Raw genomic sequence first — 52099 nt, 5'->3', positions numbered from 1 at the left:
GGTTTGCATAACAATCCCCTGTCAGAGTTAATTTCAAAACTACATAATAAAGAGGAAATAACTGAAGAAAAAATAATGGAAATAGGGGATTGGATAAAAACTTGGAAGGATGAAGATTAATAGAGTAAAAGGTAGCTACTAATATAAGTGCTACCTTTTTTCTTGTGGATAAAATTGGGGATAAGTTGTGGAAAACTTATGCGAAATTTGTGGATAAAATATTTTGCTGACATTTAACTGACAAAAGCATATAAAAAAGACATGAATATATTGGAATAACAACATTTACAAATAAAGCTATGGTATAGTACCAATGTCAACAGCAAATAATAAATAATAGTAATTTCAAAGGTTTTATAAAAGTAAAAGGAGATGATTCAAATTTTCATTTTGAGATAACCCCTTTTTGTTATTTGAGATTATTATAATTATAATATCATTTTCAAAAAAAAATAAAAAAATATAATTATAATAGAATAGTTTATAATGTAATATTGTAATAAAAATAGTTAGGTTATATTAATATGGAATATACTAAATAAATATATTATTCACATATTCTGTAACAATTTTTACCACTTGCTTTAGCTAAATACAAAGCTTCATCTGCTTTAGAAAATAAGTTTTTATATGATTTACTTGAATCTGTAGCAAAAGCAATGCCAATACTCAATGTTATTTGATGATTGTTTTTTACTTTTACTTCACTTACATCAGTTAAAATATCATTAATGCTTTTTATTACAGAATCATTTGATAGCGATTTCATAAATATCATAAACTCATCTCCGCCGATACGAGCAACTATATCCTTATCATCTGTATTTTGCATTAATATTTTTGAAACAGCAACTAAAACTTCATTTCCTTCTAAATGTCCAAAAGTATCATTTACAGTTTTAAAGTCATCAATGTCAATAACCATTAAAGCTTCACTATTTTTTTGTTCAGTATTGATGAGATACTCATCTATAAAATTTTCTGATGCTTTTTGATTATAAAGCTGTGTTAATGGATCTCGTTGAGTTTGAGCAATTAATTTTTCTAATTTAGATTTATCTTCAGTTATATCTTTCAAAACACCAATTGTTTTGATTGGATTATGATCACCATCATAGATAACTGAACATTGAACACGAATCCATCTCCACTCATCTTTAATTAATGATTCTAACTTTCGTATTTCAATTGTTTCACGAAGGTTTCCACGAAGTACTTCTAATAATTTACCAATATCATCAAGATGAATACTTTTCCCATCTTTTAATATGTTGGAATAATTTCTTGTTTCAAAATTTTCTAGTTCAATTTTTCGGTCTATTTCAACTCGTTGATATCTTACAAAATTATCATTTTCAATATCATATTCAAACATAATATCTGTAATATTTTGTAAAGCAATACGATATCGTTCTCTTTCTAACTTTAATTCAGATTCTATATTTTTTAGTTGGGTGATATCTGTAATAATGCTATTAATTTTTACAATACCATCACTATTTAATGATTTCATTCCAGAATCTAATACCCACATTAATGTTCCATCTTTTTTACGTATTCTATATTCAGATGAATAGGTAGAGCCTTTTGCAAAACATCGTTCACAATCTTCTAGTGCTTTAGGTAAATCTGGTGGGTATACAGCACCTACTGCAGAGCCACCACTCATTTCCATAAACTCATCATATGTATATCCTAATATTTTAGGTAATCCCTCATTGACATAGAAAAATGAATATGTATCATCATCATTGCTTCCTTTTAATCCACCATTGATATTATTGGTAATCATTTCAATTACTTCTGTCTTTTCCTTTAGTAATCTTTGCAAATAATCATAACTTTGTGTTCCTATTTTATTAGGGAAGAATTCATCAACTTGCATTTCACTGTATGGGTTTGATATGTGCATATGTCTCACCAATAATTGTCCATTGTTTTCAATTATTTCAAATGTACAACGCTGACATACCTCTAAAATCATTTGGTCATTTTCTTTAGTACGAATAGTATATTTTCCTACTACGATACATCTATATTTATCTTCACTTACAACTTCAAATGTTTCATTATTCATATCACAAGAAGGAACTTCATTTTGACCAGCATAAAAATAGTCTTTTATTTCATTAAAAGAAGTGAGAAATTCTTGTTCTCCTGGACCAATCCAAGTAATATCTTTTGACATATATCTTAATACCTCATTAATATCTCGATTTACATAAAAACTCATTAAAATATGTCTTACCAATTCTGGTGCTTTTTTTGAGAGTGTGCTCATGATATTCTCCTTTCTTACTATTATATAAATTAATTATATTATATATTAATACTTTTAAATTAGAAAACTTTGTTGAACTATGACCTTTTTATGAAATAAGAAAATTTTATGCAATATTTTAAGTAAAAGTAGGTTTTTTATATAAAAACTTAATTTATCTGTGTTAACTCTGATTTATAGCATCAAATGATTTTATTATAAAAACACAAATAAATTAAAAGTAGTTACTCTAAATAGCTTAGTGCCCTAAAATTAAATTAATTTTATTGCATTATATATTAACTTATAGCACATAGTGGGAATTTTATCATCAATTTGTCGAACGATTGTGATTAATTATATAGTAGAATGCTTGTTATTAATTATACATAAATTGGAGTTTTAATTTAATAAATCTATAAAGGTACTTATAATTTATTTATAGTTGACACATTTAAAATTAAATATCTATTAAATTTTTTATTTTATCAACATCTATATACATACCTTGTGCAATAGACCTTCCATCAATTGCAGAAAGATTACATTGTTTATACATAACTGTAACAATCTGACCATTACGCTTTATAAATCTGTATAAAAAAGGTTCAATCTTATTTGTATCAATCATTTCTAAGCTTTTTTTATAAACGAAGTCTAAATCATCTGGATGAACAATTGCTCTTAAGTTGCCACTCATTTCACCAAAAAATTGTTCTTTTGTATAACCTATAATATCAAACATTTCTTCGTTCATATATGTAATAATCATATCACCAAATAAATCATAGCGAATGATACCTACAGGTAGCATTGAATAAAATTGTGATAAAGTACTACTTTCATCTAGATGAGTATTTGTCATTTTAGGTATTGAATATGATTCAAATTCATTTATATAGCCAGCAGTTTTAATTAAATCTAAATGTATTTTTGTTAAGATTAATTTATTTTTTGAAATAATACAATTTGCACTAAAATAGAAATTACTATAATTTTGACAACCTGTAGTTTCATCAGATAAAACAGCTTCTCCACTAATTAGTAATGAATCTGAACTAACATCATGTGGAGTTATACTTTTATAAAGAATAGAAAATTTTTTACCTTTGATATGTTTTTCAAAGTATTCTATTACCTCAGGAAAAGATGTAAGTTCTTTTTTGTTATAAAAGTCAAACCATTTAATATTTTCAATAACATTTGCTCTTAGTTTTTGCATATCTTGCATAATAAAAAATGCATCAAAGATTTTTTCTATTAAAGATTTTCCTATATCAGAATATTCAATAGACATTTTGCCTGAAGTATTTTTTTTAGATAGTAACTTTTCAAATTGCTTACATTCCATAGGTTTTGCATAATAAAAACCTTGAGCAATGTCACAGTTTATGCTTTTGATAAACTCTACTTGTTGTTCTGTTTCAACCCCTTCACACACTGTAAGTATACCAAGAGCTCTTGCAATATTTATTATAGAATATAAAATTGTTGTATTTTTAAAATCGTTTAAGTTATGAGATAAAAATATTTTATCAATTTTTATTACATCAAAAGGAAGGTTTTGTAACATACCAAAAGATGAATATCCAGAGCCAAAATCATCCATTGATACAGAAAAACCAAAAGAACGCAATTCATTTAGTTGTTGAATAATTGTATTTGTATTTTCTATCAATATATTTTCTGTAATTTCAATGCTAAAATTTGATGTAGCTACATTATATTTCTCAGCGATACTTTTTAAAGTGCTTGGAAAATTAGGGCTAAAAAAATGAAGACGAGAAAAATTACAACAAATTGGAACAAACACATCATTGCTATCAATCCATCTTCTTATATTTATACAGTTCTGTTCGAATAAATATAAATCTAATTCTATTATCAATCCAGATTGTTCAAATAAAGGTATAAATTTATCTGGAGTGAGAAGCCCTTTAAGAGGATGTCTCCAGCGTGCAAGTGCTTCACATCCAACTATAGTATTACTTTTTATATTATAAAGTGGTTGATAAAATACCTCAATTTGTTTATCTAATAAAGCGTATGATATTTCTGATAAAAATTCTTTATCATTTTCTAATTTATTATAAAAATTATTATCCTTAAAATCAAATGAAATGTATCTATTCTTACCTTCACTTTTAGCTTTCTTTAAAGCGCTATATACTTGATTTAAAAGTATTAAAGTAGTTATATCTGATTTACCATCCCAAATTGCACTACCAATACTAAATGTAACATTAGAATAGATTTCTTTTTCATTAGGAAGTTGTATTTTTAATTCCCTAGCGCATTTTATAATAGATGTTCCCATATCATCTAATTCTTCCTTCGATACATTTGGGATAGCAATTAAAAATCCTTCTCCTTTTAAATGGCCAACTATTCCTTTAGATTCGGGAACATAATACAATAGTTTTTGAGTAAGATTAATTAATAAATTTTCTCCCACTAGGTATCCATATATATCATTGAATAATTTAAAGTTATCAATATTTAATAACATAATTCCAATAGAAGTATTTTTTGAAATACAATTATCAATATATTGATATATAAATTTTCTATTTGGTATTTTAGTAAAAAAATCTATTTCGTTTGAGACTTTTAATTTACAATTTCTTTTCTCTAAATCTTTAGACAATAGTTCTACTTTTTTATTTAACATTTTTATATAATCATAATTTGGCATAGTATTCCCCCATAAGATACTTTGATTTTTTGATAATAACTGTGTTTATACTAAAAATATTTAAATGTTAATTAATATTTGAACAATATACTGAAATAATATATTAATATCATTAAATTTATAAAGCGATATTTCGGAAATAAAAAATAGTGTATAAAAATATAATGGCATAGGTGTAAATATAAAGTCAAATATATCTTTTAAAAAGCTTAAAGTTAGAAATGTCATAATCAATATTATAATAGAATAATGAACAAAGTATAGATATATTTAGATAGTTAACTAAATACAATTTATTTTTGAACCTTGTTTTAGAAGATTTTTTAGTATATTCTAAAATAGAATTAGGAAAATAGACGAGTTATTTATTTTTAAGAAAAAATATAATTATGGAGGACTTTATTATATAAATGAAAGATTATTATAAAATAGGAGAAATATCTAAAATATATGGTATAGGTAGAGATTCTTTAATGTACTATGAAGAAATAGGAATTCTAAAACCATTTAGAGATACCAATGGATATAGAATGTATAATATATCTGATATATGGAAATTGAATTTGATAAAAGAATTTAGAAGTTTGAATTTTCCAATGAAAAAGATAAAAGAATATTTAGATGATAGAAGTATAGAATCTACAAAAACTATATTAAATGAAGAACTTGATTTAATTGACAAAAAGATGCTTGAGCTTGTAAGTCACAAGGAAAATATCATAACAAGATTAAGTTCAATTGAAAGTGTGATTCAAAATACTAAAATAGACGAGATAGAAGTTGTATATATAGAAAAAAGGAAAGCCTTAGAATTAAATGCTGATATAGAAAGAGATGAAGATTTTGATTTTTTAATTCAAAAGCTTCAAAAAGAATATGAAGACAGATTTAATATACTTGGAAATAATAATATTGGTTCTGCTTTTTCTATTGAAGCAATCAATAATGGTATCTTTAATGAGTTTAAGTCTGTATTTTGTTTTTTGGAAGATAATGAGGAGATATATAATATAGTTTTTGATGAAGGGTATTATGTAACATTAAATTATACTGGAAGTAACTCCAATAATAAAATATATATGGAAAAAGTATTTAGATTTATAGAAGAAAATAACTATAAAATAAGTGCGGCACCAATAGAGATATATAAAATAGATATACATGAAACTGGAATTGTAGATGAATTTGTAACTGAAATTCAAGTTCCTATAACTAAATAGCTAAATTTTAATGGATTAGACAATAAATAATATAAAAAAATGTAAATTTACCACTAATTTGCCACCGTATTATAAAATCGGTGGCAAATTATATTTTAAGACCTTCTAAAATATTTACTGTTTCATTTTTCATTTTATGTGTGACATAAGAGTAAGTCTTAATTATATTTTATATTAGTTAAAGTATAAGTATATAGTGCTTAGATTGAAAATTAGTAATAATTATCTTTATATTTATATCCAGTTAAGAATATATAATTTTGATTTTCGACAACATTTATTATTTGTTTACTATATAATTTAATTAGTAATGTATAAAGAGGGGGATATAGGATGAAAATTAAGGAATTATTAAAAATTAATATCAACATTTATCAGACATAAATCTTATTAGATTAATAGTTATGGATGATAAAGTAGTTAACTTAATGTTTTGGAGGGGAATTTATGTTTGAGAAGTTTAAAGTATTAAAAAGTTGGCAAAAGATATTAATTGTTATTATAGGAATTTTATTATTACCATTAACATTATTATTATTTTCTATTTTATTTTTAGTAAAAAGTATAAATAAAAATAGTAATAAATTAGTAAAAACATTAAAAGTTGTTATAAGCTTATTTGTGGTATTTATACTCTTAATGTTCAATTGGGTATGGTGGGGAGCAACGCTCAAAGTAGCAACAGAACCTAATTTGAATGAGCAACAAGAAATAAAAAGAAAAGAAGAAGAACAGGATATAAAAGACAATGAAGTAAAAGAAAAACAAGAATTAAAAGCAAAAGAAGAAAAAGATAAATTAGAGCAACAAAAGAAAAAAGAGTTAGAAGAAAAGAAAAAACAAGAGGATTTAGAGTTAGCTCAGAATAAAAAGGAAGAAAAGGAAAAAGCAGAAAAACTTGCTAAAGAAAATGCTGATAAGTCAACAGAAAACGCTCAAGCTCCAAATCCTAAGACTGAAGAATCAAATCCAACCAACCAAAAAACATCTGAAACTGTATATGCAAATGGAGGAAAATCTAAATCAAATAAATATCATTCTTCTCCTACTGCACATAATATGGAAGGTGCAATTTCAATGAGTAGAGAAGAAGCAGAAGCAAATGGATATGTAGCTTGTAAAACATGTTATTAGTAACAAAGAAATAGACTAGTGTTTAGCTAGTCTATTTCTTATATTATATCTCTAAAGATTCTATAAGAGGATTATCACTAAACAACTTTAACAGATTCGTCTTTTTATATCCTTTAGGTAATTTAGTATAGATAATTACTTCTAGCCAATCTCCATCAATGCGTTTAATATTCATATTTATAATTTCAATTTTAGACTGTTTAAATTTTTCTTCAATATATGAGATTGAATCCGTGCTGTTAGAAATTTTAAGAGAAACCTGTTCTGCTGTAGGGAGTTTCATCCATTTCCTATCTCTATGAAGTAGTATTTGAGTGATAACGATAATAATGCTTGAAACAATACCAAGTAAGTATAATCCACAACCAATTGCAAGTCCTGTACCTGCTGTCGCCCATATACCAGCAGCTGTAGTAAGTCCGCTTACTGATTGATTTCTGATAAATATTAATCCTGCTCCTAAAAAACCTATTCCACTGACAACCTGTGCTGCAACACGGGCAGGGTCTAAACCAATACCTGGAGTACCTACTACATCATCAAATCCATATTTGGAAACAATGATTATAAGTGCTGATCCTAGTGCTACTATAAAATGAGTTCGGATTCCAGCTTCTTTTAGCCTATTCTTTCTTTCATATCCAATCAAAGCTCCACATAAACCAGCAATAATGATTCTTGCTATATATTCAAATTGAATAAGTATATGATTATTCATCTATCTAGCACCCCCTTTTATGTAATATTATATATACTATAACACTACATTTTTTATGTGGATATAGTAACATTTGAAAATTATATGATTGTTGCATCTAAATCTAAAATATGAAAAAGTATTTTATGTATATAAAAATGGTATAAGGGATATATAAGATTATATAATTAAAGAGCAAACTTAAATTAATTAAGATTACTCTTTATAATGGTAAATATTTTTATTTACAATAATTAGACAAAAAAATGTCTGTATTTTTTATATCTGCAAAACTATGTTGTAAAGATGCCATAAATACTTGATGTACAGTTTCAGCAGAAATCTCTTTGTCATCCCAAAATAAATTTTTTGTTGTGCAAGCATCGCTTATAAGAGTAATATCGTATCCAAGTTTCTTTGCTGTCCTTACACTTGTATCAATACACATATGACTCATCATTCCACAAATCACTAATTTATCTATGTTTTTTTCTTCAAGACAACTTTGTAAACACGTTTTAAAAAAACTATCTGGTGTATGTTTAATGATAATTTCTTCATTCTTAAGTGGAAAAACAATTTTATTTATCTTTGAACCATAAGTGTCAGGTAGAAAGAATGATGTAGTTGAACTCATTGATATATGCTGTACATGAATAATTGGTAAGTTATTTTTTCTAAAGAGTGTCAGTATTTTTTTAGCATTTTCAGCAGTTTTTTCTGTATTAAATAATTCACATTTCCCATTTTTAAAATAATCATTTTGAATATCAATTAAAATTAAAGCTATAGACATATTTATACCTCCTTTTATATTTTTATTATAATACTGTTAAATGAAATGTAAATTACTTACTTTTTGGTATGTATAGAACTATTTATTATAATAGATTCCTTTATTGTCTAAAAATTCTTGTTGTCCATGTTCAAGCATATATTCTATACCTATTTCTTGCATTATCTCTACAGCTTGTAACATTTTTTTGCCACGATTAGTAAGAAAATATTCAGTATGTAATGGATATCCAGTTGAACTGATTTTATCAACAATACCAAATTCTCGAAGTTCTTTTAACTGTTGGATTAACATTTTTTGACTTATTCCATCTATACTATGCTCTAAGTCAGAGAATGTTTTATTACATTGTCTCAATTTAAATACAATTATAGTCTTCCATTTTCCTTTAATGATATCATGTACAATTTCAAGAGGGCATGTATATTCATCTCTTATTTTCATAATATATCACCTCCATAAAATGATAATAAATTATATCACTGCTTTTATAATATGACAAATCTATATGAAGTATATATAAAATTTGTGTTTTATTAAGTTCTAAATTTCTTCTAATATAGTTCACACTTAGTACATAAATAGTTAGTAATATATAAGTAAGTAATATATTTGATATAAATTAAATAATTTTAAAATAATTTATGATAATTTAGAGGAGGAAAATATATGAATATATCAAGAAAAGCTATGAGAATAATAGAATTAGCACAAAGGATTGCAACTAAAAAAGGTATCTCAGTAGAGGAAGCTTGGGATGAGGCATTAAAAGAATATAAACAGAAATACCAACATATTGCATAGAAATTTAAAAATATAGTTCAATTTTGTAAAGTAGAAAATATCATATAATCAATAATTGATTTTTCTGAAAAAATTATAAATTTACAAATTTAAATTATTTTAAAAAATTTAGAATATTTAGTAGAAGTTAATAACTTTAAATGATACTATAAATTATAAGGTATATCATTATTAACACAAAAGGAGGATGTACACTTGATTGTAAAAATAGATAATACTTTAGAAAAAAAATTTTGGCAATATGTATCACATGAAGAAAGTTTAAACTTATTTATAATTGGATATGTTGAAAACTATGGATTTAGTTCTGATTCTCAAGAAGTGTGGTCTCAGACAAAAAAAGGAAGTATAACTTCTATAATATTAAAAAATAAATCAACACTTATAATCTATAGTTTAGAAAATAATTTTGATGTAGAAGAAATGGAAAGCCATATAAAAGGATTAGATATAGAAAGTATAAGTGGAAAAAAGTGTGTAATAGATAGACTAGTGAGTATATACAAAGATTTTTATGAAAAATTGGATAATAAATTTTGTATATTAAAGAAAATAAAAGAGTTGGATTTTTCTACTATAAATGAATATAGGATAGAAAAGGCGTATGAAAAAGACATTGATGAAATAGGAAAACTTTTAAATGAATCAGGATATAAGGTAAGTCCAAAATACATAGAAGCAAGAAAAGAATACTTAAAAGAAGGTAATGTAAGAGGATATTTCATAAAAGATAATAATACTATGATTAGTACTGTATCAACTGGTATGGAAACTAGTTTTTTGGCAATGATAGTTTCTGTAAGTACAGACAAAGAGCATAGAAAAAAAGGGCTTGCTAGTTATATGGTGTACAATTTAAGTAAAGAACTATTGTCAGAAGGGAAAATACCATGTCTTTTTTATAATAATGAAATAGCAGGAAAAATATATCATAATATAGGATATGAAGAGACAAATGAATGGACAATACTTTTTAAATAATTCTAAAAACACAAAACTCCATCAAGAATTAAAGTATTTATAAATAGATTTATTTTTACTATAATTCATGAGGGAGTTTTATTTTAATTAAAATGTTATTTTTTACTGCTTAAATAGTCAAGTGTTTTAAGTTTGTAACCTTCTTTTTCCCAATGTGTAAGTACTTCATCCAATATCTCAGTATTAGTTGAAGAATTTGGATGTAATAGAACTATTGCACCAGGATGTGTTCTAGAGTAAATTTTGTTTTTAGCAAACTCATGAGTAGGTTGTTTCTTTTCATACCAATCTACATAAGCAAAACTCCAAAATATAGATTTATAACCCAAGTCTTGTGTGTATTTTAGAGATTGTTCACTAAATTTACCCATTGGTGGTCTAAAATATTTAGGCATTTCTTTTCCAGTAACATCTTTATATGCTTTTTCTACACTTACAATTTCTTCTTTGAATTTTTCAAAATCTGTAATTCCAGCCATTGATGGATGACTTTTTGAATGATTACAAACCAAATGACCTTCTTTTTCCATACGTTTTATTAAATCTGGATTACTTTTTATATAACTTTCAACTACGAAAAACTGTGCCTTTGCATTGTGTTTTTTTAGTGTATCTAGTAACTTTGGAGTGTTCCCACTTTCATATCCAGCATCAAATGATAAGTATATAACTTTTTCATTAGGGTTTCCTACATAATATGAGTCATATTTCTTAAAAAAATTGGCTTCTTTTATAGGGGAGGGTTGTTTACCATCCTCTCTAGGGTTAAAATACCAATCGTATTCATGTGTATCAAGTGTTGGACTAGAAATTTGAGTTTTTGTTTTATCTAGCGATTTAAAGTTCATACTAGCAATTCCAAAAAGTATTAGAGCAAATGCCCCTATCATAATGTATTTTTTTAGGCTATCTTTTTTCACAATGTCACCTCTTATTTAAAATTTCAAGCAAATCTTTCTTACAATATAGTTTGAATATTTATAGTTAAAAATATTCATATATACAAATAATAAATTAAAGAAGTTTCTTTTAAGATATATAAAATAATATTAATTATCTTAAACAAAATACATATAAATGATAAAATATAAGGAGCAATTATTGTGTAGAAGTTAAATTGGATTAACTTGAAGGGATATAAAAATGGATAATATAATAAGTATATTGAATGATGTTGTTTTTTTAGATATAGAAGTTAGTGGAATAGACTATTTAAATTCAGAAATTTTAGAAGTTGGAGCTGTTAAAATTAAAGATTGGAAAGCTGAGACATATCAATCGTTAATAAAAAATAAAGCTGAAGTGCCTATAGAAGTATTCTCTCTATGTGATAATCTTAAGAAAATTGATTTAGAAGACGCTTTTAATCTAGAAATGGTAGAAGAGGAGTTAAGAAATTTTGTAGGAGATAGTCTGATTATATGTCATGATTTAAGTTTTAAAAGAAAGTTTTTTGAGTACTATATGCCAAAGCTAAAAAATAAATTGATTAATTCAATTGAGTTAGCAGTTATTTTAGAGCCATATCATAAGGATTATAGTTTGGGGTATTTAAAAAGTATTTTAACTAGCGATAAATCTGAGACCAAGAATAGAGCTTTATCAGATGCTATTGATACTATAAATATTGTAAATTCTCTTTTAATAAGATTTAATAATCATGAGAAAACTAGTCTAGAGCCATTAAGTTTTAAAATAAATTCCTATCTAAATAAGTTTAATCTTGGAAAATGGGAATGGAGTAAATTCTTAGAAGAAGCAAAATATGATTTATTTCATGATGTAAGTATTATAAAAGAACATGAAGAGTTTAATCCAAAAGGAGAAAATGTAAAGGAAAAAGAAACTTTAAAAATTTTACGTGAGCAAGAAAAGAAATATGAAGAATTATTAAAATATAAGCATATCTGGGAAAGTAAAGAAGGATTTACATATGAATATAGACCAGGTCAGTATGAGCTTACTAAGGCAATACGAGAATTGTTTAGAAATAATGAAGATGACGAAAAAATTGCGTGCATAGAGGCACCAACAGGGATAGGAAAAAGTGTTGGATACTTATTGCCAGCTATATTAGAAGCCAGAATTAATAAAAAAAGATTACTAATTTCTACTGATACAAAAGAATTGCAGATACAATTGATAAATAAAGATATTCCAAATGTGTTAAATTCTTTAGGGTTAAATGGTAAAGTAAGTTATGGATATATAAAGGGAAAAAACAACTATATATGTATAGACAGATTAGAAGCATATATAGTAGATTATGAGTCTCAAGAACCTACTAAAGAAGAAATATTATCTTTAATATTTTTAGAAAGATTAGTTGAAGGTGGCAAATATGGAGATATAGAAGAAATAAACTATTGGGTGTTGGATAACTTCAAGGAAATAAATACTCACTTAAGAAATATAAGTTGTGACCCAAACATGTGTAAACCTAAAAAATGTAAAAAAGATTGTCTATATAAAAATAGGACAGAAGAGTTAAAAGATGAACATATAACAGTAATAAACCACTCCTTATTAGCTAAATGGCCATATAAAGATGAAAAGCCTTTAGAAAATATAATAGTAGATGAGGCACATAATTTAACTGAAAAAGGATATGATTTTTTTTCAAGTATCATAAATTCAAAGTCTTTAAGATACTTATTACAAGAAATTTATCCTTATGAATTTATACAAGATAGCAGTTTTATGTATAAAAAAACTAATAGAAACATGAAGAAAATAAAGGCTTTTGATAAATTCTATCATATATTAAAAATTGAAAGAAAAGATAAACAAAAAATTGCTAGGAGTATAAATCTTATTATTGAAGAAATAGATTCAATATTATCATTTGGTAACTGTAGTGAATATAATAATGTAAGCAATTATAACCTAAGATGGGAATTAAATTTACAAATAGATGAAATTGCAGGAAAAATAAAAAAAGATGATATAGATACTGAAGTTAGCTATAGATTATATAGTGAAAAGATAAAACTAAGTTGTGAAAAAATAATAAAAAATTTAGTTTCAATAATAATTGTAATTTATAGGAATATTGATGATGATAGTATAGATAAAGAAGCAGATATATATAAGTTTGGAAAAGCAAAGACAAGAGATTTAGAGGATATAAAAATTGTTTTTGAAATTTTCTTGGAATATGATGAGAATGATGACTATGCAAGAATAGTTGAAATTGAAAAGAATTATAATGATTTTGAATTTAGAGTAGTTCCATTAAAAATAGCAGATTTGTTTGAAGAAAATATTTTATCTCAGTTAGAGAAAGGAATATTTTTATCAGCAACCTTAAGTTTATCTGAAAATATGTCTTATTTTAAAAATACATTGGGAATAGATAGGGTTAAGAATATAGAAAAAATTATAGAACCAATTTTTGATTATAAGAATATGGTTTCTGTAGTCGCATTTTCTGATATTTGTGAGTATAAGAATACTGAATTTCCAAATGAGATAAGTAAAATTATATCGAATATATCACGCATTACAGAAGGGCATACATTAGCTCTGTTTAATAGTAAAAATAGACAAGAAAAAACTTATGAGATATTAAAAAAATATTTGCATGGTTTAAATTTAGAAATTTATGCTAATAAAAAAGGTGTTAGACATCTTAATGATTTAAATAGAAAGTGTGTAGTACTTGGTTCAAAAGGCTGTTTTGAAGGAGTTGATATTCCAGGCGATGGTTTGGTATGTGTAACTTTGGACAAACTTCCTAATTTAAACCCTAAAGACCCTTTGTATTATACTATAATGAAGAAGTATAATGTAGATTATTATAGTATAAATTATCCGCAGATGACTATAAAAGTAAAGCAAGCTATGGGAAGACTTTTAAGAAGTAAATATGATTATGGATGTTTTGTGATTTTTGATGTTGGCACTAATATAAGCACATTAAAAAGGCTAGAGCAAGATTTGCATGGTTGTAAAATTTTAAAGATGAATAGTAATGACTTCTATACTTATGCAAAACAACACTTAAATAAATCTAGAAGCCTAATACTAAAATCTGTTATATTTGATACTATAAAAGCATTACAGGTCAATACTAAAATAGATAATGATGACGTTGATAAAAATACTATAAAAAAAGATATCAATGAAAATATAAGGCAAAGAGCTGTAAAAGGAGAGGTATATCATATAGATATTGAAAATAAAGATATGAAAGTAAAATATTTCGATAAAAATTATTTGATAAATCTAGATGTATTTATGAGAGAAAAACATAAAAACTAATGGTGGGAGTGATATATTTGGCAAAACAAAAGTTTTATGCTGTGAAAAAGGGCAAAAAAATTGGAATATATGATACATGGGATGAGTGTAAAAAACAAGTAAATGGATTTTCAGGAGCTGAATACAAGAGTTTTGCTACATTACAGGAAGCAAAAGAATATGTTTATGGAGCAACAAAAACAATATTTAAAGAAGATGAAGAATTTATAGAGGCATATGTTGATGGTAGTTATGAGCATTCAATAAAGATGTATGGTTCAGGTGTTGTAATTCTAAAGAGTAATGAAGTCATAAAAACTTATAGTAAAAAGGGAAATGAGCAAATTCTAGTAGGTATGAGAAATGTGGCTGGTGAGATAGAAGCTTCTAAAATTGCAATGCAGTACTGCATTGATAATAATATTCAAAACCTGATTTTATATTTTGATTATGAAGGTATTGAAAAGTGGTGTACTGGAGTTTGGAAAACAAACAAAGAAGGAACTATAGCATATAAAAACTTTTATGATAGTATCAAAACTAAGTTAAATGTCAAATTTATGAAAGTTAAAGCTCATTCTGGAAATAAATACAATGAAGAAGCTGATAAGCTAGCTAAAAAAGCTATTGGTATATAATTAGAAATTAGCATACCGTTAAAAATTTATTGACTTATAACAAAAAAAGCAGGATTGTATTATAATAAGATAAGTTTCTGATTTCAAAATAATTGATATTATTATCAATTAAGTAAAGCTCATTTAATATAATGCAATCTGCTTTTTTATATGGCAAAATTATAAAATTTTATATTATGTCTAATTAGAATTGGCCATAAAGACCTTCAAGTTCTTCTTTTAACAATTCAGGGTCATTTATACCAATAGACATAGTTCTAGCTAATATATTTGCCTGGTCATAAGTTGATGTCCAAGAGAATACACCACCTAAACAGTTTCTAAGCACATATTGAGTTTTTAGGAATATGGATAATGAATCATCATATGACATTGCAAATTCTCCATCTTTAACTAAATATGGAACCTGAGCAACTCTATCAAATCTATATTCATATCCATTTTTATTTATATAATCTTTTCTAAGTTCATCGTAAGTTCTTGTTATAGTAGCACCTAATCTTCCATAAAATGGTAGACCAAGAAGGATTTTTTCAGAAGGCATTCCAGCATTTTCAAGGTTTCTGACCATTGCATCAACACTATATCCTGGTAAGGATAAGTCTGAATCAAAAAGGTTTGCTTGATGTTTTCTACCATTTGGTCCTGTTTCACCTGCTGTGAAATCATAACTCATAAGATTAAAATAATCTATTATTGGAGCTATTTTATCTATTTCAGCACTTGAGTTTATATATCCCATATCTCCTGTTCCAGCTACACTAAGCCATTTTTCATCTCCTATAACATCTCTTATAGCTGTTAGTAAAAGTGTGAAATTTTCTCTATCTTGAGGTCTTGATTTTATACCAGCTGCACCACTTCCAGGATATTCCCAGTCTATATCTACTCCATCTAAAGCATATTCATTTATCATTTGATTGACTTGTCTTGCAAAGTTATATCTAGATGTAGGAGTCAAAGCTGCATCAGAGAATCCCTCAGCTCCCCAACCGCCAATGGCTACAATTACTTTTAAGCTAGGTTTTTCAGCTTTAAGCGCAAGTAATTGGTTTAAGAATCTAGGATAAGGAATAAATAAATTACCATATTGGTCTATTTCAGCAAATGCGAAAATAACTGCATCTAATAGCTGTGCATCTACATTAGTTGGATTACCAAGAACATATTCCATTACAATCGGATTTATATCTGGACAATTTATATTTTCAACTATTGGATTATATGGGTCATTTATTTGTGGTCTAACTAACTTTTTTGAGTCTTTTAATGTTTTCATAGCTATTTTTTTAGAATTTTTTTCACTTGTATAATCATAATTTTTGTAATTTTGTTTATAGAAATCCTCATAGCTACTATCTTCTTTATCGCATTTATCATAGCTATTATCCTCTTTACTACATTTATCATATTTGTATTTTATTTCATCGCAGGATTTATCTTTAAGTTTATTCTGTTTGGAGTTATGAATTTTGTTAGTATTTTTAGTATGTTTTTGTTCGCAATCACAACTATCTTTAACATCCTTATTGTATTCTTGTTTGTGGTCATGAGATTTGTTTATACACTTAACATTTTCTTGTTCGTAATCATTTTCAATATTTTTAGTATGTTCTTTTTTACAATTGTAAGTATCATCAATATTTTTAGTATATTCTTCATCTGTGTAATTATCTGGCACAAAGCATAGATACCAATCCATACATGAATACTTTTTATTACAACTATTTACTCTATTTTTTAACTCTTTATAGTTTTTAGGATATGGCAAAATAACAGGCATTCCAGGGAACCAGTTTGCAGGAGTAACTACATTATCTCTATCACTAGTTTGAAGAGCATCTACTATTCTAAGTATTTCTGGTATATTTCTGCCTGTAGTCAATGGATAATAAAGAATAGTTCTTAATATTTGATTATTATCTATAATAAAGACAGAACGGATGGTAGATGTATCACTCATTGGTTTTGATATCATGCCATATAATTTGGCAATTCTCATATCTCTATCTTCTATGATAGGGAATGGGATTTCTACACCTGTAAGTAAAAACATATTGTACATCCAAGCTAAATGAGAGCTATTGCTATCAACACTTAGGCCGATTAATTCTGTATTTCTTTTCTTAAATTCATCATAATATTTAGCAAAGCATAAAAATTCAGTAGTACAAACTGGTGTAAAATCACCAGGATGTGAAAATAAAACAACCCAATTACCTTTGTAATCAGATAGTCTAATAGGGCCATCTGTTGTATTGGCTTTAAAATCAGGCGCCTTGGATCCTAAACTTGGCAAATTTGGCATGTAAATCACCCCTCAATAAATTATCATTTATTTCATTCTATTAATTAGCACAGATTAGTGTTACTATTTTATTAAAATGAAGGAATACTAATGTCAAAAAAAGATATTTATTAAAAATATTTAATATTTTCGTAATATAAATGACAATAATAATTGCTATTTTTTTACTAATTTGGTATAGTAATGGATAAGGGGTAGTGTCAATATTAGTGATTATACGAGGTGATTGAATTGAAAAAAATTCTAAGAATTTTAGTTATCTCCATGATGATATGTTTTGCAATGACTTTTGCATTAGTATTAATAAATTCAGTTATGGGAGTACATGTAGGATTGGATTATTACTTTTTAATGGCGAGTGTGCTTACAGTATGCTTGACTACAGGAGTTGTTTTATGCAATGCTAGAAAAATATTTGCTAACAAAACTATACATACAACAAGAATGAAAAATGTCAGTGCTAATAAAAAACAAAAAAGTCATTCTAGGGATATAAAAAGAAAGATATCATAATTTATGTAAAGGAAATATTTATGTATAAAATAATGATTGGTAGGTAAAATAAAAACACGATTTAACTTGTGTTTTTATTTTTTTTCAGGAATTATGATATAATAACCAATAAGAAATTTAGTTTATCATAAATATAAATATTGCTAAATAGAGAGGGAACTATAATGAATTTTAGAGATTTATTTGAAAAAACTGTAGATTTTATTGATGAAAAAAGAAAATCTATAGTAGCAGTTTCATTATCAGCATTAGGCATACTTGTTTTAATCATAGTATTTTTCTTAAGTAGTAATGAATTTAGTGTAGGAAATGAAGCAAATGAGCTGTTAAAAATTGTAGAGAAAAGACAATACTCTATTGCTGTGGATTACTATGCAAGTGTAGATAAAAAGTTTTCTGATTCAAAAATGGAAAGATTTAATAAATCCGTTTCTAAAAAAATAAATAAATTATTATTAAATAGTGGTGACAAATATTTAGATGGAGATATAAGTCAAGAAAGTTTTATTGGACTAATAAATACAGTAAAATCATTAGATAAAATAAATATAAATGTAGATGATTTAATAACTCAAGCTGATAGAGTTGGAGAAATGTATAAAGAAGAAAATATTACTTACAATGTGGCAATTGCTTACATAAATACTATTTCAATTTTAAATGGTATAGGTGGTAAACTAGATGTATACAAGCAAAATGTAGAAACAATTAAAGAATCTAGAGATGTTTATGACTCTGCAATAAAAGACCAAAAAGTATATAAGTATTATGATGCTATTGAAAAATATAATAAAGTATTAAAAGAAGACGAAAAATATTACAATCTAGCTCAAAACGCTAAAAAACAATGTGTTGAAGAAATGTATGATTACTATATAAGTAAAGCAGAAGAAGCAAACACTTCTGGTGATTATGAGAAGGCATTACAGTATATAGACTATCTAAAAGAAGACTATTCAGACGATGAAAAGGTACAAAGTTTAGAGAAGAAGTATAAAAAGAATTTATCATTGTATACTTTAACATCTGATGACATTATAAATATAATCTCTAAAAAAAGTGGGAAAGAAAAGGCAAATCTATCTATAAACTCACTTCCACAAATGGTAAAAAACGATAAATACTATTATGCTGAGGTATATGAGTACGATAAATTAATAAATGAAGTTTTAATAAGTGCAAAAACTAAAGATTTATATTCATATAAAGATGGTAAAAAAGATTATAAGGTAGATTATGGAGAAGGATATTTTAGAATATTAGAAGATGGAAGTTATCAATTTGGTATTACTAAAGATAAAGCTAAATTTGTGTTGACTAATACCCTTGATGAGAAAGAAAATAAATATAAAAAGGTTGATATATTGGATATAGAAAAAGCTGATAAATATGTGAAAAGTAAAAAAAGTTTAGAAGAATTATTTGGAAAACAAAAAAATATTTATTATTATGCTGTAGTAAACAAAGGATTATTTAGAGGAAAAGAAGTTTATGCTATCAACATATACAATGAAAAAATATATTCCATATCAGAAAAAGGATTAAGTGAATATTAGTTATTTATATCAATAATGTTAAATTATTATATAATTAAAAAGTTTTTGGTTTTTTAAGGCATATTATGTAGTAATATAATAGTAGGTGTATATAAATAATTTTATTGTAAGGAGAAGTAAGGGATGATTAATGAGAACAAAAAGCTAGTTATAGCTATTGGAGCTGTAGCATTATTATTAGTAATATTTGTAGGTATAATGTGCATGCAGTTCAAAGGGGAGAAAATAGCAAAAAACACATATGTTAATGGCATAAGTGTTGGAGGATTAACTAAATCGCAGGCTAAGCAGGAGTTAGCTAAAAAATACAATTTAGATAATGTTGAATTTAACTACAACAATAGAAATTGGAAAGTTAAAAGTCAAGACTTAAATTTATCTGCTGATTTGGATAAAACTGTAGAAAATGCATATAATCTAAATAGAAAGAATGGTTTCTTTAGCAACTTATCAAAAACTATTTCAGCAAATTTTGGTAAAAAGAGTGATTTAGTAGTAGTAACAAATTATGATAAAAATAAATTAAAAGCAGAAATGGAAAAGATAGCTAAAGAAATAGATGTAGAGGTAAAAGATGCAACGATTGATATAAGTAGTGAAAAGGTAAAGGTTGTACCAGATTCTGATGGACTTAAAATGGATATTTCTAAGAGTATGAATAGTTTTGATAGTCAGGTTAAAAAAGGAAAGTATACAAATAAGTTAGTAGTAAAAGCTACTTCAGCAAAAATAAAAAAAGAGCAACTTGCTAATATAGACACAAATTTAGGTAAATATGCAACAACATTTAAAACTTCTCAAGTAAATAGAAGTATAAATATAAAATTAGCAACAGATAGTATAAGTAACATTTTACTTATGCCAGGAGAAACTTTTTCGTTTAATGAACATACAGGAAAAAGAAGCAAAGCAAATGGATATAAAAGTGCTCCTGTTATAGTAGAGGGAGAAATGGAAGATGATTATGGTGGAGGAGTTTGCCAAGTTTCATCGACACTATATAATTCTGTTTTATATGCAGGCTTAGAAATTACTAATGTAAAAAATCATACGATACCATCAAGTTATGTTCCAAAAGGAAGAGATGCTACTGTTGCAGACAGTGGAATAGATTTCCTATTTAAAAACAATCTTAAGCATCCAATTTACATAAAAAATTACGTTTCAGGAAATCAACTTGTTTGCAATATATATGGAAGTGCAGAGGATAAACAGAATATAACAATATCAACAAAATTAGATGGTGTCTCACAAACTACAATGAAGAGGGTCAATGATTCTTCAATGCCTAAAGGAAAAGAAAAAGTAGATAAGAGTGGAAGAAATGCATACTCTGTATCAACATATAGAACATTTAATGATGCAAATGGCAAGAAAATTAAAACTGAAAAAATAGCTAATTCATATTATCCTAAGAAGGAAGGTATTATATTAGTTGGAACTATGGAACCAAAACCAGAAGAAAAGCCAAAGACAGATGAAAATAAAGATAATCAAAATACAAATAACCAAAATACAGATAATAAACCAAAACCAGAAACACCACCAACTGATAATAAACCTAGTGAGACACAACCACAACCACAAGCTTAAAGTTCTCAAGAATAGGATTTATGTAGAGTATTAAAAAATATAAATCTAAATAGGAGGGATTACTTTGAATTTAAATAATATAACTAATTACGTTCAAAGTATTTGCGAGAATATTTCTAATGTGTTAGATGTAGATGTTACTTTAGTTACAAAAGATTTAACTAGGATAGCAGGAACAGGAATATTCAGAGGTAAAATAGGAGAAACAATATCAGAGAAATCTGTGTATTCTCTTGTTTTAAAAGATGGAAAATCCTATGTTATAAATAAGGAAATAGAAGAGAACTGCAATAAATGTGCAAATAGAGAAAACTGTAAAGAGTTAGCGGATATATGTACTCCTGTTAAAATGGGAGAACATATACTTGGAATCTTGGGTATAGCTGCATTCAATGAAGAGCAAAAAGAAAAGATACTTTCAAAAGATAAGGAGTTAACTGCTTTTGTAAGGAGTATGTCTGATTTAATATCTTTTAAATTGGATGAACTATACAAACAAGAGGTTAAGACTATGGATGACCTTGAAAGAGAAGCTATAGAAAATGCTATCAAAAAATATGGAAGTAATACAGAAGGAATGAAAAAAGTAGCAGAAGCATTGAATATAGGCATAGCTACACTTTATAGGAAAGTAAAAAAGTTCAACATTAAAAGTTAGTAATATTGTAAAAAAGGTAACCTTTTCATAAAAAGAATGGGGTTACCTTTTTTATTATGAGAATAATGGTAAAAAATGTATAGTTTTGACTTGACATATTAAATATGTTATCTTAAATATATATTTTGAAGTGGAGGTGAGTATTATTTTAGTGAAAGATATAAAACAAGATATAGAAAACATGCCTAGAAAAATTTTAGATATATCTTTGATAGAAGAAAATAAAAGCGATTTGACTTTTTTTAACATAGAAGAAGAAGATGGTGATGAGACACTAAAAGCATTAAAGCAAAGTTATGTGACTACCAATTATAAAGAAGAGACTCTTTTAAATTTACAAGGAGCTTTGAAGTCAAAGTCAGACACAACATCAAAGGAGTTAAAATTAGAATCATATAAGAGATACAATAATGCATTGGATTTAGCATATAAAGACTATATAACTAGTGCTATTAATATGGTAAATAAAGCTTTAGAAATAAATCCTAAAGATATTGATATATTAAATCTTAGAGGGCTTCTAAAGTTATTAAAATGTGACTTTGCTAAAGCATTTGAGAGTTTTTATACTGCTCTATGTTATGAAAATAATCATATATCAAGAAAATATGTTAATTTAATTTCATCTGAAGATTTCAAAACATTTTTAGGCAGATACAATCATTCTATAAGGTTTATAAATGAAGAAATGAATTATGAGTCAATACATATTTTGGAGAATATAGTAGAGGAAGAACCACAACTAATAGAACCATATGTAATCTTATCTTTATTGTATGATAAACTAGGTAATGTAAAAAAGAGAGAAGGATATTTGGACAGACTCAAAGAGATAGATAAAGATAATCCAGTATTTGAAAAAGAAGAAGAAAAACAAGAAGATACAAGTAAAAAAGAAGAAGAAAAACGAGTTAAAAAGAAGAAAAATAGCTTACCATATATTGTACTTGCTTGTATTGTAATTGCAATGGGTGTATATTTTATTCAAAGTAAAAAGAGAATAGAAACCTTGAATAATCAAATAAGTAAGAAAGATGAGAAGTTAACTGAAACTGATAAAAAACTGGGTGAAACAAATAAAGAATTAGAAAAAACAAATAAAGAGTTAGATGAAGCTAAAAATAAAGAACCAGAAAAAGAAATAACTGTAGCTAATGAGGAAGATTTATACTATGAGGCTTTGGATTTAAAGAAAAATAAAGAATATGAAAAAGCGATAGATAGTTTCAAAAGTATAGTTTCCTCAGGGAAAACTAAAAAATATATTTCTGAATCAATATATCAATTAGCAATAACAAATAAAGCATTGGGAAATAAGGATGAAGCCATAAAGTATTATAAGAAGTATATAAATACTTATACTAAAAATGACCAATACTATGATGATTCATACTATGAGTTAGGCATGCTTTATTATGATAATGGAGATTTAGAAAATGCAAAAAAAACTTTTTATAGTTTAAGAAGTGAAGTTCCAGATAGTATGTATAACAATTCAAAAATAAAAGAAATTTTAAGCAAAAAATAGATTTATATAATTAAGTTTTTTGAAACAACCAAGTATGTATTTTATTAAATTAAAATAAAAATAAATTTAAAGAGAGATTGTATTAAATCATAACTTTCTGTTTGAAGAAAGATATTTGCTTGTTGATAAAACTACAAATATATGGTTTGAAACAATCTCTTTAGTTTTTGGAGGTGGAAAATGAAAGTTTTCAATCAATTAGTAATAATTTTATGTATATGGGTAATAGGAGAGTATATAAGCTCATTTATACAAGGTGTTATACTTATTCCTGGGAGTATAGTTGGCATGCTATTATTATTCCTATTGCTACAATTTAAAGTGTTGGATTTAAGTAGTATAGAAAATATAAGTGGATTTTTCCTTGATAATATGGCTGTATTTTTTATACCAGCAGGAGTATCACTTATAAAATCATTAGACCTAATAAAAGAAAATGTATTAGTACTTTTGCTAGTTATATGTCTAAGTACACTAGTGGTAATGTATACCACTGGAATTATAGTGGAAAAAATGATAAAAAAGAAGGAAGAAGGGCAAAAGAATGTATAATGTATTACAAACGCCAGTATTTGGCATAATAGTAACAATCGTGTTTTTTAATTTAGGGAGATACATTCAGAGAAAAACAAATAATCCTATATGCAATCCTATGTTAATTGCTATTGTAGGAATCATATTATTTCTAAGCATAACAAAAATTCCTTATGAAAACTACAAGATAGGAGCAGATAGCATAAATTTCTTTTTAGGACCTGTTACAGTAGTGCTTGCAGTTCCACTTTATAAACAGTTTGAATTATTTAAAAAGCATATGCTTGAGATTGTTATAGGAATAGGTTGTGGTATAATAATTTCCTTTGTATCTGTATTAATAATTGGTAAAATAGCTAATTCAGATGTAAGTATAATAAATTCACTTATTCCAAAATCTATAACAACACCAATGGGAATATCTTTAGCAAATTCTTTAAATGGTGTAGAGTCAATAACAGTAGTAGCTATAATTTTTACAGGTATTTTTGGGGGGATGGTTGCTTCTACTGTATTTAAACTTGGAAATATAAATCATCCAATTGCTAAAGGAATTGCACTTGGGACATCGGCACATGCTTTGGGAACAACTAAAGCTTTTGAACTTGGAGAAGTGGAAGGAGCGATGAGTGGAGTTTCTATTGGGGTTTCTGGTACAATTACAGTAATATTAATCCCGATTATAATGAATTTTATATAAAAATATAAAATAACAATAGGTATCTTGAATTCTTAAAACAAAAATAAAATAAAAAAATTTTAAAATAAAAACTAAATTAAAAAAATGCAAATAATGAAATAAAAAAATCATGTGCTGAAATTATAAAAACAAAAATTTCATTTAAAAATTAATTATGAATAAAGCATTATATGGTTAAGTTTACTAAAATACTATAAAAATAAATATTTAAGAAAAAATACTATAAATTTACTATATTGCAAGTTACATAATATATAGTATCATATTGTGCTAGAAGAATTTTAATTTGAAGCATAAATGAGAGAATTTAAGTACTTTGAAATTTTGGAATATAAAAAAATACACTAGACATATATAAAAAAGATACTATAATAGATGATGTAATAGATGACAGTTCAAGAAATTCTATGAAAAAATTTGCTTGAAATATTATCTATTACATCAGTAATAATATATATATAAGTAAGTTTTTAAAATTCTAAGGATTTAGAAGAATTGAAGGGAGAAAGAAATGAGTGAAGTTAAGAATACCCTACAGAAACATCCAGCTTTAAGATATTTAACAATGCTACTGGGGATGTTGATGACATCTATAGGAATAAATGGGTTCTTAAGACCAGCACATCTATTAAGTGGAGGTGCTACAGGTATAGCAACATCTATAAACTATTTGACAAATATCAATGTGGGTCTATTAACATTTTTAATCAATATTCCAATATTTATTTTAGGTTTTATATACCTAGAAAAGGAATTTTGTATTTCAAGTTTATTCAATATGATTGTATTTTCATTATTATTAGGTGCAACTCAGGAAGTAAGTAATATCATACCTATCAATGATATATTACTTCAAAGTGTGTATGGAGGTGTATTATCTGGTTTAGGAGTTGGTATTGTATTTAGAACTAGGTCTTCTCAAGGTGGTACAGACATCATAGCTGCAATACTGAAAATTAAGAAAAATATAGAAATGAAAGATACTGCTTTAGCAATCAATGGTTTAATAGTACTTACAGGAAGTTTTTTATTTGGTTTAGATTTAGCATTATATACTCTCATAGGATTATTTCTAAATGCATATTCAATGAATTTTATTAAAGATGCAATGAATTATCAAAAATCTGTTATGGTAATGTCAACTCAAGTCGATTTAATAGCAGAAGACATAATGAGAAGTTTAGTTAGAGGTGTAACTTTCTTGGATGCAGAGGGTGCATACACTCATCAAAAAAAGAAGATTATATATACAATAGTTTCATCAAATGAGATACCAAAGATAAAGGATATAGCTTTAAAATATGATAAAAAAGCATTTATATCTGTAAATGATGTTACAGAGGTAAAAGGAAGAGGATTTAAAGCAAAAGACTTATAAACTATAAAAATATAAGCTGAGGGTTTGTAATATGTAAATTTATATATTATAGTCCTCAGCTTCATTTATTTTAAAATATAATAAACTATGGCTTATTTACTATTTGTGTATCACTTTCAAAGAGATTATTTTAAAATTAAAATTGAAAAAATTACTCAATGTGTAGAAAACATGACCAATATTAGGATATAATAAATTTAATAGATTTAATAAAATATCTATGAATAACGTTGGAGGAATGGCATTATGAATTTATCTAAAGAATATGTTGATTTGTATGATAATTATTTAAAATATATAAATGAAGTAAACAAAGAGATTAGAAGCATAAAAAATATGAAAAAACGTGTTTTAAAAAAAGGTGATTTTGCATCAGAAAGTGAAGTCTTGGAATTAGAAGGAAAAACAATTCGAGATATAGATGATGTAGACACAAAAAAGCCAAAAAATAAAATATATAAATTTTCTAATGGAGATGTATATGTAGGAAAGTTTTTAGAAGGAAAGATGGAAGGTCAAGGTTCATATACTTTTTTTGTGGATGAAGGAACTGATATGGAGTACATAGGAGAGTTTAAACAAGATAAAAAAAATGGAAAAGGAAATTTTGTATTTTCAAACGGTAATGAGTATATAGGTTATTTTGAGGAAGACATGATGAATGGCATTGGGAATATGCTCTATAACAGTAAAGATGAATATATTGGAACTTGGAAGAATGGCAAAAAAGATGGAAAAGGCATCTATAAATGGAATGATGGATGTATATATGCAGGAGAATTTAAAGGTGGAAAGATGGAGGGATATGGTATTTGTTATAATAGTGAAGGAGAAATACTTTATGAAGGAGAATGGAAAAATAATTTGATTCATGGAAAAGGAACTTACATATGGGCAAAAGGAAAGAAATATGTAGGAGAATTTATGCATGGTAAAAAGCATGGCCAAGGTACTTTTTATCTAAATAATGAATTAGTTTATGAAGGAACTTGGAAATTTGATAAGCCATCTATCTTTGACAGAACTTTAGATGAAATATTTTCATTAAGATTGTAGCTTTATCTATTAATAGGTAAAGCTTTTTTATAATACTTATTAAATAAAAAAAATATAAACAGATGTTAATAGGATTTAATCAGTATATATTATCAGTATTAATACATGATAATGTATATATTAGAAATTTTTAGTGAAGTTTTTTAAAGGAGGAATATATTGAAAAAATTAATTGCTTTAGTATTAGTAATACTTATTGTTTTATTTTATAGTCCTGAATTATTGAGAGAAGTAGATGATTTGAAAGAAGAATTTTTTCAAAGCGAAATATGGAGTGAGTTTTTAGATAAAATAAACTTAGGTGATAATTCAAAGAAAAAGGAAGATGAGAAAAATCAAAACTCACAACCAGATGATAATGGAGAGAATAATTTAAACGAGACTAATATAAAAAATTTTGAAAAACTAAATTTAGGAGAAAACTTAACTCAAGTTTTAGCTAATATTGGAAAGCCTGGCAGAATTGATACTAGTGAATATGGATTTGACTGGTATGTATACAACCAATATGGAAAAGATTTTGCAATGGTTGGTATTGAAAGTGATGAGGTAGTTGCACTTTACAGCAACTCTATGGACTCATGTGAAAATCAAGATATAAAAATAAATCAAGATAGACAGACAGTGAGAAACAAGATTACGCCATTAAAATATAAGAAAAAAGGAAATACTAGATATATAATAAATTCAGAAAATCAATATGATATAATAAGTAAGGGAGGTAAATATATTACAATTTTCTATGATATTCATGAAAAAAATAGAGTTTGTTCATATTTAATAATTGATAAAACTACAGAAGATGAGTTCAAAGAATTATATCCAACCGATAAAGAAGAGCTTAAAAAATGTTTTGAATTTGAAATTATAGACCTTGTAAACAGTGTTAGAAATCAAAGAGGATTGAATTCACTAAGATATAGTGAACAAGCTACTTTAAGTTCAAGAAAACACAGTGAAGATATGAGAGATAATAATTTTTTTGACCATATAAACAAAAAAGATGAAACTCCATTTGATAGAATGAAAAGAGAAGGAATAATATATACCTCAGCAGGAGAAAACATAGCAGCAGGACAGATTAATGCAATATATGCACATGAAGCTTGGATGAATTCAGAAGGACATAGAAAAAATATTTTGGGGAATTATAATAATATTGGAGTTGGAGTAATATTTGGAGGAAGTTATAAAACGTATTACACTCAAAATTTTTATAAATAACTAAAATATTTGAAAGGAAGTTTAAAAATGACACCAGGGAAAAAAAAGACAATATTTAAGTGCTTAATAGCAGTAGTCTTGTTTTGTGGAATAATACTAATAGCCAATTTTAGTAAGGTTTCTGCTTTAATGACGGACACAAATGAAAATATTTTAATTAAACATGGTTCAAGGGAAAAGAAACTAATAGCAATTACCTTTGATGATGGACCTCATCCTAAAGAAACTAGTCAAGTCTTAGATGTGTTAAAGAAGTATAACGTAAAGGCTACTTTTTTTATAGCTGGAAAACATGCACAGTGGTATAAAGAACCATTGGTAAGAGCAAGTAAAGAAGGGCATGAAATAGGAAATCATACTTTTAATCATCCTGATATAAGCAATTTAACTTCTAGTCAAATTGAAGAAGAGATTGTTAAGTGTGAAGAAATTTTAAAGAAAGTTACTGGAAAGAAACCTACATTATTTAGACCACCATTTGGGAGTTACAGAGAAAAGGATTTATTAGAAATTGCAAAAAAGCATGATTATAAAGTAGTTTTATGGACAGGAGTAGATGTGAAGGATTGGAAAAATCCTGGAGCTAATAGTATCGCAGATAAAATAATTAATAAAGTACAAAATGGAGATATAATACTTTTACATGACTATGCAACTAATGATACAGTTAAAGCTTTGGACATGTTTATTCCAAAGATGATAGAAAAAGGCTTTAAGTTTGTTACAGTTTCTGAATTAATGAAATAATTTTTTTTGGGGGGGAGATTTATAGTATGATTCTCATGATAGACAATTATGATTCTTTTGTATATAACTTAGTACAATATATAGAAGAATTGGGGGAAACAGTTATAGTAAAAAGAAACAACGAAATAACATTAAGAGGTATTGAAGAACTAAATCCAGAGGTAATTGTGTTATCTCCAGGTCCATGTTCTCCAAAAGAAGCTGGGATTTGTATAGATATTGTTGAATATTTTAAAGGTAAGAAGCCTATACTAGGAATTTGTTTAGGGCACCAAACTATTGGACATGTTTTTGGGGGTAATATAATAAAAGCACAACAGCCTGTTCATGGAAAAGTATATAGTATAAACCATATTAATAAGGGAGTTTTTAGTGGTCTTAAAAATCCTTTAAATGTTACTAGGTATCATTCGCTTATAATTGATTCTGATACAGTTCCAGAAGAACTTGAAGTTACTGCAACAACAAATATAGGTGAAGTAATGGGAATTAGACATAAGAAGTATTTAATAGAAGGAGTACAATTTCATCCAGAAGCTATTTTATCAGAGTATGGTCATGAAATGCTGAAAAACTTTATAAAAGAAGCTAGGGAAAGGATGGATATATAAGATGATAAGAGAAATAAAAACTAAATTAAATTCTTTTGAGATATTTACTATTTTTAGAAATGAAAATGATAGTTTTATATTAGATAGTGCTATGGACAAAGAAAAATTAGGAAGATATTCTTTTATAAGTAGCCAGCCATTTAAAGTATTAAGATATAAAAATACTGATGAAAATCCATTAGAAAATTTGAAAAAAGAATTAGATAAATATAAAGTTATAAATAAAACTAATTTGCCATTTATAGGTGGAGCTGTAGGATATTTGTCTTATGATTTGGGAAATTATATAGAAAAATTACCTAGAACTGCTATAGATAATATTGAGATACCTGATATGTATTTTGGATTTTATAACCATGTTATAGTAATAGACCATTTAAAGGAAAAAACTTACATAGCTACTCCAGATATAGATATAAAAGTAGAAGAAAAAATAATAGCTGATATAGAAGAAAAAATATTAAGAGAAGAGAAAAAAGGAATAGATAGTATATGTTATCAGGAAAAAGATGTAAAACCTATTCAACTTAAATCTAATTTTACAAAGGAAGAATTTAAAAATGCAGTTGAAAATGTTAGAGAGTACATAAAACAAGGTGACATATATCAAGCTAACTTGACACAAAGGTTTAGTGGGGAAACAGAACTGACAAGTTTTGAGTTATATCGAGATTTAAGAAGATTTAGTCCAGCACCATTTGGAGCATTTTTAAATTTTGAAGAAGCACATATCTTATCAAATTCTCCAGAGAGATTTATAAGATGTATTGATAAAAAAATAGAGGCAAGACCAATAAAAGGCACTCGACCAAGAGGTAAAAATAAGGAAGAAGATTTAAAGCTTCAAGAGGAGCTTAAAAATAGTGAAAAAGATAGAGCAGAGCTACTTATGATAGTGGATTTAGAAAGAAATGATATTGGTAGAATATCTAAAACTGGAAGTGTCAAAGTTCCAGAGTTGTTTGTAATTGAACCTTATGCAAATGTAAACCATCTGGTTTCAACAGTTGTAGGGGAACTAAAAGATGATAAGGATGCTACTGATATAATAAAAGCAACTTTTCCAGGTGGTTCTATAACAGGAGCACCTAAAATTAGAGCAATGGAAATTATAGATGAACTGGAACCAACACAGAGAAATGTATATACTGGTTCAATTGGGTATATAGGTTTTAATGGTGATATGGATTTTAATATAGCAATTAGAACTATAATAAAAAAAGATAAAAAAGTATATTTTCAAGTTGGAGGAGGTATGACTTGGGATTCTGACCCAGATGAAGAATACCAAGAAACACTAGATAAAGCAAAATCTATAATGAAAGCCTTGAGGGGATATTATGAAGAATAATTTAAGCTTTAATAGTAGCTTGAGTAAATTTGGAATTGGGTTATTTGAGACTATTAAAGTTAAAGATGGTATAGCTATAGATTTAAATACACATATAGATAGGATGCTTAATTCGATAACATGTTTGGATTTGAATATAAATTATGAAAAGCGATTCCTAATAGATGAAATTGTTAAATACATAGAAAAAGAAAATATTATTAATAAAGCACTTAGGATTACCGTTTTTGATGAAGGTTACAATATATCTATTAGAGAAATTCCATACAATAAAGAAGCATATAATAAAGGTTTGAAATTGACTATATCGCCTATAGTCAGGGGTGATAGCCTAATCTATAGACATAAGACTACTAATTATTTTGAAAATATTTATACTAAAAATATTGCAAATAAGAATGGATACAATGATGGGATATTTATAAATTCAGATGGTGTCATTTTAGAGTGTTCTATGAGCAATATATTCTTTATAGGAGGAAGTAAAGTATATACACCAAGTAGTAAATTACCAATTTTAAATGGAACAATAAAAAAAAGGATTATAAAGATTTGTGACGAATTACATATAGAGTTGGTGGAAAATGAAATTAATATATCAGAAATTAGTAGTTTTGATTTTGTTTTTGTCACAAATAGTCTTATGGGAGCAATGAAAGTTACAGAAATTGACAAGACAGAATTTAACAAAGAAAATGTTATTTTTAATAAAATAATAGAGCGTTTGTAATAAATTAAAATATTAACAATTTATTGGAGATAAGAGATGGTAAGTCATACTTATAAAGTATATAGTGAAAATATAAAAAAAATAATAGACAATCCAAATACGTTAGCAGTATTTCTAGTGGGTTCTAGTAAAGATGTAGATTTTAGTTTTTATGATTTAGAAATTAATGATATTGATGTATTTGTTTTTGTAAAAGAAGGGGAAAAACAAGAGCGAGTACTGTTTGAACAAAAGGGAATAGAATTTGATATAAATTATTTTTCAAAAGATGGTGTAAAAAAATTATTATCAGATAGAGAGTACTTCTTTGTGAAAGAGATGAAAGATGCTAAGGTTCTATTTGATATGGAGAATATATCCGATACCATAAAAGATATAAGTAGAGATATTTACTTAAAGGGTCCTAGTAAATTATCTTTAGAAGAAAAGTCTTTTTTGAAACAAGATATTGGAACAAAGATATCAAAGTTGAAAAATAAAGAAAAATTTGATGTTTTTGAATATCATTTTTTGACGAATTTATATTTAAAAGATATAATAATTGGGTACTTTAATACAAATGATAAATGGGTACCAAAAGATAAAAAATTGCTAAAAGTTTTGAAAAAAGAAAATAATGAACTTTTTAACCTAGTATCAAAGGTAAGTGAAAATTATGACTATCAAAAACTTTTAGATGTTTATAATTATATTTTTAAAGAAATTGAGACAAAAAAGATTATAAAATTAATCTTCTAGTCACGAGTCAATGGGGGGAGTTTAAATGAATAAAGTAGATAAAGAAAAAATACAACATGCAGTAAGAGAAATATTAGAAGCAATTGGTGAAGACCCAGATAGAGAAGGTCTAATAGAGACTCCAAATAGAGTTGCTAGAATGTATGAAGAGATATTCTCTGGTCTTAGTGAAGAACCAAGAGACCACTTAAAAGTTCTTTTTGCAGATGAAAAGCATGAAGAATTAGTATTAGTAAAAGATATTCCATTTTATTCATGCTGTGAGCATCATTTAGTTCCTTTTTTTGGAAAGGCACATATCGCTTATTTACCAAAAGGTGGAAGACTTACAGGGCTTTCTAAGCTTGCTAGAGTAATAGATACATTAGCAAAAAGACCTCAACTACAAGAAAGAATTACTAAAAATGCAGCAGACATAATAATGGAAGAATTGCAGCCATATGGTGTTTTAGTAGTAGTAGAAGCTGAACATATGTGTATGACAATGAGAGGTGTAAAAAAACCTGGTTCAAAAACTGTTACATCAGCAGTTAGAGGTATATTTGAAAAAGATATTGCATCAAGAGCTGAAGCTATGAGTTTAATTACTATGAAGTAGTGAATTATTGTAGATAATAATCGCTTGATAAGATATAAATTTTAATTTAAGGGAGTGTCATTAACTGTGTTTGATTATGGTAAAAGAACTTATATAATGGGTATATTAAATGTAACTCCAGATAGTTTTTCAGATGGAGGAGACTTTAGTAATTTAGACATAGCAATAAAACATGCAAAAGAAATGGTTGAACAAGGTGCTGATATAATTGACTTAGGTGGTGAATCTACACGTCCAGGTCATATCTATGTGGATTCGGAGGAAGAATTAAGAAGAGTAATCCCTGTGATAAAAAAACTTAAAAAAGAATTAGATATACCAATATCAATAGATACTTACAAGGCTGATGTTGCAGAAGAAGCCCTAAAATTAGGTGTCACTATGGTAAATGATGTTTGGGGTCTTAGAAAAGATAAGAATATGGCTTCTGTAGTGGGAAAATATGATGCAGAAGTATGTATAATGCATAATCAAGATGGGACAAACTATGACAAAGATATAATGGAGTCAATAAAAGACTTCTTTAAAGAGAGCATAAAAATGGCAATAGGCTGTGGAGTAAAAAAAGAAAAAATAGTTCTTGATCCAGGGATAGGGTTTGGGAAGACATTTGAGCAAAATATAGAAGTATTAAGAAGATTAAAAGAATTAAAAGAATTAGACTATCCTATTTTACTTGGTACATCTCGAAAATCAGTAATAGGAAAAGTACTTCCAGTTGAACCTAAAAAGAGATTGGAAGGCACAATAGCTACTACTGTACTTGGAATAAGAGATGGTGTAGATATAGTTAGAGTGCATGATGTTTATGAAAATTTAATGGCAGCTAAAATGACTGATGCAATATATAGAAAGTAGGTGTAGTATGATGGATAAAATATTACTTAGTAATCTAGGATTCTATGGATATCATGGTGTGCTTAAAGAAGAAAATTTTCTAGGTCAGAAATTTTTTGTCGACATGGAACTTTATGTTGATTCAAGAGAAGCAGGACTTAGTGATGATATAAATAAATCTGTAAACTATGCTGAAGTTTATAGTGTTGTTAAGGATATTACAGAAAATAAACAATTTAATCTTTTGGAGGCTTTGGCAGAGAATATTGCTGAAGAAGTCCTAAATAAATTTAACCTTGTAAATGGAGTTATGGTTAGAGTTAGAAAGCCAGAAGCTCCTGTAAATGGAATTTATGACTACTTTGGTGTTGAGATAAGGAGAACAAGAGATGAATAAGGCTTATTTGGGAATAGGGACTAATATGGGCAATAGATTTGATAATTTATCAAAAGCATGTGAACTTTTGAGAGATAGTGATTCTATATATGAAGTAAAAGAATCAAAATTATATGAAACAAAGCCATGGGGATATACAGAACAAGCAGATTTTCTTAATATGTGTGTAGAGATAGAAACAGAGTTTGAACCTTATGAGTTGTTAGAATATTGTCAAAAAATAGAGGAAGAATTGCATAGAGAGAGAATAGTACATTGGGGTCCAAGAACTATCGATGTAGATATACTATTTTTTAATGATGTAGTTTTAACTGATGAAAGATTACTAATACCACATCCAAGGATTCAAGATAGAGCTTTTGTTTTGATACCACTTATGGATTTGAATGAGGAACTTTTAATAAATAAAAAATCAATAAAAGAATATTTAAACCTCCTATCTGCTAAAGAAATAGAAGAAGTAAAGGAGCTTGTAGGTTATGAGAAAAAACCTATTTAATGATAATTCAAAGATAGTGATAAATACAAATAATAAAAAAATAACTGTAAAAGAAGATAAACTTGTAATAGCTGGACCATGTGCAATAGAAAGTTATGAGCAACTTTTAAAGACTGCTAAATTTGTAAAAAGTCATGGTGCAAATATTTTAAGAGGAGGAGCATATAAGCCAAGAACATCACCAAACTCATTTCAAGGATTAAAAAAAGAAGGTCTTGAAATATTAAAAGCAGTTAAAGAAGAGGTTGGTATAGCTGTTATTACAGAACTTATGGACATAAGAGATATGGATGAATTATATAGTGTCAGTGATATAATTCAAATTGGCTCAAGAAATATGCAAAACTTTACTCTTTTAAGTGAAGTCGGAAAACAGAATAAGCCTGTTATGTTAAAAAGAGGAATCGCATCAACAATTACTGAATGGATAGGTGCAGCAGAATATATAGCAATAGAAGGAAATAGTAATATTATAATGTGTGAGAGAGGTATAAGAACATACAATGATTATACTAGAAATACATTAGACCTAGCTGCTGTACCGATTATTCAAAAAGAAACGGGACTTCCTGTTGTAGTAGACCCAAGTCATGCTACTGGAGTTAGATATTTAGTAAAACCTATGTCAATGGCATCACTTGCATGTGGAGCAGATGGAATAATGATAGAAGTTCATCCAGACCCAGAAAATGCTCTATCAGATGGGATTCAATCTCTCTGCTTTGATGAATTTGAAGATTTGATGAAATCAATTAGTGTTTATTAAAAAGAGGCAAGAGCCTCTTTTTTATTCGTGATAGTTTTTGATGTGAATTTATAAGATAATAGATATATAATTTAATAGTTAGAATATTTGATATAAATAAAAATTTAATATTGATGGAATTAACATAAAAAATAAAAATTTTTTGATTAATAAGAAGGATATCAATAAAAAAAGTCGAATTCTGTATATTGAGTGATTGACAAATTTAGAATATAGTGTAGAATAGAAATGTTAACACAAAAAATTACACCAGAAGGTGATAATATGAATGATATAAAAGACATTATTGAAGAAATAAAAGCTAGATGTGATATAGCAAGTATAATATCTGAATATATGAGTATAAAACAATCTGGAGCTAATTATAAAGGATTATGTCCATTTCATGGGGAAAAAACTCCATCTTTTTATATAAATACGTCAAAACAAATTTATAAGTGTTTTGGTTGTGGTGAAGGTGGAGATGTGATAAATTTTGTCATGAAAATGGAAAATTTAGATTTTATGGATGCTGTAAAAATTTTAGCAAATAAATGCGGTATAGAAATTAATACCAACATGAATGAAGAAACTAGAATGAAAATAGAGAAATCTAAAAAGTTTCAAGATATTCATACAGAAGCTGCTAGATTTTATCTTTCAAACTTATTAGGAAGTAAAAATCTTGGGTATGAATATTTAAGGATTAGAGGGCTAGATGATAAAATAATTAAAAAGTTTGGTCTAGGATTTTCTTTGGATTCATGGAATTCTCTTATGAATACTCTTATTAATAAAGGGTATACAAAACAAGATTTACTGGAGTGCGGTCTAATTGCAAGAAATAGAGATGGAACTAATTGCTATGATAAATTTAGAAATAGAGTTATGTTTCCTATATTTGATTATAGAGGAAACATAATTGGATTTGGAGGAAGAGTACTAGATGATTCTTTACCAAAATACTTAAATTCTCCAGACACATTAATTTTCAATAAAAAACAAAATTTATATGGATTAAATTTTGCTAGAAAAAATTTAGATAATAAAACTATAGTCTTAGTTGAAGGATATATGGATTTAATTTCACTTTATCAGTATGGTATAAGAAATGTAGTAGCAACCCTTGGAACAGCCTTGACTGAACAACAAGGTATTTTAATAAAAAGATATGCGGATACTGCTATTATATCTTATGACTCTGATGAAGCTGGAATAAAAGCGACTTTAAGAGCTATAGATATACTTATTAAATTAGGTATTACTGTAAAAGTTTTGGATTTGAAAGATTCTAAAGACCCAGATGAATTTGTAAGAAAATACGGACTTAGTGATTATAAAAAGGCAATGGATGTTTCTACTCACTACATAAAATATAAAATAGATCATCTTAAAAAAGAATTCAATATTCAAAAAGATGAAGAACGAGTGAAGTTTGCAAAAGAAGCTTCTAAGATTATAAAACAATTGACAAGTCCTGTAGAAATTGATTTTTATACAAAATATTTAAGCAATAAAATAGATATTAATGTCGAGTCTATAAAAAGGGAAGTATATGGTAAAAACTACAATAAACCATATAATAACAAAAACCAGAAAAAGATAGAAGAAAAAGTAATTGAAAAAGTCGAAGTTAGACAAGATGGAAAACAATTAGTTGAAGAAACTCTAATAAAAATAATGTTAGAAGACAAAAAAATTAGAGAAATAGCGTTACTTAAGGTAGAAGAAAGTGATTTTTTATTGGATGAAAGTAAAGAAATTTTAAATTACATGATTAAAAATCAAGAATTGGACAAAATAACTATTGACAAATTGAAAAGTTTAAACATATCCGAAGAATACTTAAAAGAATTAAATTCAATTTCTTTGAATAGTATAAACTTAGAGAGCACAAAAGAAATAGAAGGAATAATAACAAATATCAGAAAGAACTCATTAGAAGAACAAATTAATAACTTGTTGAAAGAACAACAAGAATTAGAAAATAATAATGATATGAAAGAGGTAGATGGTAAAGTTATGGAAATTGCTTTAAAAATAGTTGAGATAAATAAAATTTTAAAAAGCTTGTAGAGAAAGGAGGTTTGAGTGTGGAAAATAAGTCGAATAAAAAAGAGTTAAAAAAAGTTACCGCTAAGACATTAATAGAAAAAGGAAAAAAGCAAGGTTCATTGACGCTTGCAGAAATAATGGAAGCTTTTTCTGAAACTGAACTTGATAAGGATCAGGTAGAAAATCTTTATGAAACTTTAGGTAATTTGGGAATAGAAATAACAGAAACAAAGAACTATAAAGCTGATATAGACTTTTCGGCTACTGATGACGATTTAAATATGAGCCACATAGATGAAGATGCAGAAGTAATTTCACATGAGGACTCTTCTGCAATAGAAATAGAAACTGTGGATTTATCATTACCAAAAGGGATAAGTATAGATGACCCTGTTAGAATGTACTTAAAAGAAATAGGAAAAATTCCTCTACTTAAGCCACATGAAGAGGTAGAATTTGCTAGAAGAATGCATGAAGGCGATGAGATAGCAAAGCAAAGATTAGTTGAAGCGAACTTAAGACTAGTTGTAAGTATAGCAAAAAGATATGTAGGTAGAGGTATGCTTTTCTTAGACTTAATACAAGAAGGAAATTTAGGTCTTATAAAAGCTGTTGAAAAATTTGATTATACAAAGGGCTACAAGTTTAGTACTTATGCAACATGGTGGATAAGACAAGCTATAACACGTGCTATAGCAGACCAAGCTAGAACTATAAGAATACCAGTGCATATGGTAGAGACTATAAATAAATTAATAAGAGTATCAAGACAACTGCTTCAAGAACTTGGAAGAGACCCAAAACCAGAAGAAATTGCAAAAGAAATGGAAATGACAGAAGATAAAGTAAGAGAGATAATGAAAATAGCTCAAGACCCAGTGTCTTTAGAAACTCCAATAGGCGAAGAAGAGGACAGTCATTTAGGAGACTTTATTCCAGATGATGATGCACCAGCTCCAGCTGAGGCAGCAGCATATTCTCTACTTAAAGAACAAATAGAAGATGTCCTTGGCTCATTAAATGATAGAGAGCAAAAAGTATTAAAACTTAGATTTGGTCTTGAAGATGGAAGAGCTAGAACTCTTGAAGAGGTTGGAAAAGAGTTTGATGTAACTAGAGAAAGAATAAGACAAATAGAAGCAAAAGCACTAAGAAAATTAAGACATCCAAGTAGATCAAAAAAACTTAGAGATTATTTAGATTAAAAAGATACATCATTAATGTTTTTGTAATAAAGGCCATGGGATAAGTGATATCTCATGGCTATTTTGTGGTAGAGATTTTATATTATTTTTTATCTTGGTTTTAGTCTAAAATCAAGAGCAAATAAAAGAATTGAAAGGAGATATATCTTTGAAACTAACAGATAGATTATTAAAAATAGCATCATTGGTATCAGAGGGTAAAAAGATAGCTGATATAGGAACGGACCATGGATACATACCAGTTTATTTGCTAAAAGAGGGAAGAGTCCCATTTGCAGTGTTAGCAGATGTCAATAAAGGACCTCTTGACAATGCACGAAAAGAGGTCATACAGAACAATCTTTTAAAGAAAGTTGATTTACGATTGGGTTCTGGTATAGAGATACTTGAAATAGGTGAAATTGAAGAAGTAATAATTGCTGGTATGGGAGGTATATTGATAAGTGAACTTCTAGAGGCTAAAAAAGAAGTAGCACATAGTGTAGAAAAATTGATATTACAGCCTATGCAGGCACAAGAAGAGCTTAGACGCTATCTTCTGAATAATGGTTATGAAATTTTAAAAGAGGTTTTAGTGAGAGAAGATTTTAGGATATATGAAATAATAGTTGCCAAATATACAGGTAAAAATACTATAATAGAAGATGAGATACAATTTGAAGTTGGAATAAAACTTTTAGAAAATAAAGATTCTCTTTTTCATGACTTTATAGAAAAAAAAATAAAAACATATAGTGCTATAGTTAATCAACTAGAAGGTAAAAATGGAGAAGAAATAGATAAGAAGAGAGAAGAAAGTAAAATGGCAATAAGAAAACTTGAAAATTTAATAAAATAAATAGGAGGTAAATATGTTACTGAAGAGTCTTACTAGAAAAATTGAAAAAAAGTATCCTCTAAGCTTAGCTGAAGATTGGGATAATGTAGGTCTTATAGTTGGAGATTTTGATATGGATGTAAAGAAGATTCTGGTATCCTTAGAAGCCAATGAAAATGTAATCAATGAAGCTATATCTCAAAATATTGATTTAATTGTTACACATCATCCTTTTATATTTGGAAAAATCAATAAGATTAATAGTGCAGACTTAAAAGGTAGACTTATACAAAAGCTTATTAAAAATGATATAGCCCTTTATTCTATGCATACCAATTTTGACATAGCATTTGATGGTTTAAATGATTATTTTATGGAAATTATGGAATTTAATAACTCAAAAGTTTTAGATGTCACTGAAAGTGAGACTTTATACAAACTTGCAGTATATGTTCCATGTAATTATTCAGAAGTATTGAGAAAGGCTCTAAGTAATTCAGGAGCAGGTCATATAGGAAATTATAGTAACTGTACATTTTCGATAGAAGGAGAAGGTCAATTTAAGCCATTAGAAGGTTCCAATCCGTTCCTTGGAAGTATAAATGATATAGAAAGTGTAAATGAGGTTAAAATTGAAACTGTAGTACCACAGAAGCATTTAGGTGGAGTGATAAGTTCTATGCTAGATGCACATCCTTATGAAGAAGTTGCTTATGATTTGTACAAGCTAGAAAATAAAGGAAAAACATTTGGATTAGGTAGAATAAGTAAACTTGATGAAAGTACGACATTAGAGAATCTTTCTAATAAAATAAAAGAAAAATTAAATATGAAGCATATAAGGGTAGTTGGAAACCTCAATACAGAGATAACAAAAGTTGCTGTTGTAACAGGAGCTGGTTCTGAGTTTGTGAAAAAGGCTAAGAGACAAGGAGCAGATGTTCTAATAACTGGTGATGTAAAATATCATGAGGCACAAGATGCACTTGATATGGGAATGTGTATAGTTGATTGTGGGCATTTTGATACAGAAGATATATTTAAACATGTTATGAAGAGATTTTTGGATGAATTTGAAGAGATTGAAGTAATAAAAAGCAATGTATATTTAAATCCATTTAGCATCATTTAATGGTACTTGATAATAAAAGTACTATATAAAAAATAAATTTGATTTTGATTAGGGGGATAAAAATGAAAGTAGCAGTAATTTTTCATAGCGTTTGTGGGAGTACATATTTATTAGCAAGGGAGTATAAAAAGGTACTTGAAGAAATGAATATAGAGGTGGATATATTTAAAGTAAGTGATGAAGTTGCAAAAACACTTCCTCAGTATTATTTGATAAATTCAAAGGAATATAAAGATGAATTTGAAAGTATAAATGTAATTAAATCTGGAAAAGAATTACTAGATTATGATGTAATATTTATGGGTTCACCAACATATTATGGAAATGTATCTGGGCAAATGAAGATGTTTATGGATAGTTTTTCTGATGTATGGGTAGGAGCCCCTTTAAGTGGAAAAATATTTGGTTGTTTTGCTACATCAGGCTCACAACGTGGAGGAGGAGAACTGGCTTTACAATCAATGAATATATTTGCTCAACATATGGGGATGACTCTATTATCAGTTCCATGTATGGTAATAGGAGGTCATCCAGCATATGGAATACTTCATATAGCAGGAGATAACTCTGATATAAGACCAAGTGATGATGTTAAGTTTGGTATAAGAGATTATCTAAACAATCTTAGTATATATAAAAAATAGATATACATTTAGCCATGGTTTAACATTATGATTTATTTGATATTTGGACAGATATTATAATCTAAATAAGAGCTAATTAGAGTTTCATTAGAATTAGGCTAAAAAGATGCAGTGTGGTAAATCGAAGGTTGTTTTATAATAGGAGGATAGCAAAATGCGTTTTGAGAGGCTAAGAACATATGAAGATAAATTGTATTTAGAGGCAATAGAGTTGTACAACATAAGTTTTCCTTTTCATGAACAGAGAAAACCGTCTTTACAAGCAGAAATTATGGGTCATGAGGAATATCAATTTAACCTGATTTATGATGAAAATGACATGGTTGGTATCCTTTTATGTTGGGAAACAGAGAATTTTATTTATGTGGAACATTTCTGTATCAATCCTGAGATGCGCAATAAAAAGTACGGAAAAAGAGCTTTGGAGCTGCTAAACCAGCGAGGGAAAACTGTTATTCTAGAAATCGACCCTCCCATTAATAAAATTTCCATCAAGCGACAAGGTTTTTATGAGAGGGTTGGATATGAGGCAAATGATTTTGAACATATTCACCCTCCATACCATGAAGAATGTAATGGACATCAGTTAATTGTGATGTCTTATCCAGAAATGTTGACAAAAGTTGAGTATGGTAATTTCAACCAGTATTTAAGAACAACAGTAATGAGGCTCTGATTAAGAGTCAGTAGACCAAAAGGAAAAATAAACAATAAAATATAAAGATGGATACAGGGAGGCAAAGAAAAAGAGGGCTAAAGCCCTCAATTTCTTATATTTTAATCTCTAAAATCAACATTAGTAAATCCTGTTAGCGAAATGTCAATTTGATTTTTTCTTGTACCATTCTTATACTCAAATCCTTTATGCGTCTTAGTAAAATAATCTGGATAATTAATTAGACCATATTCAAGAAATTCTTTATCTGTTGCGGATAGAGAAATAGTGCTATTTTTGTATTGATTTTTTGAAGTAAATTCAATACTTGAATCTTTGGCAGTAACATTTATTGCATCAATACAATTTTCGGGGAAATCATAACTAAAGCTACCATCAAGCACATTTACATCCATATTGCATTTTATATTTGGAATATGGAGTTGAACATAGCTAGAATTGCCCATTTTAGCTGTTTTTCCTGATATAGATATAACCCATTTTCCATTTTGTTTTGTCATTTTAATATTGTAGTATTGGCTGTTGTAATTTGCTATTATTTTGTTGGATGAGGTTGGTAGTATTTCTACACCTCCATTGCAGATATCCAAAGAAACATTTAGGTTTTGTGTATTGTGAGGTAAACTATCACTGCTTTTTTGTGAGTCTGCACCTACCTTGGAATTAGCAGAGGTATTGAAATTTCCTCTATTGCTGATATCACTATAATTATGTATTTGTGAAGATGTATGGATTTCTAAAGCTGTTGCTCCTGTTGATAACATAGTTATTATTACAAGTGTACTAATAAGTAAAAACTTTGGTTTTTTCTTGGATTTCATAATTATTTTCAACCTTTCCTTCAATAATTTTTATATAGGTATTGAGGAAGTTCTTTAAAATATTTTAAGAATTTTCAATTAATAAAAATAATGAGAAATAAATATAACAAAATGGCCATACCTATAGCCACTTTGTTATATTGTATATATTATTATAAACGAGAAGCTTTACCAGAAATATGGTCTATTTCTATTTTAACTACAGTTGTTAAATTTATATCTTTTTCTATGTATTTCATACCTTCTTCAATAAAGCCCTTAGAATATTTTTTTATTATTTCTACAAGAGCATTTTTCTTTTCCTCATTGTCTACTGTTGACGCTTTTCCAAACACTACAGCACTAGCATATGTAGTACTAAATTTGTCTGGAATAACACTTTCATTAGCAACTACTAAGAAAGAAACCTTGTTGTTTGCTGAGATATTATCTAATTTATGTCCATTTCTTGCGCAATGAAAATATATAGAATCATTAAAGTATACATAATTTACAGCAACTCCATAAGGGTAGCCATTTTCACATATAGTAGAAAAAGTACCAAATTCACCATTTTTTAATACTTCTATAGTATCTTCTTTTGTCATTTCTCTCTTTTTTAATCTCATTTCTCTAAACATAATATCATCCTTCCTAATTTAATATTTAAATAAAAGTTTAAAGCATTTATAAAAATTATTCTACATTTTTTGTAAATTTTAAATAAAATAAAAAATACGGTTGACAATTATAAAAATTTAGAATATTATAATAGCAACAGCAAATTAAAAATCCTATGACAAGGAAGAGTAATTATGTTTAGCTTCAACATAGAGAGCTGAGGATGGTGGAATCTTAGCAAGAAGGAATATAGTGAATGGACCTTAGAGGAATAAATTGAAATCATATTTTTATGAGAGTAGACTTTATCGTCAGTCGCACGTTACAGCGAATTGGGTATGTAAGTACCTTATAATGAGATGTATAAGAATTAAGTTTTAAGCTTATTTTTTATATAATTTAGGTGGCAACGCGGATAATCTCCGTCCTATTGATTTAGGACGGAGTTTTTTATTTTGCAAAAACTATTAATAAAGAAAATATATAATTTAAAGTAAAAGGTGGTGAAAGAGATGTTATGAACTTCTAAAGCTAAAGAGAATGATATGGAAAATTGGCACGAAAATGAAATAAATATTAAACAAATTAGGGGGAAATATTACAATGAAAACAAATACAAAAAAATTAACTTTAAATGCGATACTTTTAGCTATGGGATTATTAATACATCAACTTACACCTGCCATAGGACTTCCAATGCAACCAGATATATCACTAGCAATGATGTTTATAATAATGATATTAAATAAGGATGATTATAAGATTTGTTTGGTAGCAGGAATTGTAACAGGAATATTTGCAGCACTAACAACTAAATTTCCAGGTGGTCAGATTCCAAATATATTTGACAAGACTATTACAATAAATATAATGTTCATGATAATGTATATAATTTATAAATTACCATTTATGAAAAGATTAAGTAGTAAAAAACAAGATTTAATAGCAGCAACAATAATATTCCCAGTAGGAACGGTTATAAGTGGAACTCTATTTTTACTAATTGCTCAAGCTATAGTAGGTCTTCCTGGAGGTTCATTCACAGCATTATTTATGGTAGCAGTGGCACCAGCAATATTGATAAACTTAATAGCTGGTATGCTATTATTTAAAGTTGTAAGTATGTCTATAAGAAGAGTAAGTTATCAAGGCTAAGGTTATGTTTTATAAGCATATGACAAAAATAAATAATAAATTAATAAAGAGGTATTAAGTTAAATTTAATCTTAATACCTCTTTTTAAATTGAATTATAACAATATCAAAGACTTATTTTATATGTGGTAAGGAGATAGTAGTGAGTGTATCTTTAGAGTCTCAACCAGACAACAAAACTTATCTAATAAACAAACAATTAATGCTTCTTTGTATCTAGGAGGTCTAGCAGTAAGTGGCCACATATGTTTTAAAATAATGTCTGTTTCTTTTTCATTTATTTGAAAGAATAAATTTGCGTTTTTTAGTGCTTCTTTAGGATGAGTAAAACCATGTAATCCTTTTCTATCACCTTTATAATGCCAGTCATAAAGAAAAAAATCATGCAGTAGAGCCCCTCTAATAACGCTTTGAATATCAACATTTAAATGTAATTTTTTACATAATAGATAACTATAATATGCTACTGATAAACTATGTTCAAGACATGAAACATTGCCATGATGAGGAAATGTTCTCATAAGTTGTACTTTTTCAGATGAAAGTATCTCAGAAGCACAATCATTAAAGTATTTAATTTCAGTTTTTGACAACATTATGCAAATCTCCATTCCTAGTAATATATAAATACTATATTTCAATGATAATATGAAATATTTCTTATCTTACAAAATATAATACCCAATAATACAAGTAAGATACCTTTTATGGTATTTAAAGTAAAAGAGATTTTATAACACTAAAAAGTGAAAAGATTAAAAATATAGCTATAAGAATATATAATATCTTTCCAATAGGATTTCCCAAATTTATAGTCCAGCCTATGCCAAATCTTTTATCAACCATAAATGATGGGTCGTTTGGATTATTATATATAATACCTCCTATCCAGTACTTTTCATCGTTATCTGGAGTATAAGAGGAATTGAATTTTAAATTTGGAGAATTAATATATGTTACCATTAAATAAATTATAACTAAAAGCATTATTATATTTATAACAGTTAATAAATTTGGATTTATTTTTAATGATAAAAAAACAATAAAAAATTGTACTATCATCATAATCATCAATATAAAAAATAAATAACCAATTTTATTTAGATATTTAATGTTTTTAGTTTTACTTTCTTCAATTTTATTTGTATCTACTTTAATTCTTGCTTTTATAGCTCCAATAGATGTTATATATAATAAAACCATTATACAAAACTCAAGACCTATTAATTTAAACACACTAAGATAGGATTTTTCCATAAATCCATCAGGTTTTCCTGTTATAGTAGAGTGTGTAGTAATTAAATCTGGCAATTGATTATAGTTAAGCAATATAAAAATGCTTATTCCAAAAGTAAGTAATACTGGTATTAAATACAATATCTTAAATTTTTTTATTATTTTATTTTTTTCATTTATAAAATCCATGTCTATTACCAATTTTGAATCTACACTTATCTGGCTTAATTCAGTGCAAAACTTTGATTTAGTCATTTTAACTTTTTTATGAATATAGATATATAATATACTTTCATATAGTAAAAAACCTATAATACTAATAGAATAAGAAAATTCTATTTTATCAAACATAAAAACTAGAGCTAAAACTAAAATAAAAATTACAATAAATCCTATAAATAAAAGTTTTTTAAATTTTTTATCAAGTGTTATAAAATCAGGATAGTCTCTATGTTCTTGGTTTATAGAAACACCATAAATATGATTTTTGCCAATAAGATGTGGCATAAAATAAAAAGTAGCATACATCAAAATTAAGGCTGAAAATATTGTAAATAGACATTCAATCTTATTCATAGTATTTCACCTCATACTTATCAAATAGATTTTTACTTAATGTCAAAAACTCTTCTTTATTAATACCTGATAAATAAGATTTTGCTACTAAAAGTTCTAAATCAAGTCTATTTTTTTGGCGAGTTGAGTTTTCTGTTTCTATTGGCAGTTGAGCTACGATTGCACCTTTTCTTCTATCAATATTTAAAAATCCTTCTTCTTTTAGTTCATTATAAGATTTATTTACAGTATGTAGATTTACACCAATATTTTCAGCCATACTTCTTACAGATGGAAGTGATTCATTTATTTTCAATTCTCCTGAAGCTATAGCTTTAGTTATCTCTTCTTTAATTTGTACATAAATAGACTTATCGCTATTAAAATCTAAATTTAAAATCATAAAAAACCTCCATAATATCGTTTAAATAAAAATACTTGTTATATATATAGTATAACACAAAAAGCGTTATCAAGTACAAAATATAAATTTATATTCTACAAGATGAGATATATTACTTGTAAAAATTGTAATTTAAAAATAACATAATTTTTATCAAAATAATACAGATACTATCTATAAATAGAAATCAGAAAGGAGAAAAAATATGTTAACATATTTAATTAAAAGACAAATGAATAAAAAAGATGATGGAATGAGTAAGCCAATGATGTTTGCAGGAGCCGTGATTACAGGAGTGGGTGCATATGCAACTTATAGGATGATAAAAAACATTAAGTCTAAATCTCAAATGTCTCAAATGATTGATACAGAGTATTATGGAAATAATCAATACAATGACTATAAATATGATGAATTTGGTTATGAATGTGATTGTAGTGATAAAAAACAAGATTATGAATATGAAGAATTAAAAAAAAAAGTAAGAGAATTTAATTCAAGAAGAATAAATTGTGAAAATTGTCCACATGTTTCTCAAGAAGAAATGATGCATTATGTAAATAGTGTTAAAAATGATAAAAAAGACATTGATTTACATGAAGATGACAAAAAAAATAATATCTATAAAGAAGAAGAATATAAAAAATATGAGGAAGAATAAAGTAAGCTTTAAATAGTGAAAAAGAGGAGAATACCAGTTTATATAAAATTAAATATCTAAAATGTGAGTTGTAGCTTAACTTGAGAAAAAAAAATATCATTTCTAAAATAGTTAAGTGTCAACTTGCATTTTTATTTTTATGTTTGTTAGTAATTGTTTGTGACTATTTTGTAATTCTAAATATATTTTAGTATTTAAAACAATTGTGTATAATAAAAGTTGTATATGTAAATAGTTTAAAATTAAAATGTGAAGAAGGGAAATAGTTATGTTAAAGTTATTGATAGTTGAGGATGACAGCACTATCTCTTTTGGAATAAAGTATGCATTAGAGCAAGAGGGATTTAGTGTAGATATATCAAAGGATTTATCGAGTGGAAGAGAAATGATATCTTCTAATGAATATAGTATGGTACTACTGGATGTAATGTTACCAGATGGAACAGGATATGAATTTTGTGAGTATATAAGAAAGTTTTCTCAGATTCCTATAATATTTTTAACTGCTTGTGATGAAGAAGTAAATATTGTAATGGGGCTTGATATAGGTGGAGATGATTATATAACAAAACCTTTTAGAATTAGAGAATTAATATCGAGGATAAAAGCTGTTTTAAGAAGAAAAGGTGACGCTATAGAAGAAAATAAGAAGATACTTAAATTTAGAGATTTAAACATATATACATTAGAAGCTAGAGTATATAAAAATGACAAAGAAATATTTCTGACATCTGTTGAATATAAGCTTCTTTTAATTCTTATACAGAATAAAAATACAGTTTTGAGTAGAACTCAAATATTAGAAAAGCTTTGGGATGTAACTTATGATTTTGTTAGCGATAATACTTTAACTGTTTATATAAAAAGACTTAGAGAAAAAATAGGAGATGATTTATGTAAACCAATTTACATAGAAACTGTAAGAGGACTAGGTTATAAATGGATAGGAAGTGAAAATAATGTTTCTATATAATCCTGAAGTAAAGAAATTTTTTAATAGATACATTATTTTAATGCTGATGGTAATTCTTATATCAATTGGATTTAGCATAATCAATATAAATACAACTAAAAATATGATTGTAAAAAATAATCAAGCGATAATAGGAACCTTAGTTAACAAGTATCCCAAACTAGAAAGTGATATCGTAGATATAATAACACAAGGAAAGTCCATGCAAAATGTAGAATTTGGTGAGAAAATATTAAGTAAGTATAACTATGACAAAACTATTAAAATAAATTCTGAGCCTCTTACTTCTAAATTACTTTCAAACACTATAAAAATAAATATAATCTTAGTTTGCATAATTTTTATGTTGATATTTATGTTGATACTTAAATATTTTAGAGCTATGTATAATGACTTATCAGATATGACTAAGTATGTTTACTACAGTTCCGAGGGAAAAGAATTTGATATGAAAAATAGAAATCAAGAAGGACAGATAGGTCTTTTAAAAACAGAGTTATTGAAGATGACAACAATTCTCAATGAAAAAGTTGAACTTTTAAAATCAGAAAAAATATTTTTAAATAATACAATTTCAGATATATCACATCAGTTGAAAACTCCTATGACTTCCTTAATTATACTAAGCGATTTATTATATAATGATGTACCATATGAGGTAAAAATAGACTTTTTAGACAAGATAAAAAATCAACTAAATCGTATGGACTGGTTGATTAAAAGTATGCTTAAATTATCAAAAGTAGAAGCTAAAGTTATAAAGTTTAAGAAAGAAAAAATAAAATTTAGTGAGCTTATACATAGAGCAATGCAACCAATGAAAATACCTATGGAGATTAAAAAACAAAAGTTAAGTATAGAAGGAAATGGTGATGTATCTTATGTTGGTGATATTGATTGGTCAGTAGAGGCTTTAGTAAATATAATAAAAAACTGTATAGAACATACTCCTGATTTTGGAAATATAATTATAATTTACAAAGAAAATCCATTATTTTCAGAGTTAATAATAAAAGACGATGGTGAAGGAATAGATAAAAAAGATATACAACATATTTTTAAACGTTTCTATAGAGGGAAAAGTAGTTCAAAAAAGGATAGTGTAGGCATAGGGCTTGCAATGGCAAAATCCATAATAGAAAGCCAAAATGGAGATATTTATGTAAATAGTGAAAAAGGTAAAGGAACGGAATTTCATATAGTATTTCATAAGATATATGGTGATAATAGTGACTAATCTGTAATATTTAATTCACTTTATAGTAATAGCTTGAGTCTAATATATGAAGTATAGAAGATAAATATTGGAGGTTGTTATGGAAATTTTAAGAGTAGAAAATCTAACCAAAAGCTATGGTAAAAATGAAACAAAAGTCGATGCAATAAAAAATGTAAGCTTGTCTATCGAAAAAGGTGAGTTTATAGCAATAACAGGGCCAAGTGGAAGCGGAAAGAGTACATTATTACACTTATTGGGAGGTGTTGATAGACCTACTAGTGGTAATGTTTATATAAATGATGTAGATATATATAATCTAAAAACTAAGGATTTGGCAATCTTTAGAAGAAGAAATATAGGTCTTATATATCAATTCTATAATTTGATTCCTGTTTTAAATGTCAAAGAAAATATATTACTTCCAGCAGAGCTCGATAATAGAAAGATTGATAAAGAATACTTGAATGATTTAATGAAAACATTGGGTCTAAGCGACAGAGAAAATCATCTTCCTAATCAATTATCAGGAGGTCAGCAACAAAGAACATCTATAGGGCGTGCTTTAATTAATAGACCATCTATAGTATTAGCAGATGAGCCAACAGGTAATCTAGATAGCAAAAACTCAAAAGAAATACTAGAACTATTAAAAGTATCAGTAAAAAAATACAATCAGACATTAATAATGATAACTCATGACAAAAACATAGCACTTCAGGCGGATAGAATTATAGGCATAGAAGATGGAATTATAAAAAGTGATGAGGTGATGTAAATGAATCTATATACATCCCTAACTTTTAGATACCTAAAACAAAATAAAAGACGAACTATTGTGACTATAATTGGAATAATACTTTCAACTGCATTAATTTGTGGTATAGGTAACATATTTGAAAGTTTTATGGATTATCAAATAAGAGAGACCATAAAAAATGATGGAAGTTATCATGCTAAATTCTACAATGTAAACAAAAAAAATATAGACTATGTAACAAAATCAGCTGAGATAAAAAGTTATGCACTTACTAATCAACTTGGATACTCTAGAATAGAAGATACTGTAAACGGTATATTAAGCATTAAACAATATGATAAAAATGCTATGGAAGGATATAGAGTTTCTATAAAAGAAGGTAGATTCCCAGCTAAAGGTGGAGAAATTATTTTAAGTGAAAATATAGTTAATCTTATGGAGAAAAAGCTAAAAATAGGAGATAATATAACCTTAAAAGTAGGTGACGTGCTTGATAGAAATAACAAAAAAATTGATGATATGAGTGTATTTCATGAAGGAGATTATATTGCAAATGAAAAAGAAAAGACGTTTAAAATTGTAGGTATAATTAAAAGACCAGGATTTGAACTCACTGACCAAATTGCTACTGGTTTAACTTACTTTAATCCTATAGATAATAAGAAAGAGACAGTGAATATATCAATAACAGCAAAAAATCCTAAAGATATATATGAAATAACAAGAAAAATAAGTAATAATATATATACAAATAAAGATAAAGCATCAAACTCTGAAATGATAAAATACAATGAACATTTATTGAGATTACAAGGAGCTAGTAAGTATGCAAATATAAATAGTTCTATAAAAGCTATAATTACTATGGTAACTATTTTAGTAATTATATGTACAATTGCTACAGTATATAATTCTTTTAGTATTTCTATAACTGAACGAAAAAAGCAGTTTGGAATATTAAATTCTATAGGAGCTACAACTAACCAAATTAAAAGATTAGTTTTTATTGAAGGTATTATAATTAGCTGTATTGGTATACCAATAGGTCTATTGTCTGGAACAGTAGCTATAGATTTAGTATTTAAAGCTATAAATAAATATCTTACGGAATCAGTTGTATCACAGATGGGTTTACAAATAGTATATAATCCATTAATAATAATTATCAGTATAATAATTGTTTTGCTTACAATTTTCATATCAATTCTCCTACCTGCAATAACAGCTTCTAATATTTCTCCTCTTAGTGTAATAAGGAGCAGTGGAGATTACAAAGTAGGTAAGGTTAAAAATTCGAAACTTATTAGATTAGTTTTTGGAACAGAAGGTGTACTTGCATATAAAAGTGTAAGAAGAAATAGAAAGAAATTTATTGTGACACTTTTTTCTTTAATAGTAAGTATAGTAATATTTATATCTTTTA

General features: G+C 26.9%; 50 protein-coding genes and 1 other annotated feature (1 of these 51 only partly in view). Of the genes, 38 read left to right on the top strand and 12 right to left on the bottom strand.

What is annotated here, in order from left to right; genetic code table 11:
* Nucleotides 1–547: 547 nt before the first annotated feature.
* Both KGF41_RS09510 and KGF41_RS09505 read right to left on the bottom strand, forming a co-directional pair.
* The gene (locus tag KGF41_RS09510) at nucleotides 548–2281 is read right to left on the bottom strand and encodes a sensor domain-containing diguanylate cyclase (protein ID WP_227856603.1); all 1734 of its coding nucleotides are present in this window, start codon (nucleotides 2279–2281) and stop codon (nucleotides 548–550) included.
* A gap of 439 nt (nucleotides 2282–2720) precedes the next feature.
* Nucleotides 2721–4955, bottom strand: coding sequence for an EAL domain-containing protein (locus KGF41_RS09505; protein ID WP_227827290.1), 2235 nt, complete (start codon nucleotides 4953–4955; stop codon nucleotides 2721–2723).
* A 410-nt stretch (nucleotides 4956–5365) separates the two neighbouring features.
* Between KGF41_RS09505 and KGF41_RS09500 the strand changes: the two genes are divergently transcribed.
* Together KGF41_RS09500 and KGF41_RS09495 are read left to right on the top strand one after the other, a co-directional pair.
* Nucleotides 5366–6175, top strand: coding sequence for a MerR family transcriptional regulator (locus tag KGF41_RS09500; protein ID WP_227856602.1), 810 nt, complete (start codon nucleotides 5366–5368; stop codon nucleotides 6173–6175).
* A gap of 447 nt (nucleotides 6176–6622) precedes the next feature.
* On the top strand, nucleotides 6623–7309 hold the full coding sequence (locus tag KGF41_RS09495) for a hypothetical protein (protein ID WP_227839560.1): 687 nt from the start codon (nucleotides 6623–6625) through the stop codon (nucleotides 7307–7309).
* A 43-nt stretch (nucleotides 7310–7352) separates the two neighbouring features.
* Here the strand turns inward: KGF41_RS09495 and KGF41_RS09490 are convergent, their stop codons facing one another.
* From KGF41_RS09490 to KGF41_RS09480, 3 genes are all read right to left on the bottom strand, one after another.
* Nucleotides 7353–8027 carry an MgtC/SapB family protein gene (locus KGF41_RS09490; protein WP_227432770.1) on the bottom strand — a complete coding sequence of 225 codons (675 nt, stop codon included), beginning with the start codon at nucleotides 8025–8027 and terminating at the stop codon, nucleotides 7353–7355.
* A gap of 220 nt (nucleotides 8028–8247) precedes the next feature.
* Entirely contained in the window at nucleotides 8248–8802 is a 555-nt protein-coding gene (locus KGF41_RS09485) for a cysteine hydrolase family protein (RefSeq protein ID WP_227839561.1), read from the bottom strand.
* A 78-nt stretch (nucleotides 8803–8880) separates the two neighbouring features.
* Nucleotides 8881–9246, bottom strand: a complete 366-nt coding sequence (locus KGF41_RS09480; RefSeq protein ID WP_227839562.1) for a winged helix-turn-helix transcriptional regulator — start codon at nucleotides 9244–9246, stop codon at nucleotides 8881–8883.
* Nucleotides 9247–9471: 225 nt separating this feature from the next.
* Here KGF41_RS09480 and KGF41_RS20885 point away from each other — a divergent pair, with 225 nt between their 5' ends.
* Together KGF41_RS20885 and KGF41_RS09475 are read left to right on the top strand one after the other, a co-directional pair.
* A complete protein-coding gene (locus tag KGF41_RS20885) occupies nucleotides 9472–9606 on the top strand; it encodes a hypothetical protein (RefSeq protein ID WP_255611360.1) in 135 nt (44 codons plus the stop codon).
* Nucleotides 9607–9801: 195 nt separating this feature from the next.
* Nucleotides 9802–10587, top strand: coding sequence for a GNAT family N-acetyltransferase (locus KGF41_RS09475; protein WP_227841447.1), 786 nt, complete (start codon nucleotides 9802–9804; stop codon nucleotides 10585–10587).
* Nucleotides 10588–10682: 95 nt separating this feature from the next.
* Here KGF41_RS09475 and pdaA read toward each other — a convergent pair whose 3' ends face one another.
* Nucleotides 10683–11507 carry a delta-lactam-biosynthetic de-N-acetylase gene (gene pdaA / locus KGF41_RS09470; protein WP_227827295.1) on the bottom strand — a complete coding sequence of 275 codons (825 nt, stop codon included), beginning with the start codon at nucleotides 11505–11507 and terminating at the stop codon, nucleotides 10683–10685.
* Nucleotides 11508–11730: 223 nt separating this feature from the next.
* Here pdaA and KGF41_RS09465 point away from each other — a divergent pair, with 223 nt between their 5' ends.
* On the top strand, nucleotides 11731–14850 hold the full coding sequence (locus tag KGF41_RS09465) for a helicase C-terminal domain-containing protein (protein WP_227856601.1): 3120 nt from the start codon (nucleotides 11731–11733) through the stop codon (nucleotides 14848–14850).
* Nucleotides 14851–14867: 17 nt separating this feature from the next.
* On the top strand, nucleotides 14868–15467 hold the full coding sequence (locus tag KGF41_RS09460; RefSeq protein ID WP_227827297.1) for a ribonuclease H family protein: 600 nt from the start codon (nucleotides 14868–14870) through the stop codon (nucleotides 15465–15467).
* A 184-nt stretch (nucleotides 15468–15651) separates the two neighbouring features.
* On the opposite strand, the gene KGF41_RS09455 is transcribed toward KGF41_RS09460, so the two are convergent.
* Nucleotides 15652–17775: a peroxiredoxin gene (locus tag KGF41_RS09455; RefSeq protein ID WP_227827298.1), complete on the bottom strand. Its 2124-nt coding sequence runs from the start codon at nucleotides 17773–17775 to the stop codon at nucleotides 15652–15654.
* Between the two features lie 264 nt (nucleotides 17776–18039).
* Between KGF41_RS09455 and KGF41_RS09450 the strand changes: the two genes are divergently transcribed.
* The 26 genes from KGF41_RS09450 (at nucleotide 18040) to KGF41_RS09325 (ending at nucleotide 42297) form a co-directional block, all read left to right on the top strand.
* Nucleotides 18040–18288, top strand: a complete 249-nt coding sequence (locus KGF41_RS09450; protein WP_255612780.1) for a hypothetical protein — start codon at nucleotides 18040–18042, stop codon at nucleotides 18286–18288.
* A gap of 164 nt (nucleotides 18289–18452) precedes the next feature.
* Nucleotides 18453–19844, top strand: coding sequence for a UbiD family decarboxylase (locus KGF41_RS09445; RefSeq protein WP_227856600.1), 1392 nt, complete (start codon nucleotides 18453–18455; stop codon nucleotides 19842–19844).
* Nucleotides 19845–19967: 123 nt separating this feature from the next.
* Entirely contained in the window at nucleotides 19968–21437 is a 1470-nt protein-coding gene (locus KGF41_RS09440) for a VanW family protein (RefSeq protein ID WP_227856599.1), read from the top strand.
* A 64-nt stretch (nucleotides 21438–21501) separates the two neighbouring features.
* Entirely contained in the window at nucleotides 21502–22095 is a 594-nt protein-coding gene (locus tag KGF41_RS09435; protein WP_227432784.1) for a GAF domain-containing protein, read from the top strand.
* Between the two features lie 181 nt (nucleotides 22096–22276).
* Nucleotides 22277–23623, top strand: a complete 1347-nt coding sequence (locus KGF41_RS09430) for a tetratricopeptide repeat protein (RefSeq protein ID WP_255611364.1) — start codon at nucleotides 22277–22279, stop codon at nucleotides 23621–23623.
* 180 nt (nucleotides 23624–23803) lie between these two features.
* Nucleotides 23804–24175: a CidA/LrgA family protein gene (locus KGF41_RS09425; protein ID WP_227827303.1), complete on the top strand. Its 372-nt coding sequence runs from the start codon at nucleotides 23804–23806 to the stop codon at nucleotides 24173–24175.
* Nucleotides 24168–24857 carry an LrgB family protein gene (locus tag KGF41_RS09420; protein WP_227827304.1) on the top strand — a complete coding sequence of 230 codons (690 nt, stop codon included), beginning with the start codon at nucleotides 24168–24170 and terminating at the stop codon, nucleotides 24855–24857. The genes KGF41_RS09425 and KGF41_RS09420 overlap by 8 nt, the downstream gene beginning before the upstream one ends.
* Before the next feature lie 511 nt (nucleotides 24858–25368).
* Nucleotides 25369–26235 (top strand): YitT family protein, encoded by an 867-nt coding sequence (locus tag KGF41_RS09415; protein ID WP_227827305.1) that lies wholly within the window; start codon nucleotides 25369–25371, stop codon nucleotides 26233–26235.
* Between the two features lie 246 nt (nucleotides 26236–26481).
* A complete protein-coding gene (locus KGF41_RS09410) occupies nucleotides 26482–27291 on the top strand; it encodes an MORN repeat-containing protein (RefSeq protein ID WP_227827306.1) in 810 nt (269 codons plus the stop codon).
* Nucleotides 27292–27450: 159 nt separating this feature from the next.
* A complete protein-coding gene (locus tag KGF41_RS09405) occupies nucleotides 27451–28515 on the top strand; it encodes a CAP domain-containing protein (protein WP_227827307.1) in 1065 nt (354 codons plus the stop codon).
* A 27-nt stretch (nucleotides 28516–28542) separates the two neighbouring features.
* Complete coding sequence (locus KGF41_RS09400; RefSeq protein WP_227827308.1) at nucleotides 28543–29262, top strand: polysaccharide deacetylase family protein; 720 nt, start codon at nucleotides 28543–28545, stop codon at nucleotides 29260–29262.
* 26 nt (nucleotides 29263–29288) lie between these two features.
* Nucleotides 29289–29873 (top strand): anthranilate synthase component II, encoded by a 585-nt coding sequence (locus tag KGF41_RS09395; RefSeq protein WP_227827309.1) that lies wholly within the window; start codon nucleotides 29289–29291, stop codon nucleotides 29871–29873.
* A gap of 1 nt (nucleotide 29874) precedes the next feature.
* A complete protein-coding gene (gene pabB, locus KGF41_RS09390; RefSeq protein ID WP_227841929.1) occupies nucleotides 29875–31224 on the top strand; it encodes an aminodeoxychorismate synthase component I in 1350 nt (449 codons plus the stop codon).
* Nucleotides 31214–31954 (top strand): aminotransferase class IV, encoded by a 741-nt coding sequence (locus KGF41_RS09385; protein ID WP_227841928.1) that lies wholly within the window; start codon nucleotides 31214–31216, stop codon nucleotides 31952–31954. Before pabB ends, KGF41_RS09385 begins: the two co-directional genes overlap by 11 nt.
* A gap of 36 nt (nucleotides 31955–31990) precedes the next feature.
* Nucleotides 31991–32692: a hypothetical protein gene (locus KGF41_RS09380; RefSeq protein ID WP_227841927.1), complete on the top strand. Its 702-nt coding sequence runs from the start codon at nucleotides 31991–31993 to the stop codon at nucleotides 32690–32692.
* 25 nt (nucleotides 32693–32717) lie between these two features.
* The gene (gene folE / locus KGF41_RS09375; protein WP_003429416.1) at nucleotides 32718–33290 is read left to right on the top strand and encodes a GTP cyclohydrolase I FolE; all 573 of its coding nucleotides are present in this window, start codon (nucleotides 32718–32720) and stop codon (nucleotides 33288–33290) included.
* Between the two features lie 66 nt (nucleotides 33291–33356).
* Nucleotides 33357–34148: a dihydropteroate synthase gene (gene folP / locus KGF41_RS09370; protein ID WP_227827313.1), complete on the top strand. Its 792-nt coding sequence runs from the start codon at nucleotides 33357–33359 to the stop codon at nucleotides 34146–34148.
* A gap of 10 nt (nucleotides 34149–34158) precedes the next feature.
* On the top strand, nucleotides 34159–34524 hold the full coding sequence (gene folB, locus KGF41_RS09365; protein ID WP_227432804.1) for a dihydroneopterin aldolase: 366 nt from the start codon (nucleotides 34159–34161) through the stop codon (nucleotides 34522–34524).
* Nucleotides 34517–35023, top strand: a complete 507-nt coding sequence (gene folK, locus KGF41_RS09360; RefSeq protein WP_227827314.1) for a 2-amino-4-hydroxy-6-hydroxymethyldihydropteridine diphosphokinase — start codon at nucleotides 34517–34519, stop codon at nucleotides 35021–35023. Before folB ends, folK begins: the two co-directional genes overlap by 8 nt.
* On the top strand, nucleotides 35004–35789 hold the full coding sequence (gene aroF, locus KGF41_RS09355) for a 3-deoxy-7-phosphoheptulonate synthase (protein ID WP_227827315.1): 786 nt from the start codon (nucleotides 35004–35006) through the stop codon (nucleotides 35787–35789). The genes folK and aroF overlap by 20 nt, the downstream gene beginning before the upstream one ends.
* Before the next feature lie 228 nt (nucleotides 35790–36017).
* Nucleotides 36018–37844: a DNA primase gene (gene dnaG / locus KGF41_RS09350; protein ID WP_227827316.1), complete on the top strand. Its 1827-nt coding sequence runs from the start codon at nucleotides 36018–36020 to the stop codon at nucleotides 37842–37844.
* Nucleotides 37845–37861: 17 nt separating this feature from the next.
* Nucleotides 37862–39028 (top strand): RNA polymerase sigma factor RpoD, encoded by a 1167-nt coding sequence (gene rpoD, locus KGF41_RS09345; RefSeq protein WP_227432810.1) that lies wholly within the window; start codon nucleotides 37862–37864, stop codon nucleotides 39026–39028.
* 148 nt (nucleotides 39029–39176) lie between these two features.
* Nucleotides 39177–39866, top strand: a complete 690-nt coding sequence (locus tag KGF41_RS09340) for a tRNA (adenine(22)-N(1))-methyltransferase (protein ID WP_227827317.1) — start codon at nucleotides 39177–39179, stop codon at nucleotides 39864–39866.
* Nucleotides 39867–39879: 13 nt separating this feature from the next.
* Nucleotides 39880–40977, top strand: coding sequence for a Nif3-like dinuclear metal center hexameric protein (locus KGF41_RS09335; RefSeq protein WP_227827318.1), 1098 nt, complete (start codon nucleotides 39880–39882; stop codon nucleotides 40975–40977).
* 62 nt (nucleotides 40978–41039) lie between these two features.
* Nucleotides 41040–41621, top strand: a complete 582-nt coding sequence (locus tag KGF41_RS09330) for an NAD(P)H-dependent oxidoreductase (protein ID WP_227856598.1) — start codon at nucleotides 41040–41042, stop codon at nucleotides 41619–41621.
* A 154-nt stretch (nucleotides 41622–41775) separates the two neighbouring features.
* On the top strand, nucleotides 41776–42297 hold the full coding sequence (locus KGF41_RS09325; protein WP_227827320.1) for a GNAT family N-acetyltransferase: 522 nt from the start codon (nucleotides 41776–41778) through the stop codon (nucleotides 42295–42297).
* A gap of 101 nt (nucleotides 42298–42398) precedes the next feature.
* Here KGF41_RS09325 and KGF41_RS09320 read toward each other — a convergent pair whose 3' ends face one another.
* Nucleotides 42399–43118, bottom strand: a complete 720-nt coding sequence (locus tag KGF41_RS09320; protein WP_227827321.1) for a hypothetical protein — start codon at nucleotides 43116–43118, stop codon at nucleotides 42399–42401.
* 152 nt (nucleotides 43119–43270) lie between these two features.
* Nucleotides 43271–43738: a pyridoxamine 5'-phosphate oxidase family protein gene (locus KGF41_RS09315; RefSeq protein WP_227827322.1), complete on the bottom strand. Its 468-nt coding sequence runs from the start codon at nucleotides 43736–43738 to the stop codon at nucleotides 43271–43273.
* 146 nt (nucleotides 43739–43884) lie between these two features.
* Nucleotides 43885–44151 (top strand) — a binding site (T-box leader).
* Nucleotides 44152–44321: 170 nt separating this feature from the next.
* On the opposite strand from KGF41_RS09315, the gene KGF41_RS09310 reads away from it, so the two are divergent.
* A complete protein-coding gene (locus tag KGF41_RS09310; RefSeq protein WP_227827323.1) occupies nucleotides 44322–44873 on the top strand; it encodes a tryptophan transporter in 552 nt (183 codons plus the stop codon).
* Nucleotides 44874–44991: 118 nt separating this feature from the next.
* Here KGF41_RS09310 and KGF41_RS09305 read toward each other — a convergent pair whose 3' ends face one another.
* The 3 genes from KGF41_RS09305 to KGF41_RS09295 form a co-directional block, all read right to left on the bottom strand.
* On the bottom strand, nucleotides 44992–45468 hold the full coding sequence (locus KGF41_RS09305; RefSeq protein ID WP_227827324.1) for an HD domain-containing protein: 477 nt from the start codon (nucleotides 45466–45468) through the stop codon (nucleotides 44992–44994).
* 118 nt (nucleotides 45469–45586) lie between these two features.
* Nucleotides 45587–46684 carry a DUF5808 domain-containing protein gene (locus tag KGF41_RS09300; RefSeq protein WP_227827325.1) on the bottom strand — a complete coding sequence of 366 codons (1098 nt, stop codon included), beginning with the start codon at nucleotides 46682–46684 and terminating at the stop codon, nucleotides 45587–45589.
* Nucleotides 46677–47066, bottom strand: coding sequence for a GntR family transcriptional regulator (locus tag KGF41_RS09295; RefSeq protein WP_227827326.1), 390 nt, complete (start codon nucleotides 47064–47066; stop codon nucleotides 46677–46679). Before KGF41_RS09295 ends, KGF41_RS09300 begins: the two co-directional genes overlap by 8 nt.
* 205 nt (nucleotides 47067–47271) lie before the next feature.
* Between KGF41_RS09295 and KGF41_RS09290 the strand changes: the two genes are divergently transcribed.
* The 5 genes from KGF41_RS09290 to KGF41_RS09270 all read left to right on the top strand — a co-directional run.
* A complete protein-coding gene (locus KGF41_RS09290) occupies nucleotides 47272–47727 on the top strand; it encodes a hypothetical protein (RefSeq protein WP_227432827.1) in 456 nt (151 codons plus the stop codon).
* 268 nt (nucleotides 47728–47995) lie between these two features.
* Entirely contained in the window at nucleotides 47996–48700 is a 705-nt protein-coding gene (locus tag KGF41_RS09285; RefSeq protein ID WP_227827327.1) for a response regulator transcription factor, read from the top strand.
* Nucleotides 48687–49937 carry a sensor histidine kinase gene (locus tag KGF41_RS09280; RefSeq protein ID WP_227841923.1) on the top strand — a complete coding sequence of 417 codons (1251 nt, stop codon included), beginning with the start codon at nucleotides 48687–48689 and terminating at the stop codon, nucleotides 49935–49937. Before KGF41_RS09285 ends, KGF41_RS09280 begins: the two co-directional genes overlap by 14 nt.
* Nucleotides 49938–50016: 79 nt before the next feature.
* Complete coding sequence (locus KGF41_RS09275) at nucleotides 50017–50694, top strand: ABC transporter ATP-binding protein (protein ID WP_227827329.1); 678 nt, start codon at nucleotides 50017–50019, stop codon at nucleotides 50692–50694.
* On the top strand, nucleotides 50695–52099 hold the 5' portion of the coding sequence (locus tag KGF41_RS09270) for an ABC transporter permease (RefSeq protein ID WP_227856597.1). It continues 1160 nt past the right edge of the window; 1405 of the gene's 2565 nt are visible here — the first part of the coding sequence; its start codon is at nucleotides 50695–50697; its stop codon lies beyond the right edge, outside the window.

It is taken from the genome of Clostridioides sp. ZZV14-6150 (genome assembly GCF_020657875.1).
Classification (GTDB): Bacteria; Bacillota; Clostridia; order Peptostreptococcales; family Peptostreptococcaceae; genus Clostridioides.
This window is presented reverse-complemented; position numbering and strand designations above follow the sequence as displayed.

Bases quoted from the DNA above. Each gene is read 5' to 3' on its own strand.
- KGF41_RS09400 (WP_227827308.1), top strand. From the start codon at position 28,543: ATGACACCAGGGAAAAAAAAGACAATATTTAAGTGCTTAATAGCAGTA.
- KGF41_RS09440 (WP_227856599.1), top strand. From the start codon at position 19,968: ATGATTAATGAGAACAAAAAGCTAGTTATAGCTATTGGAGCTGTAGCA.
- KGF41_RS09385 (WP_227841928.1), top strand. From the start codon at position 31,214: ATGAAGAATAATTTAAGCTTTAATAGTAGCTTGAGTAAATTTGGAATT.
- KGF41_RS09490 (WP_227432770.1), bottom strand. From the start codon at position 8,027: ATGAATAATCATATACTTATTCAATTTGAATATATAGCAAGAATCATT.
- dnaG (WP_227827316.1), top strand. From the start codon at position 36,018: ATGTTAACACAAAAAATTACACCAGAAGGTGATAATATGAATGATATA.
- KGF41_RS09280 (WP_227841923.1), top strand. From the start codon at position 48,687: ATGTTTCTATATAATCCTGAAGTAAAGAAATTTTTTAATAGATACATT.
- folE (WP_003429416.1), top strand. From the start codon at position 32,718: ATGAATAAAGTAGATAAAGAAAAAATACAACATGCAGTAAGAGAAATA.
- KGF41_RS09425 (WP_227827303.1), top strand. From the start codon at position 23,804: ATGAAAGTTTTCAATCAATTAGTAATAATTTTATGTATATGGGTAATA.
- KGF41_RS09325 (WP_227827320.1), top strand. From the start codon at position 41,776: ATGCGTTTTGAGAGGCTAAGAACATATGAAGATAAATTGTATTTAGAG.
- aroF (WP_227827315.1), top strand. From the start codon at position 35,004: ATGAGAAAAAACCTATTTAATGATAATTCAAAGATAGTGATAAATACA.
- KGF41_RS09510 (WP_227856603.1), bottom strand. From the start codon at position 2,281: ATGAGCACACTCTCAAAAAAAGCACCAGAATTGGTAAGACATATTTTA.
- KGF41_RS09420 (WP_227827304.1), top strand. From the start codon at position 24,168: ATGTATAATGTATTACAAACGCCAGTATTTGGCATAATAGTAACAATC.
- KGF41_RS09310 (WP_227827323.1), top strand. From the start codon at position 44,322: ATGAAAACAAATACAAAAAAATTAACTTTAAATGCGATACTTTTAGCT.
- KGF41_RS09335 (WP_227827318.1), top strand. From the start codon at position 39,880: ATGTTACTGAAGAGTCTTACTAGAAAAATTGAAAAAAAGTATCCTCTA.
- KGF41_RS09315 (WP_227827322.1), bottom strand. From the start codon at position 43,738: ATGTTTAGAGAAATGAGATTAAAAAAGAGAGAAATGACAAAAGAAGAT.
- KGF41_RS09295 (WP_227827326.1), bottom strand. From the start codon at position 47,066: ATGATTTTAAATTTAGATTTTAATAGCGATAAGTCTATTTATGTACAA.
- KGF41_RS09320 (WP_227827321.1), bottom strand. From the start codon at position 43,118: ATGAAATCCAAGAAAAAACCAAAGTTTTTACTTATTAGTACACTTGTA.
- KGF41_RS09330 (WP_227856598.1), top strand. From the start codon at position 41,040: ATGAAAGTAGCAGTAATTTTTCATAGCGTTTGTGGGAGTACATATTTA.
- KGF41_RS09305 (WP_227827324.1), bottom strand. From the start codon at position 45,468: ATGTTGTCAAAAACTGAAATTAAATACTTTAATGATTGTGCTTCTGAG.
- KGF41_RS09455 (WP_227827298.1), bottom strand. From the start codon at position 17,775: ATGCCAAATTTGCCAAGTTTAGGATCCAAGGCGCCTGATTTTAAAGCC.
- pabB (WP_227841929.1), top strand. From the start codon at position 29,875: ATGATAAGAGAAATAAAAACTAAATTAAATTCTTTTGAGATATTTACT.
- KGF41_RS09505 (WP_227827290.1), bottom strand. From the start codon at position 4,955: ATGCCAAATTATGATTATATAAAAATGTTAAATAAAAAAGTAGAACTA.
- KGF41_RS09465 (WP_227856601.1), top strand. From the start codon at position 11,731: ATGGATAATATAATAAGTATATTGAATGATGTTGTTTTTTTAGATATA.
- KGF41_RS09500 (WP_227856602.1), top strand. From the start codon at position 5,366: ATGAAAGATTATTATAAAATAGGAGAAATATCTAAAATATATGGTATA.
- folB (WP_227432804.1), top strand. From the start codon at position 34,159: ATGGATAAAATATTACTTAGTAATCTAGGATTCTATGGATATCATGGT.
- KGF41_RS09275 (WP_227827329.1), top strand. From the start codon at position 50,017: ATGGAAATTTTAAGAGTAGAAAATCTAACCAAAAGCTATGGTAAAAAT.
- KGF41_RS09290 (WP_227432827.1), top strand. From the start codon at position 47,272: ATGTTAACATATTTAATTAAAAGACAAATGAATAAAAAAGATGATGGA.
- KGF41_RS09380 (WP_227841927.1), top strand. From the start codon at position 31,991: ATGGTAAGTCATACTTATAAAGTATATAGTGAAAATATAAAAAAAATA.
- KGF41_RS09285 (WP_227827327.1), top strand. From the start codon at position 47,996: ATGTTAAAGTTATTGATAGTTGAGGATGACAGCACTATCTCTTTTGGA.
- KGF41_RS09415 (WP_227827305.1), top strand. From the start codon at position 25,369: ATGAGTGAAGTTAAGAATACCCTACAGAAACATCCAGCTTTAAGATAT.
- KGF41_RS09480 (WP_227839562.1), bottom strand. From the start codon at position 9,246: ATGAAAATAAGAGATGAATATACATGCCCTCTTGAAATTGTACATGAT.
- KGF41_RS09395 (WP_227827309.1), top strand. From the start codon at position 29,289: ATGATTCTCATGATAGACAATTATGATTCTTTTGTATATAACTTAGTA.
- KGF41_RS09410 (WP_227827306.1), top strand. From the start codon at position 26,482: ATGAATTTATCTAAAGAATATGTTGATTTGTATGATAATTATTTAAAA.
- KGF41_RS09300 (WP_227827325.1), bottom strand. From the start codon at position 46,684: ATGAATAAGATTGAATGTCTATTTACAATATTTTCAGCCTTAATTTTG.
- KGF41_RS09430 (WP_255611364.1), top strand. From the start codon at position 22,277: ATGCCTAGAAAAATTTTAGATATATCTTTGATAGAAGAAAATAAAAGC.
- folK (WP_227827314.1), top strand. From the start codon at position 34,517: ATGAATAAGGCTTATTTGGGAATAGGGACTAATATGGGCAATAGATTT.
- KGF41_RS09445 (WP_227856600.1), top strand. From the start codon at position 18,453: ATGAATTTTAGAGATTTATTTGAAAAAACTGTAGATTTTATTGATGAA.
- KGF41_RS09495 (WP_227839560.1), top strand. From the start codon at position 6,623: ATGTTTGAGAAGTTTAAAGTATTAAAAAGTTGGCAAAAGATATTAATT.
- KGF41_RS09450 (WP_255612780.1), top strand. From the start codon at position 18,040: ATGATGATATGTTTTGCAATGACTTTTGCATTAGTATTAATAAATTCA.
- KGF41_RS20885 (WP_255611360.1), top strand. From the start codon at position 9,472: ATGAATATATCAAGAAAAGCTATGAGAATAATAGAATTAGCACAAAGG.
- KGF41_RS09485 (WP_227839561.1), bottom strand. From the start codon at position 8,802: ATGTCTATAGCTTTAATTTTAATTGATATTCAAAATGATTATTTTAAA.